Genomic DNA, 48,552 nt, shown 5'->3' with positions numbered 1-48,552 from the left:
GATTTCGGCAACAAAGCCGTTGTAAAAGAGCAAATGGAAGGTCTTGCTGCCTCTCGCCCACAATTAAAAGCTAACTACGAGCCACGTTATATGTGGCATGAAGAAACGCCAGGACAAGTGGCGTTAGTTTCCGGTGGCGGCGCGGGTCACGAACCATTGCATGCGGGCTTCATTGGTAAGGGTATGTTGACGGGTGCTTGCCCAGGTGAAGTATTTACCTCACCAACACCTGACCAAATGTACGAGTGCGGTAACCAAGTGAACACGGGCGAAGGCGTTTTATTCTTCATTAAAAACTATACTGGTGATGTCTTGAACTTTGAGACAGCGGTGGAGCTTCTTCATTCTGACGGCATCAAGGTTGGCTCAGTGTTGATTGATGATGACGTAGCGGTAAAAGATAGTCTATATACCGCAGGCCGCCGTGGCGTTGCTGGCACAGTACTTGTCGAGAAAATCGTGGGTGCAGCAGCAGATAAAGGTTACTCATTAGAACAGTGTGAAGAACTCGCTCGCCGAATTAACAATAACTGCCGTTCGTTCGGTGTTGCTTTAGATGCATGTGTAGTACCAGCAGCGGGCAAACCATCTTTCCAACTTGCAGATGACGAAGTTGAATTTGGTGTTGGTATCCACGGTGAACCGGGTATCGAGCGCATTAAATACACCAACGCTGACGAGTTGGTTGACAAGATGTTCCTTGAGCTAAAAGAAAACATCGCTTATAGCCGCACGCTGCGTATTTGGAATCGTGTCGAAGGTGAATGGGACGAAGTAGAGTCAACGATTGAGAACTTTGAAACAGATCATGACTATATCGCTATTGTGAACGGTCTTGGTGCAACACCAGAGTCGGAACTTTACGGTGTATACAACCGTTTGGCACATAACTGTGAGAAAGAAGGTTTCCGTCTTGCTCGTAACCTAGTGGGTAACTACTGTACGTCTCTGAATATGGAAGGTGTGTCTATCACGCTATTAAAAGCAGACACAGAGATGCTAGAGCTATTTGATGCTCCAGTAGATACAGCAGCGATGAAGTGGTAAGCCGAGGAATAACATATGCAAATTGAAAAACAACACATCATTAATTGGCTTGAGCTTTGCGCAGTATCGTACGAAGAAAACCAAGACTTTCTAACAGATCTTGACCGTGACATCGGCGATGCAGACCATGGTCTAAACATGAATCGTGGTTTCAAGAAAGTAAAAGAAACCTTGCCAAAAGTTGAGAAACAAAATATCTCAACCATTTTGAAAAATACCGGTATGACATTGTTGTCTAGCGTTGGCGGGGCGAGTGGTCCATTGTACGGCACGTTATTTATTCGTACAGCTGCGTCCGTAGGAAGCCGTGAATCTTTGACTTTCCAAGAGTTAATTGACGATCTTAAGAGTGGTGTTGATGGCGTCATCTCTCGCGGTAAAGCAGAGCAGGGCGACAAGACCATGTGTGATGTTTGGTTACCTGTACTAAACGAGATGAAAACGTCTCTAGAAGGCGGTACTAGCCCAGATCATTTACTTGATGAAATGGTGGAAGTTGCAGAGAAAAGTGCAACGTCAACGATTGAAATGCAAGCGAAGAAAGGCCGTGCAAGCTATTTAGGTGAGCGCAGTATCGGTCACCAAGATCCTGGTGCGACGTCATCACTTCTAATGATCAAAGCACTAAGACAGGCGATAGCAGGAAAGTAAGCATGGTAGGCATTGTAGTAGTATCGCATAGCCGCCTATTAGCAGAAGGAGTGGCCGAACTGGCCACTCAAATGACGCAAGGCAAAGCTAATATTGCGATCGCAGCGGGAGTTGATGATCCTGAGAACCCAATCGGCACAGATGCAATTACCGTTATGGGGGCGATTGAAGAAGTATGTGACCAAGATGGTGCTGTAGTTTTAATGGACTTAGGTAGTGCGCTACTTAGTACTGAAATGGCATTAGAACTGTTAGATGATGAGACCCGTGACAAAGTCGCGTTGGTGTCTGCTCCAATAGTAGAAGGCACAATGGCAGCGTCAGTAGCGGCAGCGGCTGGCTTGCCTATTGAGGCAGTAATCGCTGAAGCATCCAGCGCTTTAGATGTAAAAAAAGAACATCTAGGTGAGGATCTTACTGTGCAGTCTCCTGACTTTGCGGGCGAGCCTGTCGACGATGCGAATGCGTTAAGCTTTCAATGGATGGTTAAAAACCCTCATGGTATTCACGCACGACCAGCTGCGGCGATCGTAGGTTGTCTAGCGCCGTTTTCTAGTGATGTGTATCTAGAAAAAGCAGGACAAAAAGTCAGTGCGAAGAGTCTAAATAGCATTGCTAAATTAGGGGTTCGTTGTGATGAACAGATTACGTTCTATGTCAGTGGTGATGATGCCCAAAACGCATTAGATGCTTTTGTTAGCCTTGCCAATGAGCACTTTGGTGAAGCGGTACAAGTCGCTAAAGGTGAAGTAGTAGAAGAGGTATTGGAGCAAGCTCCCGAGCTTACTAACGATATTGAAGGCGCCTTGGCCGGTATTAGTGTCAATGGCGGTATTGTGACGGCTCCAGCAGTCATCTTTACCCAAGAAATGCCCAATGTTCCGATACGCACATTTACCAATGCAGAGCAAGAATTTGCGAAGCTTAAACACGCTATCGCAGAGGTTAAGCAACATTTAGAAGCTCAAGCAAAATTGCCTCATGGTGAAATCTTTGCTGCGCATGCGATGATGTTGGCTGACCCTGAAATTGCGACTCAAGCAGAAGCAAAAGTTGCAGCGGAGTTAATCGCTGAGCAAGCGTGGATGGACGTGATGATGGCGCTAGCGGCACAATATCAAGCTGCGGAAAGCCAATACATGCGTGAGCGTGAAGCAGACGTTTATGATATTTGTCGTCAAGTGATGCTGTCATTGACGGGTGAGAAACCGAAGGCGATAACCATCGAGCAGCCAAGCGTTTTACTCGCTCGTGACTTAATGCCTTCGGATGTGGCGGGTCTTGATAAATCAAAAGTGGTAGCTATTTGTCTAAGTGAAGGCGGTAAAACCTCTCACAGTGCTATCTTGGCAAGAGCTATGGGAATTCCTGCAATAGTAAAAGTTCAAGGTTGCCTTGAACAGGTTAAAGCAGGTGATAACATCACAGTGGATGGCTTCAGTGGATTATTGTGGTTTGCCCCAACTCAAGCGGTACAGGAAGAGCTTAATAGCAAGCGTCATGAATGGCTGGCAGCTCAAGAGATCGCGTTGCAAAACGCTCAATCACAAGCAGTAACCCAAGATGGTACCTCGATTCACGCTTTGGCTAACATCGGTGGTCCTGAAGATGTAGAAGCGGCGTTAGCCAATGGCGCTGAAGGGGTTGGTCTGTTCCGTACCGAATTTTTGTTCCAAGAAAGCGCAGAACTACCAACCGAAGATGAACAATATACGGTCTACAAAGAGATTGCAGCTGCGTTTGGCGACAAGCCAATCACGATCCGCAGTCTTGATGTTGGTGGTGACAAGCCGCTTGCCGCATATCCGATGCCAGAAGAGGAAAACCCTTTCTTGGGTCAACGTGGCGTGCGTCTGTGTTTGAAGCATGAAGCGCTTTTTGAAACGCAGTTACGTGCAGTTTTAAGAGCTTACGCAGAACAACCTAACATTCAATTGATGATTCCAATGATTGCAACGGTTGCTGAAGTAAAAGCAGTGAAAGCATTGATCGCTAAACAGTGTGATAAGTTGGGGTTGCCTGAATCCACTCTGCCTGTTGGCATAATGATTGAAGTACCAGCTGCGGTATTCAACGCGGATGCCTTAGCGGCAGAGGTCGACTTCTTCTCGATTGGCACCAATGACCTAACACAATATGTTATGGCGGCTGATCGAGGAAACACTGAAGTTGCTGAGCTAGTAAATTACTTCGAACCAGCGGTTATTAAAGCTATCGAACTGACCATTCAATCTGCAAACAAAGCCGGTATTTCGGTTAGTATGTGTGGTGAAATGGCAGGGGATGTTAAAGCGACAGAGCTATTGATGAATCTAGGGCTGAGAAAATTCAGCGCAAGTTCTACACTGATTCCAGAACTTAAACAAAAAGTACGTTCCTTAGATTTTGCAAACGCATAATCATCTTTAAGATAGCTAAACATGGCCAGTAGTTAACACTACTGGCTTTTTTGTTGTTTGGATCTACACATTCATCGATTGTTTTGCCAGTGTTTTAACCCTTCGAGTACACCAAGCGCATGGGTATTTTTCGCCGTATAGACATGAGATAAAGAAGAAAGGTGCGCGACCTCTTGATAGTGATTCGCCACCAATATTGCGTTAATCCCTGCTATGGTCAGCATAGCGGTATCATTGCCGGAGTCGCCTGCAACGACAACTTCTGAAGGACAGAGCTTATGCTTATTCATTAAGTGGTGGATGGCTGTTGCTTTATTTATACCTTTTGGTGTGATGTCTAAAAACCAATCGTGCGAGTAGGTGAGGTCGACATACAGCTCATTTTTTTGAAACAGAGCTTGTAGATACTGTAATTGCTTACGGTCTAATCTCCCTTCATAAGTTAGCTTGTAGCTGCCTTGATGTTCAGGTGTCTGTTTCCCCAAAAAGCCACAATCGTGTAACGCGGCAGAAACTCGTCCTTCATCCCATAGACAATCCATTTTTGTGTGCCAGTCATAGTCAGGGGTTAGCGTGCGTTTATGATGAATCTGAGTGCCGACGTCACTGACAATAGTATGAGGTCTAGGTAACGTATGCTGAGCTAATCCATCGTTAATAGAATGAAAGGTTCTCCCTGTAGCGACAACGAACTGCATACCTGTTTGAGCTTCAACGTAGGAAGTAAACTTTGTTAACTCATCGGTAGGCCCACCACTGATTGTTCCATCAAAATCGCATACCAACATCTTTATCATTGAATAAACTCCTTTTTTCTTGTTTTAAGTGTATATCAACTGTTTTCCGATGACTGTTATTTCGACAACATTTGCAAAATGTGTGAGGACAGTGAATGCAATTGATCAAAAACTGGCAATCCGAACCATCTGAGCCACAATTGTTTTTAAGAAGCGTGGAGGACTGTACGATGCAAAGGAGAGATTTTCTGACCATATGCTCGGTGTGGTTTGCGTGGCCTGTATTGGCTAACACACGCCTGCCAATGACGCCAACACAGGCAGAAGGCCCATTTTATCCGCTTAACAATATTCCAGTTCGCTCAAATCTCATTCTCAATCAATCATCGCTCATTGGGAAAACTCTCGAACTAAGTGGTCATGTGAAAACACCAGAAGGCAAACCTATGAAGCAAGTTCGTGTGGAAATTTGGCAATGCGATGGTGCTGGTGTTTATGATCATCCTAGACAGCCTGGCGTTGAACAATTCGATCGAAACTTTGCTGGTTCTGGGGCAACTGAGTCCAACGAAGAGGGCAGGTTTAATTTCACTACTCTCTACCCAGTACCTTATACAGGAAGGCCGCCTCATATTCATGTGAAGCTATGGCTTGGAAATAGAGAACTGTTAACCACACAACTATATTTGCAAGGGCAAACAGGTAATGAGTGGTGGGGTGGTAATGAGCGTGAGTTGCTTCAATTAGAGATCAAAGATGCTAAAGGAAGTGCGCACGCTCATTTTGATTTTATCGTGGCTTCACTTAGTTAAGCCACGTTGGGGATCGGAATTTTATGACTGGCTTGGTAAGGGCTGATAACGCCCTGGCTTGTGATTCATCGCTAAAATTAGGTTAGTTGCAATGGCTCCGACAACGGATAGAGCGATGAGGTAGAAATCGACTACAAACAGTGACAGAACCACAATAGTGCAGTCTAGTGCCATTTGAACTTTGCCCGCTCGAATGCCGAAGCGCTCTTGCAAGAACAGAGCGAGAATATTAAACCCACCCAAACTCATTTTATGACGGAAAATGACCAACATGCCCATTCCAATGAGTCCGCCGCCAATCAACGCAGCATAGATTGGTTCAATGTGTGCGATCTGAATGACGTGGTGAAGATGGTCTACTGCGAATGAAACGATACTCACGGCAATAAAGGTATTGATGGTGAACTGCCATCCCATTCGGGTTACCGAAAGAATGTAGAACGGTAGGTTAAGCATAAAGAACACTTGACCAAAACTGAGAGCGGTCACTTTAGTGATAAACAGCGCGAGTCCTGCAGTGCCACCTGTCAGCAGCCCCACTTGGTTGAAAAAAATAACGCCAAGTGATACCAGTGCGCTGCCAAGAGTGAGAGCGAGTAGGTTCTCTCTAAGGCTATGATCTTTGTCCATAAAGACACTTCCTTTGAAATAAAAAATGATATCTACAGTGCAAACGATCCTTCGTGGAACTTCACAAATGTAAGATGCGCGAGTTTAATTGTGACGACAGGGTGGTGTCGAGTTGATGGCTGATATCAGATTTTTATTGAGTGTTTCGTCAGATTTACACTTAGCGCATACGAGGCTAAGAATTAGTGTGGGATTTGACCGTTTGAATAACAGTCACCACAATGTAGCAAACGACTAGTAACGGAGAGTTATGAATTTCTTAGCACACCTGCACATCGCTGATCACTGTCAGAGCAGTCTGCTTGGTAACTTGCTTGGAGACTTTGTTAAAGGGGACCCCTCAAAGCTCTATAACGCTGATGTTAGCCAAGGGATCAGGTTGCACCGTTTTGTCGACTCTTATACAGACAACCATACCATCATCAAACTGTGTAAACAGCGTTTTGATCCAGACCTAAAACGATTTGCGCCTATCGCCATGGATATGTTTTGGGACCATTGTTTAGCCAAGCGATGGCATGATTACCACCCTCAAACCCTGCAAGAATTTGTTGATAGTGCAGAAGCAAAAATTACGTCGACTGAAGAAGTATTACCAGAGCGGTTTATCAATATGACTTCTCATATGTGGCAAGGACGCTGGTTGGAGTCATACAGCGAACTAGAAAACATACAGTACGCGTTAGAGCGAATGTCACTTAGAAGTATGCGCATGACACCTCTTGCTGATTGTGGAGTGCAACTAGAACAGAACTATCAAGAGTTTTCAGACTTTTTCGCTGTTCTGTATCCTCAGGTTCTTGAGCAAGCAGTTATGGTCGGGAGGACTTTCTGACGATTTTGGCGAGCTAAATTTGTCTTGTTTGAACTTAACCTATACCTGACACGTAGAAGAAACTCTAAAGATAAACAGATGGTTATAGGGTTGAGATGAATCGTATTAATCCAGCGAAATTACGAAACAGCAAATGGACGGCGACTAAACCTCTTAATAGAGAAAAGCACTTTCTAGTCTCAGAAGTCGAGTTTGAAGAGGATGGGACCGTTATGTCATGCAAGCTTGAAGCCGTGCTGTCTCGTAACGAATATCCGATTGATTGGACTGAGTTAAAAGACAGCGAAAAGTGGCTTCAAGGATGGAAATAGCAGAGGGGTTGAATGCGTGAGCTTACGCCGCAAATTTGCTTTGTACACCGAAGCTTTTCTTTAATTCAGCTAAAAATTCTTCATCTTCACACATGGCTTTTTCAGGCTCGTCACTGATTTTAGCAACAGGACGCCCATTGCATTCAGCCATTTTGACGACAATAGATAGTGGTTGATATTGCACAGAGTCTTGTTGCCATTTGCCCATGTCATTGGCTAGAAATGTACCTATGCCAAAGCTGATATTCGCACGACCCGCGAAGTACTCACATATGTCGAGCGCATCCGCAAAGTTTAGTCCGTCGGTGAAAATTAAGATTTTTGACATTGGATTGATACCAAGGGATTGGTAATGCGCGATCATTTTGTCACCCCATTCAAAAGGATTGCCTGAATCATGACGCACGCCAGCGTAGTCAGTAGCTCGCTCTACGTTGAAGTCTTTCAGAAATGCATCAATACCGATCGTATCAGTAAGGGCAATACCAAGTTTTCCATCAAACGTAGACTGCCAAAGGTCTAGAGCAACTTGTTGTGACTTCTGTGGTTCCACTAGTGCTTGATGCGCCATAAACCATTCATGTGCCACCGTGCCAATTGGCGTTAAGTCTAGTTCTTTTGCTAGTTGATAGTTGCTTGTGCCACTTATTAGTGCAGGAGCATGTTGCTTGAAGTAGCTCACCACCTCGCGCTGCACCGGCGCGCTAAATCGACGACGGCTACCCATTTCAGAAAACTGAAAATTATCAATGGAACGTTTCTTCAGCTCGGACTTTATTGCATCGACTTTTTGTTCAAGCGTAGTTGTGAACTGCGAGTAAGGAATTGCGTTCCAACGTTGGCGACTACGCAGTTCTGAGATAATGCTCATAACCAAGGTTTCGTAAAGAATGGTTTCGTGCCAAATGCCGTTAATGGAAACACTAAGCTGTTTATCAGTCTTAGATACCTTCACTTGGTGCTTAGGAGCAAATGCGAAGTCAGACAGATAGTTGAGGAAGTTATCGTTGAGATAAGGGGCTTGAGTTCTTAAGTAAGCAATATCGTTGGTTGTAAATCGACATTCAGAAAGAGCGTTTATCTCTTTTTCGATAAGGGGTTGGAGGTCTGATAAATCTTCATTCGATCGAACAATGAGTTCGTAACGCACGCGAGTCTGCGGGTAATGCGTGAACGCTGCAAACATCATATTGATTTTGTATACGTCTAGGTCGAGTGCGCTTTGAATAATGCGATCGTTGAAAAGTGAGCCTGACATCCGGCATTCCTACTGTGTTACTAGGATTGATAAAGAAGTGGCACTCTAGATAAGGCAGAGAAAATTGTCAAATTCCCTGTTGGGTGAAGACGTTATTCGTAAAGGACGTGTGTTATCTATTTACTTAAGTATGATAGAGAGTATTACCGTTTAAACCCTAGACGAATCGTGAAGGAAGTCACCATGTCTTTGACCACTATACAACTCTTTAAATCCCAAACTGCGTCCATTGATGTGGACCCTCAAAAAGGATTTAGCGAGCTGTGTCCCGATGAATTGCCAGTGCAAGGCGCGCTAGAGATTGTTACAGAACTGGTAAACAATCATAGCAAAGCGACGTTAAAACTGGTTTCTCGAGATATGCACCCTCCTGGAGCTGCTTGGGAAGCGGAAACGCCTGAGCGTATGCTGGAACCCGTCGGATTGCCTGAGGTCGACATCAAATGGAATCCTCACTGTGTGGTGGGAACGGAAGGCGTGGAGTTGCTTCCAGGACTGCCAGCGATTCGCGACTATGATTTTCAAATCAATAAAGGCATCGATCCAGATGCTCATCCTTATGGTGCATTTTATCACGACCAAGCTGATACATTATCAACGGGAGGGATTGAGTTTTTACAATCTAAACGGGTTAAGAATGTGATTGTTGGTGGCTTGGCTCTAGACTTCTGTGTGAAAAAGTCTGTTGAACAGCTCGTCAATGCAGGCTTTAATGTTATTCTCAATTTAGCTTCGACGCGTGCCGTATTTCCTGACAATGTGCAGGAAGTCATTGAGCATCTTGTTAGCCAGGGTGTGACAGTTGTGGAAGACGCTGCCTCCATCCAGTTATTGGATACTTTACATGCCTGAACTAAAAACAATGGGGTTGTTCTTCGTCACGGCTGTTGCGGAGATATTAGGCTGCTACCTGCCTTACTTGTGGTTAAAAGAAGGGAAGTCAATATGGTTGCTTGTCCCTGCCGCGATTTGCCTTGGGTTGTTCGCTTGGCTTCTTTCTTTGCACCCTACGGCGGCCGGCAGAGTTTATGCAGCGTACGGTGGTGTATATATTTTCGTTGCAATATTATGGCTTTGGCTTGTTGACGGTATCCGTCCAACCATGTGGGATATTGTCGGGGTATCAGTCGCATTACTTGGTATGGCAATTATCATGTTTGCCCCAAGAAACATTTAGTCTAAGTAGCAAGTTGAAAGCAAAGCATTGGTATATCTGCTCGGTAGTAGCAGTTATACACCGTTCAAGTAATGATTGATGAACTAAGTCAATAATGGCGTTAACCAATGTCGTGTTATCTGATACACTCGCGACCCCTAAATAATACCTGTTGGCGAATTTATGACAGACAAGACTTTACTTGATGCTTCCGAAGACGTGACTTCGTTTGATTCTTTTGCTTTTGGTAGCACAATTCATCAAAACCTAGCTGCGTTGAACTATGAGTCGCCAACACCTATTCAAGCACGTGCTATTCCACATGTTCTTGATGGCAAAGATATCTTAGCCGGAGCACAAACAGGCACGGGAAAAACTGCGGCGTTTGGGCTTCCTTTGATTCACAAAATTGCTCAAGAACCTAAGGATCGAGAGTCTAACTCAAAAGTTATTCGTTCTTTAGTACTCACACCAACAAGAGAACTTGCACAACAGGTGTTTGATAGCTTAGTACCGTTAGCAAAAGACACTGGACTTAAAGTAGTTGTAGCTTACGGTGGCACAAGTATGGGCGTACAAACTAAAAACCTAGTTGGTGGTGCCGACATCTTGGTAGCAACACCAGGACGCCTTTTGGATCACCAACATAACCGCAATATCACTTTATCTGAATGCGAATATCTAATCTTGGACGAAGCTGACCGTATGTTAGATATGGGATTCATGCCAGACTTGAATCGTATTCTCAAGCGCTTACCAAAAGAGCGCCAAAATATGATGTTCTCAGCAACATTTGAACAGCGTATCAAAACGCTAGCGCATCGTATTATGAATGAGCCTATCGAAGTTCAAGTCACCCCAGCGAACTCGACGGCAGATACCGTAAAACAGATGGTTTATCCCGTCGACAAAAAACGTAAACACGAACTGCTGGCGTACTTAATTGGTTCCCGCAATTGGCAACAGGTATTGGTGTTTACCAAAACAAAACAGGGTAGTGATGCACTCGCAAAAGAGCTTAAGCTTGATGGCATTAATGCGGTTTCGATCAATGGTGATAAGAGCCAAGGGGCGCGTCAAAAAGCGTTGGATGATTTTAAATCCGGAAAAGTACGAGCATTGATTGCAACGGATGTTGCGGCTCGTGGACTAGATATTCAGCAGCTGGAACAAGTTGTGAACTTTGAGCTGCCGTATAAAGCGGAAGATTATATCCATCGTATTGGACGAACAGGTCGAGCGGGGCATGCAGGTTTTGCAGTATCGTTAATGAGTCACGATGAGCAGTATCTTCTAGAAGCAATAGAGCGTTTGCTAGATACGCGATTACCACAAGAGTGGTTGGCAGGCTTTGAACCAAGTCCGGCCTCTGAAGTCGAACCTGATCGTGCACCTCGCCGTAAAGGTCGAGGGGCGGATAAACGTAAGATGAAAGCCAAGCTTAAGATTCATGCCAATCGTGGTAAAAAGCGCTAATTTACTTCAAAGAAAATAAGGGTAAGAATTTAACTTCTTCCCTTATTTTTCAGATAGGTATCAGTTACAATCCCGCCACTATTTCCTCACGCAATTTTATCGCAAAGTAACCCCATGACATCACCTCAAAAACCCCAAAACCTTCACGATAAATACCATGCACACGTCTACTTTGATCAATCTTCTTTAGAAATGGCTACCGTGTTAAGTGAAACCATTACAGAAAAGTTTGGTCTGCATGTCGGAAGAGTACATCAAAAGCCTGTTGGGCCTCATACGAAATGGAGCTTCCAGATTTTGTTCTTTCGTGAAGACTTTGATGCACTTATCCCTTGGCTTGATAGTGTTAGAGGCGAACTCAGTGTTTTAGTACACGCCGACACTGGCGATGACCTTATTGATCACACCACTTATGCATATTGGTTAGGTAAAGAAGTGCCTCTTAATCTTGATGGATTCTAATTTGCGCATTTCAGGCTGGCGTCTTTGGTTCCAACCGTACAATGGATGCCTCGGCGATTAAAGTAGTCGGCAATTTGATTTACCCTTAGCTGAAAGCTATCACGCTCAAAGGCTAGATCGGCCATCTTGTATGGCAACCCTAATGAGCGGTATTTCTCTTCCCCTAAGCGCATAAAGCTAAGTAATTGAAGCGTTTGTACGCGTCCGTTGAGTTCATTAATAATGAAATCAGCGGTCGCAGTAATATTCTCATCGTCATCGTTGATGGACGGAATAACTGGGATTCTCAATATGATGGGCTTTTCAGTTTTACTCAATGCTCTAAGATTATTGAGGATTTTACGATTATCGACTCCGGTGTGCGCTTTGTGGCGCTGGCTATCTAGTAGTTTGATATCAGAGATAAATAGATCGGTATAGGGAAGGAGCTTTTCTATTCGATTCCAGTTAGCAAAGAAACTCGACTCTAAACAAGTGTGGATGTTTTCTTGTTTGCATAACCTAAACAACTCCAAAACAAAGTTGCTCTGTAAAAGAGGCTCTCCACCAGATACAGTTACACCTCCCTCTGATCGTTGATAAAAGCCTTTGTCTTTGCGGATAGTCTTCATGCACTCATCCAAAGTCATGAAACTGCCCCATTGTTTGATTGCTTCTGCAGGACAGTCGTCAGAGCAAGCCATACAGGAAGAGCAAAGATCACGTTTGACCTCAAATAGATAATCATCGGAAAACGTCAACATATTGGGCGATGGACAAACCTCTAAACACGTTCCGCAGTGCTCACGTGAGATGCACTGGTTATGGTAGACCCCAACTTCTATTCTGCGATTAAAACTCTCCGGGTTTCCACACCAATCACATCGTAGAGGACATCCTTTAAGGAAGAATTCAGTTCGGATCCCTGGACCGTCGTGGAGTGTGAAACGCTGTACATTCAATACGGTGGCTTGGTTTGACACAAATAACCTCAATTAAGTTAGAAGCTGGGCGTTGAATGCCCAGCTTGACAGTAGTTGTATTAGGTTATTTGTTAGAACCTAAGCTCGGTGCGTTGAATTAAGTCGTCTTGCAAAGGTTTCCCAAGTTCCACGAAATACGCACTGTATCCTGCTACTCGCACTAACATGTCTCTGTATAGCTCAGGATTTTTCTGAGCGGCGCGCATTTTGTCCGAACTCATAATATTAAACTGCACGTGCATGCCTTGTTTGGAGATGTATTCGTCGATAAAACTGACAAGAATATCTCTTCCTTCAATACCTGAAACGGCGTCTTCGGGAAAACGTAAATTGAGTAGAGTGCCATTGGTTGCCAAGCTGTGGTCTACCTTAGTGACGGAGTTGACGATAGCGGTCGGGCCTTGCGTATCGTGCGAACCGCCTGCGGTATGGACAGGTCCCATGTTATCAGAGATAGGTTCTTCATTTTTGCGACCATCTAACGACGCATTGGTGTATAAGCCCATACCAACATTCGCATTGACGGTGTATACGCCTGGACTAAACTTTCCGCCTCTAGGGTTGATGCGTCCTTTGATATGACGGCAATAGCATTCAAACATAAAGGTGAATAGCTCATCGGCTTCATCGTTGTCGTTGCCATAATGGGGGATCTTGGAGCTATTGACGAGCGCGTACAGCTTTTCATAACCAACCCAATTATTCTTCACAGCATCAAGCAGCTGTTTACCCGTGTACTTCTTGTCATCAAATACTAACTTCTTAATGGTAGAGAGAGAATCGGCGCAAGTGGCTACTCCAGCAGCCTGCGGAGCAGTACCATTATATTTCACACCACCAAATGTCATATCTCGTCCGGTTTCGATACAACCTTCAAAAAACGCTGAGATATAGGGAGTGGGTTTGACCATACGATGAATTTTGTCGGTGACATTTAAGCAGCTACATAATTGATCGCACCAGTACGCAAACTGCTTATCGACACTTTCGAGAACTTGTTCAAATGTTGCGTAAGTTTCTAAACTGCCAGTATCTGGCCCCAATTGCTGGCCGGCATTTGGTCCTGAAAGAATTCGTCCACCATTGATGACCATTTCCATCATTTTTGCGGTATTCACGTAGCCGGCGTCCAACCAACCATGCTCTTTGCCGGGGATTGTAGGTTCAACGCAGCCAACTACAGCGTAATTTCTCGCCTCAGCTAAAGACACCCCTTTACCTAACATGGCTTTTATCGCTGGGGTATCATTGAACAATTTAGGGTGACCGTAACCGGCTCTAATGCATTCAATCGTCTTAATCTTGAGCTCGTACGGTGTTTTCTCGTGCATTCGAACGCAGACCCAAGGGTTCATCATTCGAGTATGGGCTGATGCTTCCAACATTAACATGGTTAGGTCGTTGGTGGCATCTTCACCTTCTGAGTCTACTCCACCCAGAGTTAAGCTTTCTCCACCAAAACCTCGACCATTGCGAACTTTTACTGTGCCTTTATCTTTGAGCTTAGTTGGGTTGTTCATTTTGACGTAAAGCACTTCAATGAGCTCTAGGATAAACGACTTTGATACGGCACGTTCATTGACATCTTTTTGGTAGAACGGAAGTAACCATTGGTCCATACGACCATAAGAGATAGAGTGACCATTTCCCTCAATTTGGGTCAAAGTGACGGCAAAATTGAATAACTGAATAGCTTGCCAGAAAGACTTTGGAGCACCACCTGCGATTTGCTGGCAGTTGAGGGACATGGTGTGCAGTTCTTGTTTGCGTTTAGCGTCAGTTTCATGTCCCGCCATTTCAGACGTTAACTGCGCGTACCTTGTAATATAGTGCTTAGCCGCTTCTAAACACACAATGGTCGCTTTGTAATAATCTCGTTTATCGCTATAGTCTGGGTCTTGTTTCGACAATTTCTTCAATGCGGAATCGGCCTGCAAGATAACCCCGTCATAACCAAGCGTCATGAGCTTAGTGAAGTCCATGGCAAAATGTCCGATGCCTGCAAAATGGTAATTATTGGTCTGAAAGACTTTTTCACCCATATGTGAGCCTTTCTTTTGGTCATCATCAAGGTGGGCCGTAATGATCTCATTGGCCGTTTTGCCTTTCCAGTATGCGCATAACTCCAAAATTTCGTTTTTATCCTGCTCACTACGTATATAAAATTGGTCGTTACTTCGTTCTTCAAAAGGAGAGTGAAGGATTTCGTCAATGATCCAGTCAACGGAGAATTCAGGATAAATAGGTGAGGCTTTTGCTGGAGCAGCAATCTCCCCTAGGATTAGTTCGTCATCATAAACGTGCAGTGTGCAGTTATGGAGTATGTTCTGGAAAGCGAAAGCAGTCTGCAGGATACGTGGTAAGGCTTCATTCTCTCGATATGATTCGGTAACAAGACGAAGACGTTCAACGTCGATATCATACGACCTATCTAGGAAGGTTTGTCTTAATTGATTGACTCGCGGGAAAGGGGACCAATCGGCATGATCCACTTGGTATCCTAACCCATAAACCATATCAAACTCTTCGATTCCCATTGCTGACGTGTGCTGATGAGCCTGTGTTTCAAACAACTGCTCCGACTCTAACTGAAAGTGATCCATTGTTTACCTCATAAATTTTAAATACGATGAATTCGTTTACAGTTTCAAATCGATACTTCTTTAAAGGCGTCCGTGTTGAAGGTCGATGAGTGCTCGTGTTTATCCGCTACCACGGTTTGTCTACAAGGAGCTGAAGGGAAGGCTGATTGGGATGAGAGCCTGTTAAAAACACCTTTAGTCTTATAGACGCTTTTGAGTGAGCGTTTTGTTCAAAACTGTATGGATATGGTCATTATAAGGAGATGAACGTCCTGTTCTGAGAAAATAGTCACACTAACGAATCAAAATGTACATAAAACAACAAAATGTGACACGAGTAATGGTTATTAAATTTGATGAGTCTATAGTGTGAAGAACTTTTAACGGCTGAATAACAGGACATATGGATACCACTTTAATACTCGTTTCGTTGATCATTGCATTAGCGGGTTTCACACAGGGGCTAACGGGATTCGGCTCAGCGTTAGTGTCGGTTCCGTTGCTTTCATTCATTGTTGGAGCTCAAACAGCAGTTCCAATTGCTGGCATTTTTGGCTGGCTAGTTACCTTGCCAATCGTTTGGAAAATGCGCCATTCAATACAACGCCAAACTGGATTGATTCTATTTGCGGGTTCGGTACCTGCGTCTTTTGTTGGCGCTAAATTACTAGCAACGATGCCTTCCCAGTACATTCTTTTGACTATGGGAATTGTGTTAGTTGCTTCAAGTTTACATTCTCTACGTTCAACTAAGCCTTTGTTTAAAAAGACTTCTGTTCCGGTAACTGTAGGGGCAGGTTTCACATCGGGTGTTTTAGGTGCTAGCGTAGGAGAATCGGGTCCTCCTGTGATTGCGTATACATCGATGCAGCCTTGGACGGCCGATCAAACCAAATCGACATTGGCTTTCTTCTTTATGTTGCAAATGATTGGTGCCAACGTAAGTTTTTGGAATGAAGGTTTGATAACTGAAGAAGTGTTATCTTTGGTGATGTCGGCAATGCCAGCGTTCGTCATTGGTTTAACTGGCGGAATGATTGGCTATCATCTTCTACACAAATACAAAATTGACTATCACCGAATCGTACATATCTTTTTATTAGTCATTGGGTGTATGTTAGTGGCGAAAAATGTCCATTTTTGATTATCTAAGTCAATTTAATACTAAGCCCCGTGTATAACGGGGCGTACTAATAAATGACTAAAGCAGGATAGTCTACCTCTCACCAAGCACTTCAAACTCATCATAAGTTAACCGAGACGCACCATCGGTTTGAATTTCCCATAGTTCTTTATGAACCACGCCGAAGGCGTTGTTCATTGTCCAGTCTGAGGTCAAAATGTACGACGTTTCCCCAGCCTTTTCCCATTTAGTATTGGTGTAATTAACGTCTTTAAATCCTTGATCCATAATGTTTTGCCAGAATGCCTGTATTGCCTCTCGACCTTCAAATGTACCAAAAGGTTTCGCTACCATTACAGCGTCTTCAGCGTATTGTGCCGCGCAGCCAGCAGCATCCTGATTATTGAATGCAACTTGCCATGCGGAAATTCCAGTTTTTGAGCGTTCTAAAGTTGATTGAGTCATCATCATACCTTTCAATTTGGGTTGTGTATGAGCTAATCATAGAGATAGTATTGGTAATGAAAAACAAACATATTGGAAAAGTATGTTCTGTTAAAAAGAACAATTAAGAGAGCTTATCGTGAATAAACTGCGTTTAATGTCCATCTATGTACAAATCGTTGAAAGTGGCTCGATAACTAAAGCGGCTGATAAACTCGATGTGTCTAAATCTGTAGTTAGTTCAGCGCTCAAACAGTTAGAAAATGAGTTGAATACGAGCTTACTAAAACGCACGACGCGCAAGCAGATGCTAACTTCGACCGGAGAGCGTTTTTACCATCAATGCGCTCTCATGCAAGAGCATGCAGAATCTGCGTGGGTTGAGGCATCAGAGTCGATGAACACGCCATCAGGAAGACTATCGGTGACAGCGCCACACGCGTTGATGCAGAGTATTGTCATACCTGCGCTCGCTGATACTTTTAATGATTTTTCTGATGTGACGCTGAACTTAGTAAGTGACGATGACCACGTGGACATAATTCAGCAGGATATTGATCTAGCGATTCGTGTAGGCGCATCTGGAGATTCCAATCTAAAACAAAGGAAACTTGGTCAGTTTTCTGACGTCCTATGCCAATCGAAAAACAATGAAGTAGATATAACATCGTGCCAATATGTGGCTCAACATTGGCAACCAGCGCAAATACATCATCGAGAATTAAATACGGAACAAGAGTTAACGTTTGTTCCAGCACACAGTGTCAACACGATCTACGATGCTATTCGCCTAATCGAGAGAGGGTTTGGTATAGGCTTGGTTCCTGAATTTCTACTTGGTGAAAGCATGGCAATAAAACCAGTTGCTGAAATAGAGAAGACGAAACCTAATCCTATTTACTCCTTACACCCTTATCAAGCACATGTGCCCCTTACCGTGTCTATGGCTATAAGCGCTATTGAACAGAGGATAAATACTCTGCTAATCGATAGTTGAATAGAACGCAGCAATATCTTTCAAGTCTTCTTCCGTTAAGTTTTGAAGCTGAGCCTTCATAAGTTCTGCCATCGCGCCTTGGCGCTCGTCATTTTGATACGCTTTCATAGCATTAAACAGATAAAGCGAGTTTTGCCCGTTAAGGTTTGGGTAGTTAGCTTGAGTAGGAGCTCCATTAGGGTTGTGGCAGAACACACAGCTTGGTGCTTTCATTTCACCTAGCTCGGGATTTCCGAAGGAGCTTGCATGACTTAGCAACGGTACGAAAATTGACGCGAATATAAGTATCTGGGTTGATTTCATAGATTTTCGATTTTTCAAGTATATACATCTATTGTAAGGCTTACCCTAAGGGTAATCTAAAGCACTAATTGCTGCACGTAAATTGAATTGAGACATCGCTCACATGCTTTTATGCGTTCGCAGTTCTATTGAACATAAATAAATCAGATTAATAGTTTAGAAATAGAGTCATATTTTTTAAATGACTGAATAATATATTGAACTGACAAACTTATATGTATGAGAATAGTTTCTATGAACCCAAGTTATGGAGTGCTCCTAATATGAAACGAATGCAATGTGATAGAAAATATTCTGGCGTAAAAATACGCTCTGACTCAAATAAAAAAGATGTTCTAGAGTTGGAGTTTGTAATTCAACCTATACTATCTTCGTTGGAGAATAAAGTTTATGCATATGAGATGTTATCGAGAGTTTCCGTAAATACAATTTTCGATTCTGAACTGGCAGTAGAAGAAATATTTTTTTGTCTTGATGGGGAGATTATTAAACAAATTGCATTGAGTCAGGTCGACATTGCAAAGAAGATTGAAAGACAACTTGGTAAGGCTTTGATTTCTGTAAATATACCAGTTAATTTACTTATTGATAATGGGTTTGTTGACCATGTGATATCGCTTTCTCCAAGTAAGTTAGCTATTGAAATTGATGTGCTTAGATACTCTTTTGACAATCCCATAATCGAGAGAAATTTAGATAGATTTAGGAATTGTGGAATTAAGCTCTGGCTTGATGATTACCTTGTTTTATCGCATGCTAGCAATGTTGTCTTGACGGAGGTTGCGTGGGATTTAATCAAAATCGATAAATCCTATTTTTCTGACAAACTTAACGAGAAAATAACTGCAAAAGTCCTAACTGATAGAGTTAATAAACACTCTAAAGATGGTGTAATTTTCGAAGGGGTAGAGACTATTTATCAGAGAAGTGAGATAGCATTGGATAATGTTTATCTTCAGGGCTACTATCTTTCATATCCTATTTCAGTAGGCGAAATATTGAGAATGATTGAAAGTCAATAGAGCAATAAGGTGGTATTGTGTACGATAATAAAGTGGCTTTTGACAGAGTAGTTCTTCCGCATCAAAACCTTTTAACTGAAGTATATTCGCTTGAATATAAAATTATTAGATTAATCAATGCTGAAGGAGCGTTTTCTATTTGTGGAAAAAAAGAAGCAGCTTCTAATAGAAGTGTTGTATTTTTCCCAATGGGACAAAGCATTCATATAGATATACGATCAGTTTCCAATAAGCCAATTGAGTTAGAAGTGGTAACGATTACTGAAGAGTTTTTTAATTCTACAATATCCATGTTTAGTTCAGACCCGAACTTCAAACAGAAAGAGGGCGTTTCGGAATGTGAGGCTGATGTGAGAGATAAAATAGGTCATTATCTTGATGCATATGTCACATTAGAAAACATCGATGTCCACTGTGCAGCGACGCTACACTGCTCATTAGCATATTCTATTCTTAGAGAACTGGTTGTCTGTGGTGTTATTGATCCTTTCTATGAATTAATGGCGAAGAAAAAAACTAGTAAGCGAGTGACCGAAGTCATTTTAAGCGACCTGACTAATAAGTGGAAACTATCAGACGTAGCGTGTTGCTTAAACATGTCAAATTCGACATTACAACGTAAATTGAAAGGTGAATCTTTGGAGTTTAGTGTGTTGTTAAGCACCGTAAGGCTAGAAGTGGCAAGGAAAACACTAACATGCTCTGATACTTGCATTTCTAAGGTGGCTCTTGATTGCGGCTTTGAAAGTCTCGCTTACTTCAGTTATGTCTTCAAAAAACGATACGGAATGACGCCTACTCAATGCAAAAAAACATTAATAAAGCCAAGTTAAGGTTTGACTACCAAACCTTAACTTGCGAGGGCGCTATACAGTCTTAAACTAATTGCTTTAAGCGTGTGAGCAAGTGGTCAATATCCGCACTCGAAATATCTTTGTGAGTTACGAATCGAATCGGATTACCTGGGGTAATAGTAATGCCCTCTTTAGCCAACGATTCTGCAATAACATCAATCTTTACTGATTCATCGAGCTTAGCAAAAACAATGTTTGTTTGGACAAAATCGGCGTTTACACTAAATCCAGAAATGTCATTTAGGCCAAATGCGAGCTTTTTGGCATTAGCGTGATCAACTTTTAACTGATCGACTTGCTCTGTTAACGCAAGTTTTCCTGCCGCGGCTAAAATGCCAGCTTGGCGCATACCACCGCCAACCATTTTACGTAGTCGTCTTGCGCGTTCGATAAACGCTTTAGAACCAAGAAGTAGGGAACCAATAGGAGCTGCTAAGCCTTTTGAAAGACAGATTGTCATAGAATCAAAATGCTGAGCAATTTCTTTTACGTCCACATCTAATGCCACGGCTGCGTTGTATACTCGAGCGCCGTCTAGATGCAGTTTCAGTCCGTTTTCATCAACAAACTTCCTTGCTTCTGCCAAATATGACAATGGTAGAACTTTACCGTTGATAGTGTTTTCAAGGCTTAACAATTTGGTGCGCGCGAAGTGGCTATCATCAGGTTTTATCGCGGCTTTCAACTTAGAAAAATCAAGTGTACCGTCTGGGTTATTCTCAATAGGCTGAGGTTGAATTGAGCCGAGTACTGCTGCACCGCCAGCTTCATATTTATAGTTGTGAGCCTGCTGGCCACACAGGTACTCATCGCCGCGTTGGCAATGTGCCATTAAACCAAGCAGGTTTGCCTGAGTACCAGATGTTGTGAACAGTGCCGCTTCGAAACCATGTCGCTCTGCTGCCCATTGTTCTAATTCGTTGACCGTTGGGTCATCCCCGTAAACATCGTCACCGACAGGTGCATTAGCCATAGCTTCACGCATAGCTGGGGTAGGTTGGGTTACTGTGTCTGAGCGAAAATCCATTGATACTCTCCTAAATGTATCCACATAGCGTCGCTTTGCTTAAGCACGCTATTGTTTTGGCATCCGTGATGCCACCATCGATTATTTTTTGTTGTAATTCCGTTAGTGACATTGTCACTAATTCAATAACTTCATCATCATCGCATTCTAAGCTGCGATTCGGTTTGAGTGATTTTGCAATATAAAGATGCTGTATCTCGTCACAAAAGCCAGCGAGTGGTGTCACCTGTCCTAGAGAAATCATACTACCAGCTTCGAAGCCCGTTTCTTCAATCAGTTCTCTGTGTGCGCAATTTTCAGCATTTTCACCCAGTTCCATCGTCCCGGCAGGAAGCTCTAAAAGCCACTTCTTTAGTGAGGGCCGATATTGATTTAATAGCAGGATGTCGCCGGACTCGGTAACTGGAAGGATAACCGCAGCACCGGGGTGTTTAATTGTTGTGTGCGTAATGTTTTTTTGATTTGGTAATTCAATGTCTTCTTCTACGAGGGCAATGGATTTCCACTGATGAATTGTTCTTTGGGCCATAAAATCATCCGTTGATGGCTAGATATAAAGTACGTAGAAGGTTTACGTAATCAGGGTTCAATATGACCATAACGTGACATAAAAGTCGATGGATAAGAAGGCGATCGTTTTATTAAATGGCGATCGAAAATGAAAACTAGGGTTTCTTACCTGTAATGCAATGAAAAATTTAGGTATATCAAGAGGTCTACACAGTTGTGAAGTTTATTTATAGGTAACGAAATGCTTGGTGCGGACAGTCTAAATTTGGCGATGATGGTAGCAGAATCAGGAATTATTGATTCTGCGGTTAGAGACATCATGCAGCAAACAGACCTGTTGGCGATGGGCAGCGATGAAGGACTTAAGCAAAGCTTAACAGCATCAATGGCCAAATGGTCTAAATCTGTTAAACGCAAGCTCGTAAAAGGTCAAGAGACCGAGTCTCTGCAATCTGAACTCGAACTTTATCAACGAGCAGTCTATCTAACGGAGCAAGAGTTTGATAGCCAATTGAGTCAATTGATTGAGCAGCTTCCTGAAGATTCGCAATTCCTACCCAAAGCTCGTCAGTTAGCGAGCAATATCGATGCTTACCCACGGTCACTGTTTGCCCGTCAGTTTTGTAAACAGTGGTATGAAAGCTTAAAACAGGCCGTTGAATCGAAACAACAACAAACGGTTGACCAGCAGAAGTCTAAATTCTTAAAACAGATGTATCAGAAAATCGATACTTTAAAAGATATGGAGAACCTGCAAAAAGGTGGCGAACAGGGCAAATTGGGAAGGCTTTGGGATTTGGCAGGAGCAGAACTAACAAAACAGGATTGGCGACACATAGAACGTACGGCAGAGTACCTTGAGAATAATCAAGAGCTAAAACGTATTGCCGACAAACTCGGACGTATGGCAGAAGAGGTGGACGCTCCAGAGCTAAATAAAGCATTGAGCCACGATGAAGTGGTCGTTGAAGAGAGAGCGGACTTTGCGACAGATGATATTGTGGGCATCCACGAAAGTAACGACATCAACAATCTTCTTCCTAATGAGACCATGTATTTGGCCTACCCAGAATTAGAAACCATTTTCTATCAACACTTGGTGGAAAAACGACTGCTAACCTACAAATCAGAAGGTAAACAACGTACGGTTCGTCAATTACATTCACCTAAAACAGCGACGGGTGAAGCAGAAAAAGAGACAGGCCCCATGCTTATCGCGATAGACGTCTCAGGTTCAATGCAGGGTGCTCCGGAAAAATCAGCGAAAGCTATCGCTTATTCACTAATGAAAATGGCGGCACAACAACAACGCGAGTGCCACGTCATATTGTTCTCCTCCACGTTCATTAGTTATGACTTAACAGGGACGACTGGACTGAAAGAAGCGAGTGACTTTTTGTCTTATACCTTTAAAGGCGGAACCGATCTTGGAAAGGTCTTGGATCACGCTGTGGAACTGATGCAAGGTGAGCAATACAAAAATGCCGATTTGCTGGTGATCTCCGATTTCATCGCACCTAAGCAGGAACAGGAGATTGTCGAAAGAGTAGAGTCATTACGTGGCCGCTACAATCGGTTCCACTCTTTATGTCTCTCAAAATATGGTAACCCAGAAGTTTTGGAGCTATTCGATACGCAATGGCGTTATCACCCCAGTCTCGTCGGACAGTTCATTAAAAAACCTACGTTCCAATTTAATAGAGCAAAACAGGCGCTTTCTCATACTTTCGGCTAATAAGTTCTGCTGTTTGAAGCGACTCTTAGTGACAAAACTCTATAAAAATCAGCTTGATAATTTTAGGTTTGCGGTCATGCTTTAAATAAAGCATGAATGAAAAAATCTTGTAACATAATAATAACAAATGTATAAAATCATTTATGCATTCCTGTTTTGTGCACAGAGGTATTGGCATGATAAAGCCCACAGTTGTTTCCCACGCTGATAAAGCGTTGCTATCTGAACGAATTAATAAACTCGCCTCAGCACTTTCCGACGGCGTTTACGAACGAGAAGAGACCATAAAGCTTTGCTTGTTAGCCGCCCTTGCAGGAGAAAGTGTCTTTTTGCTTGGCCCGCCTGGAATAGCAAAGAGCCTAATTGCGAAGCGATTGATACAAGCATTTGATAACAGTAGTTATTTTGAATACTTAATGACACGTTTTTCTACCCCTGAAGAGGTGTTTGGCCCCCTTAGTATTCAAGAGCTCAAAGACAACGGACGTTATTTACGATTAACCAAAGGTTACTTACCTACCGCTCAAGTGGTTTTCTTAGATGAAATCTGGAAAGCAGGTCCTGCGATCTTAAACACATTACTAACCGTCGTGAATGAGAAAACATTTAAGAACGGCAGTGATATTGAAAGAGTACCTATGCGCTTGCTGGTTTCCGCCTCAAATGAACTGCCAGATGAAGACAGCGGTTTGGAAGCTCTCTATGACCGTATGTTGGTACGCATATTTGTAAATCGTATTCAGAATAAACAGAACTTCAAATCGATGTTAACGGTTGGCACAACTGAAGAAGCGAAGATCCCCGAAGGTTTGGCGATTACCGATCAGGAATATCATCAATGGCAACGCGAACTCGATAACGTCAAGTTGACCGATTCCGTCTTTGAAAAACTCTATCAACTTAAAACCTTGCTAGAGTCCGCAGCGGAAGAAAACCAAGGCAGACTCTCGGAGTCAGATCTATATGTTTCCGACCGCCGTTGGAAGAAAGCGGTAAAACTTCTTAAGGCGAGTGCGTTCTTTAATGGTCGCGATAGCGTCAACCCACTCGACTTACTGCTACTACAAGACTGTTTGTGGAACAGTCCAGAATCATTAGAAATTGTGCGCGATGTTGTTCGTGACTTTGCGTTGAACTACGCCTTTGATCAACAGGAAGTATTCCAACAGATCGAAGAAGGTAAAGAGCAATTGGCTGATATTCAAGATGAAATCGAAGCTGAGTTTGCGATGCCTCTTTCTATGGAGTCCACGACGGGGCTGCTTCGAAAAGATGTATACCAATACGATATTAGCAACGCCAAGTCATACAAAGTTGGTCCGGCTACGGACCTAGTCAAATTGGTCTTGCTGCAAAGCAACATGTCAGTATCTGAGAGTGAAAAAGGCGATAGCCGCTGGGTCTATGTAGCAAAAGATGAGCTTAGCCGAGCCATCAAAGAAGGTGGCAGCGAGGTGTATGGTTATGTAAACCAAAATACGCATTTGTGCCGCTTGAAGCTTGATATTGACGCTGCCAATAACCTCGTTATTAAAGATATCGCTAATCGCTCTGTTCTAACCACACTTGTGACCACTTCTGGTATTGACTCCAATTTACTTCAAGAGTGGACGACGAGAGCTGATCAGGTATTAACGCAGCTTACTCATGCAGAATATCACCTTAGACAAGTACGCTCTAACTTCCATGGCGCTCTGCCACACGGCTTTATTCAACAAGAGATACCAACAGAGATGGAAGTGAGCTTACAAACAGTCACGCAAACACTCGAAACTACGAATGCCGAAGCTGAGAAAGCAGTCGCCAGGATCAAAGGATTAAATGACTTTTTTGCCTAGAAAGCTCGCTTAGGAACTTTACTTAACTAGGAGCTTTGCTTAATTAGATGGCTAGCTAACTTGGTTGAGTGACATCGTAAGATAAAACACCGGAGGCATGGATGCTCGGAGCAGACGGATTAAACTTGGCGCTAATGATTGCTGATTCAGGTCTAATTGATTCGGCAGTTAATGATTTGATGGCTCGCTCTCAAGTTGTTGCGCTCACAGAAAAGCGCGGCGTTCGTTCTGCAGTCAAAGGCCATTTGTTGAAGTGGCGTGGCTCAGTAAAAAAACGTATGACTCGTGTTTGTGAGACCGAACGTTTCCAGAAAGAACTTGCACTCTATCAAAAGGTCATCCACTGGGATGAAGCGACTTTTTTTGAACGCATTAATGATGTCGTCAAGCAACTTGAGTGGCATTCTGCGTTCTACATGCAGGCGAGGCGTCTGCTAGAAAAAAACAAGTCAGTGAATAATCCCATGTTTCCCCGTTTCTTTTGCGATCTTTGGTACAAGAGCCTAGCGGATGCGATTAAACAAGCCGAGGTCTCTGAGTTAGAAGCAAGTAAAGAGAAGTTTCTCGCCGATTTGTATCAACGAATGGAAACCATGCAAAACATGGATACCGTGACGGAGCAGGGTGATGAAGCTGCCATGGGCCGTTTGTGGGATATGGCCTCTGCGAAACTCACCAAGACTGATCTAAAAGTGATGCACAACCATGCCGAGTTTCTTAAGAAGAATAAGGGACTACAAGAGATAGCAGAACAGCTTGGACGAATGGCAAATGATCAGGATGATCCCGAACTTAATAAAGCACAAGCTGATGATGTTGAGATGGTTGAAGAGCAAAGTGATGAGGCGACGGATGATATTGTAGGCATTCACGAGTCCGACGATCTGAATAAACTGCTTCCTAATGAAACCATGTTTCTCGCTTATCCCGAATTGGAAGTGGTGTTTTACAAACATCTCGCTGATAAACGCTTAATGAACTACAAAACTCAAGGAAAATCACGCACGCTTAAAAAAGTACGAACTAGTAAACCGGATAACAGTAAGGTGGAAATAGAGAAAGGGCCATTTATTGTTTGTATCGATGCATCTGGCTCGATGAGTGGGTTTCCTGAGCAGTGTGCCAAAGCAATGGCTTACGCGCTGATGCAAATTGCGTTGGCTGAAGATCGCGAATGCTATGTGATTCTGTTTTCTACTACACACATTACATATGAACTGACCAAGCAAGATGGTTTGCGAGAAGCTGCTGATTTTCTCAGCTATTCATTTCATGGTGGAACTGACTTAGAGCCCGTATTAGTTCAGTCTATCGATTTGATGGGTACCGATACTTATAAAAACGCAGACATGGTTGTGATTTCTGACTTTATCGCGCCTGAACAATCCGAAGAGATGATCCAAAAAGTCGACCAACTAAAAGAGCGTAAAAACCGCTTTCACGCCATCAACCTGTCTAAGTATGGCAACCCCGCACTGATGAGTATGTTTGATCATTGCTGGTCCTATCATCCAAACTTGGTGGGACGTTTGATGAAAAAGTGGTGAAACACACTAAGAGATGTGACGGTGAGTACGCTTAGTCCATTAGATCGCTGCTTGATTAAGCATATTGCCGTTAATCTGGACAAACAGAGAGATAATTTCGTTTTTTGTTTGACTAATGTTGAGTAATCCGTAAAGTACGCCTCGAACACGACGGAGCAGCAGCTCAGTGTGTTAATAGAAAGGCGCCTTGGCAGAGTGGCTATGCAGCGGATTGCAAATCCGTGGACCTCGGTTCGACTCCGGGAGGCGCCTCCATTATTCAGAAACCTCGACAATCGTCGGGGTTTCGTTCGTTTGGCTCTAAGAGTTTTCCCTCACTGTACTCACCAACGTTTTTGATAGCTAATTCACGTTGTCTGAGATCTAAGCCTCGAAATCCATTTTCAGCATTGTTAACAGTTTGCGTTTAAGTTAGTCGACGATTATGGTGAGTTATCACTATATTCGTGGAGGTGCTTATGTCTGAAGTCTTGGTTGTTCTCATCATTTTTGGCGCTATTTTTGGTCGAGGTATGCTGCGAACATTTTTCGCTCATCGCGAAAAGATGAGATCAATTGAACTCGAAAAAGCAATCGAAGGTGCGGACGATGTGAATAGCGAGTTGGTGCAACAAATAAAAAGCCTATCTAAGCGCGTTGAAGTTCTTGAGAAAATCATTACAGACGAAAAATATCAACTGGATCGCAAGATAGCTAACTTGTAAGTGGTGTTGAATTAGCCGATTTGTATGGGCTTCATACTGCTTGGCTCGATATTTAGTCAGTTGATTCATAAAGTTAAAATTTACTGTTGACGCAAAAACTTAATCCGTTAAAGTACACCTCGTTCTCACGGGAAACCCCGATGAAAACGCATGCGAGACTAGCGTGACTGTTATAGGCAGCCTTGCCAAGATTAACGTCACACCGAGACCGTTGAAGAACGGAAACCTAGTGAGTCGCTCAAAATTAAAATCTTACGGCAACTGCGGTAAGAAAAAGATGGTGTTTTACTGTTCAGTAATCGGCATCGCAAGGAATTGCGTGCCCTGGTGGTGGAATTGGTAGACACAAGGGATTTAAAATCCCTCGGCGTTCGCGCTGTGCCGGTTCAAGTCCGGCCCGGGGCACCATCTAATCGCTAATTAATTAGCACCCAAATTAAGGCGCCTTGGCAGAGTGGCTATGCAGCGGATTGCAAATCCGTGGACCTCGGTTCGACTCCGGGAGGCGCCTCCATATTAAAGTCTTATTGCAACTGCGGTAAGAAACAGATGGTGTTTTACTGTTCAGTAAGCGGCATCGCAAGAAATTGCGTGCCCTGGTGGTGGAATTGGTAGACACAAGGGATTTAAAATCCCTCGGCGTTCGCGCTGTGCCGGTTCAAGTCCGGCCCGGGGCACCATCTATTCGCTAATTGTTAGCACACAAATTATGGCGCCTTGGCAGAGTGGCTATGCAGCGGATTGCAAATCCGTGGACCTCGGTTCGACTCCGGGAGGCGCCTCCATAATATCTAAAACCCGTCTCATCGACGGGTTTTTTCGTTTTATCTATAGCTATACATCCAAGCTGATTATTTCTCATCACCAACATCCCACTTCATCTCAGATAGTTTTGAGTAATTGTTTTTATTGTTATTTGTTGGGTCGATAATTGCGGGTAGATTCAATAACGGTAGGTTAGTGCCAATGTTAACGTGTCCACAATTGACCCTAACTGTGAGACAACATGATGACAAAATTGAAACACCCTTCTTTTTATCTTCCTTTTGCTTTGTTGCTGAGTACTCCCGCATGGGCTGCACAGAATGGAACTATGATGCAATACTTCCATTGGTACACCCCTAACGATGGAACATTATGGACGCAAGTTGAACATAATGCTCAGTCACTCTCTGAGAACGGTATAACCGCATTGTGGCTTCCTCCCGCATATAAGGGGGCTGGAGGTATCAATGACGTTGGGTATGGCGTATACGATATGTATGATTTAGGTGAATTCGCTCAAAAAGATACGGTACGTACAAAGTATGGGACCAAGGATCAATACTTATCCGCAATTGAGGCGGCGCACAAACATAACATTCAGGTTTATGGTGACGTCGTATTCAACCATCGTGGTGGTGCTGATGGAAAGTCATGGGTCGATACCAAGCGAGTGGATTGGAATAACCGAAACATAGAACTTGGTGATAAGTGGATTGAAGCATGGGTTGAGTTTAACTTTCCGGGAAGAAACGATAAATACTCGGACTTTCACTGGACTTGGTATCACTTTGACGGCGTAGATTGGGATGATGCAGGTAAAGAAAAAGCGATCTTCAAGTTCAAAGGAGAGGGCAAGGCTTGGGATTGGGAGGTAAGCTCAGAGAAAGGCAATTATGATTATTTAATGTATGCCGATCTAGATATGGATCATCCAGAAGTAAAACAAGAGCTTAAGGATTGGGGGGAATGGTATCTCAAGACGACAGCGGTAGATGGTTTTCGAATGGATGCTGTTAAACATATAAAATATCAATACTTGCAAGAGTGGATTGAATACTTGCGCACGAAGACAGGAAAGGAGCTTTTTACTGTTGGTGAGTATTGGAACTATGACGTCAATAATTTACACAACTTCATTAGTAAGACATCGGGCAGTATGTCGCTGTTTGATGCACCGTTACATATGAATTTTTATCGAGCCTCCCGTTCAGGTGGCAGCTTTGATATGCGCACTATTATGGATGGAACCTTGATGAAGGATAATCCAGTTAAAGCGGTGACATTAGTAGAAAATCACGACACTCAGCCTTTACAAGCATTGGAATCGCCCGTTGATTGGTGGTTCAAGCCATTAGCGTATGCTTTTATTCTTCTTAGAGAGGAAGGCTATCCTACAATCTTCTACGCGGATTATTACGGTGCACAGTACAGTGATAAGGGACATCATATAAATATGGCTAAAGTACCCCATCTAGAACAGTTAGTTCGTCTTCGCAAAGACTATGCGTATGGTAAGCAGAATTCGTACCTTGATCATTGGGATATTATAGGATGGACCCGAGAAGGAAATACTGAACATCCTAATTCTCTGGCTGTTATTATGAGCGATGGTCCCGGTGGAAAGAAATGGATGTACACAGGGTCACCTAGTACCCGCTATACCGACCAACTTGGTATCCGTTCTGAAGATGTATGGACTGATGCGAATGGGTGGGCTGAGTTTCCGGTCGATGGTGGCAGTGTTTCTGTTTGGGTAAGTCAGAGATAATTATATTTGCGCATAACATGAAAGTAATGTTATGCCAGTTAGTACGTGTGGAAAACCCCAAAGGCGTTGATGCCTTTGGGGTTTATTAGTTGACTGTTTCCAGCTTGATAATCATTCTGAACACAGGAGAGTCATTCTGTTAAAAGGTGATTTTCTTCCTAGTGAATGAACATTATTGGAGTTCCAATATAACAGTAGAAATGCCGTTCTTTCTTAACGAAGAAAAATAACAAAGAGTGAATAATAGATCTATCTCTCGTATTGGAGGATGAATTCTCATCCTATCTCTCTACGCCGTCGTCGCTACGCCTGAGAAAAAAAGACTGAAAAATGTGCGCTTGTGTGCATATTTTTTGGCAAAAATGGCTATCAATGTGAACACGCTTCAATCAACCCCTTATTTCATCTGACACAAAAACTTAACATGCATTGTTCACATTTTGTTGAGCATCACTTTTCATAGCATAGAGGGAGAACTAACCGATTTACCCTCAATAATAAAAGGTTGAAAAGTGGACGATAATAAACCGAAGATGACAGTGGTAGCTAAATCGCTTATACCACTGATTTCAATTGTATTACTCGCAGGATGCAATACGAATAGTGAGTCTGGAACAGAGGCTGGTGGCAATAGTGGCGATGTGGATGGCTTGTATAAGGCTGGCGAGAATGAAGTCGTCATCTATTACAAACGTGACTCAGCGGCTCAATCTGGTGACCCGTACGCTGGTTGGGGGTTACACCTGTGGAATGGCGAAGGGTGTGAGAGTACTGACCTAGAAGCAATGAATATTGGTGATGGTGGAACGAGCTGGGATGCTCCATTTGGGTATACAGGGATTAGCTCTACCTATGGCGCTTATTATGTTCTGAAGGTGAACCCAGATGCATCAGACCCTCACGAATGTATGAATTTTATACTTCACAAAGGAGATGAGAAAGCCTTTGGGAGTGGAAATCACAAGGTTCAACTACGTCAACTTGATGACAGCAAGGGATTATTTGGTTTCCATGGCAGTAGCCAAATTTATTACGTTCCTACTGCAGAGAGACCTGTTGCGATCGATGGGCGCGCCGCTCATTGGTTAGATGGCACCACAATTGGTTGGGAGGCTGCCTCGACAGCAAATAAAGTGGTTCTGTTCTACAGCGAAGACGGCAGTATCACAATGAATGATGATAGGTCTATTCAAGGACAAGATGGACACGTTGAACTCACCATTTCGGGTGAGCTGCCTGAGGCACTCAAAGCTCGTTATAAGCATCTAGCGAGCTTAACTGCCCTGAACATCGATGTGAATGCGGAGACACGACATACACTTTTGAAAAACCAACTTGTGATAGCCGCGTATAACGAGAGTAATAAAATTATTGCTGCCACTGAGCTTCAAACAGCTGGAGTTCTTGACTCTGTGTTTGCCTCAAAAGAAGGGGGTAATGCGATAGCTCAAACGCTCGGTGCTGTTGTTGAAGGAACTGATGTGACGTTTAAACTCTGGGCACCAACAGCAATGTCAGTGTCGGTAGAAGTTTATAATGAAGATAAGACCCTAGATAGTGTATATCCAATGACTGAAGATGCAGATACTGGCATATGGTCCTCGGATGGCGTAAGTGGAGCGCTGAACCAGTTCTATCGTTATGACGTTAAGGTGTACCATCCTACGACGGGTAAAGTGGAGCAGCGATTGGTAACCGACCCATATTCACTTAGCGTGTCTGCAAATTCTCTATATTCTCAAGTTGTAGATCTCGATGATACGTTATTAATGCCTGAAGGTTGGAATGACGAAGCATATTCTCGTCCTCAATTATCTAAAGCTGAGGATCATGTCCTTTACGAATCCCACATACGTGATTTTAGCTTCAGTGATTCTAGAGGGACGGAAGCATTGAATGGTAAGTATTTAGCACTAACCGAAGATACTCGAGAGTCAGTAACACATCTGAAGTCATTGCAACAAGCGGGCTTAACAACGTTGCATGTATTACCTGTGTTTGATATTGCTACGGTTGATGAGGTCAATAGAGTTGATATTACCGATACGGTCGGTGATCTATGTGCTCTTAATGCTAAAGCTGCGGTTTGTTCTACAGCAGATAGTGGGCAGGTCATTGAAGGTTTATTGCAAAGCTATGACCCGGCGAGCGCTAATGCACAGTCTTTGATGAATGACCTACGCATGTATGACAGTTTTAACTGGGGCTATGATCCATTCCATTACACGGTTCCTGAAGGTAGTTATGCTACTGACGCTGAAGGTTCACTAAGAATCAAAGAGTTCCGCCAAATGGTAAAAGCGACTCATGATATGGGACTAAAGTTCGTCATGGATGTCGTATATAACCACACCAATGCCTCTGGCGTAAATGATAAGTCAGTGTTGGATAAAATTGTTCCTGGGTATTATCACAGGCTCAATGCCAATTCCGGAGGCGTAGAAAACTCGACCTGTTGTGACAATACTGCGACGGAAAACTTGATGATGGGTAAGCTAATGGTTGATTCACTATTAGTTTGGGCTGATGACTACAAAGTCGATGGTTTCCGTTTTGACCTTATGGGGCACCAACCTAAAGACTTGATGGTTTATGCGTTAGAGAAAGTGAAAGCGATTGATCCCGATACTATTTTCTATGGTGAAGGTTGGGATTTCGGTGAAGTTTCTAATCACGCTCGATTCGAGCAAGCCACACAGCTAGCTATGGCCGGTACTGAAATTGGTACGTTTTCTGATCGATTGCGTGACGCAGTACGTGGTGGTAGTCCTTTTGATGGCGGCGTTAACAGCGATGGCCGCCATTCACTGAGGTTTAATCAAGGGTTTGGTAATGCGGCTTATCCTAATGAAGAGGTAATCGAATCAGCTGAAACAACAAACGATAGACTTCACAACCAAGATATCGTCCGTTTAGGCATGGCGGGCAATTTAGCTGACTATGTTCTCTTGGATTACACTGGTGAGACTAAACGTGGCAAAGATGTGGATTATAATGGCGCTCCGGCAGGCTATACCAAGTTCCCATCGGAGAATATCTCTTACGTCTCGAAGCATGATAACCAAACACTTTGGGACAACAACGCTTACAAGATTGCGACAGGGATAGATTCGGCGAAGCGAGCTAGAATGCAGACTGTATCGCTTTCAACCGTAATGTTGGGGCAGGGTATTCCATTTATTCACATGGGCTCAGAGCTATTGCGATCTAAGTCGATGCAGCGAGATTCCTATGACTCAGGTGATTGGTATAACCGCGTTCGCTTCGATGGTTCAGACAACAACTGGAATGTTGGTTTACCTCGAGAAGACAAAGATGGTGCTAACTGGGATTTGATCAGAAAAATCATAGCTGATCCTAGTGTCAAACCCTCCCAAACGGACATTGAGCTAACCAAACAACAATTCTTAGAGTTACTTAAAATTAGAAGTAGTAGTGAGCTGTTCCGCTTAGATAGTGCGGAGGAGGTCATGAAACGAGTCGATTTCCGTAACGTTGGTCACGGCCAAACACAAGGTTTAATTGTCATGACGATTGATGATGGAACCAGCGTGGGCGCTGATCTTGATTCTGCATATGATGCGGTGGTGGTTGTGGTTAACTCAACGGCAGTTACTAAGGAGTTCAAGATTGAAGGAACTAGCGATTTTGAACTACATCCGGTTCAAAAATCGTCTTATGATAGTGAAGTGAGAGCAGCCTCATTTAGTAATGAAATCTTCTCTGTACCAGCATTGACAACCGCTGTCTTTGTACTTCCTCAAGGTGAGAGCCAGGGTGTAGGCTTGCCGATAGACAACAGTAATAAAGATGTATCTAGTATCGCACCATTCGGAAATACTGAACTCTACTTACGTGGATCGATCACGACATGGGATGCCCCAGCGGAAAATTCCAATGCCAAGTTTAGCTATATTGCCAATAATATTTACCAGTTAGATATAGAGGTGCAAACGGGGAGTTTTAATATGAAGGTCGCCGATGCTTCTTGGAACGCAGAGACAAACTTTGGTGGCGAAGTGAGTGTTACTTTGGGTGAGGCAAACACTCTTACTGCAGGTAGCAATGATAATGTCACTATAAATATTGCTGAAGAGGCAAACTATCGTTTCAAGTTGGATGCAACAAATAAAGTCAATCCAACGCTGACGGTAACTAAGCTTTAATATTTTTTAGAGCAACCAAATAAGGCAGCATTCGCTGCCTTATTTATTCATCTTTAATCAACAACGACTGCAGTGCCGCTCGCCGACACCATTAACATGCCGTTGCCAGTCCCTAGTACTTCATAGTCAAGGTCGACACCCACAACAGCGTTCGCGCCAGCATCAGCGGCTTTTTGTTCTAGTTCTTTTAGTGCGATTTCACGCGCACGTTGTAGTTCTCTCTCATAGGTGCCCGAGCGTCCGCCTACAATATCTCGCAGGCCAGCAAACATGTCTTTAAAGACATTGGCACCTAAGATCGCTTCGCCGGCGATCACGCCTTTGTAAGCAACTATACGCTTTCCTTCAACGGTTTGAGTAGTGGTGACAATCATGAATAGACTCCTATTGGGGATAAACCATTTCTGATTAACAACATAGCAGGTTGCGATAACATGGGAAATGACAGAAGTGTCGTAATTATGTATTCAACGATTCCAATCTTGGTAGAGACGAAAAAGGGAAAGCAAACGCTTTCCCTAATGTAGCGATGACTTTACTACTTTTTAATCGGCGTGTAGCCATATTCTTGGATGAGGGATTGTCCCTCATTAGATAGCACGAAAGAAATGAATTTATCCGCGTCATCATCAATGTCATCTTTCTTGTGTAGCAAAAGGAAAGGACGTGCGAGCTTGTATTTCCCTTCGGAGATATTCTTGGTGGTTGCTTCCACACCTTCAAACTTAATAGCCTTAACTGAACGGTCGACAGAACCTTCAGAAATGTAACCTACGGCGTGTGGGTTGTTGTTAACAATGGTCTTTACCATACTGTTGCTATTTACAACGAGGTTCGTTGGATTGATATCAGAGACTAGTCTGTCATTGATGATTTGGGTCAAGCCCAACAGACTTTCGAAACTTGAACGCGTTCCTGAAGAGGCCTCACGTGTCACAACAGCAATCTTCTGATCTGGGCCACCAACTTGCTTCCAGTTATTAATTTTTCCTTTATAAATGTCAAACAACTGTTCTCGAGTGAGGTCTTGAACCGGGTTTGCCAGGTTGACCACAATAGCTAGACCATCGTAAGCAATAGGAAAAACGTCTAGACTTTCATTGCTTTCACGTTCTGTAAGATAACGGCTGCTCATGCCGATATCCGCCGCCCCTTTTTCTACTAGGGTGATACCTGCTGTACTACCGATTCCTTGAACGGCTATGAACGTGTCGCTGTGTGACGTGTTGTATTGTTCTGCCAAGACATCCATAACACGAGCAACAGATGTAGAACCAGAAATATTAACTTCTTGTGCTGCTACAGTGTTTACAGCGGAGAAGGAGAGTAGAGCGGCTAAAGCGACGCGAAGCATAGAGAAACTCCAATTAAAGTGAGAATTTGCCACATCATATTTCGTTTGTGTGACACTTTTGTGAAGTGGAGTTGTATAGCCAATAAATTAGAGGATAAAAATGGTTACTGTGTGGCGTCGAACGCTAACAAATTATCCAAAAAGCAGTTATATTAAACACATAGTCAGCCAAAAGGTGGGGTATATGACACTTATCGAAATGTCACAATGTCGCCTAGAAAGATGTGCCGAAATTGTTTGCAGCAACCGTAACAAGAGCATGCCTGTTGAATTGGGTAAATCCTTGTTTGAAATGGTTGAGCATGGCGTCTTGTTTTCTAAAGCTCATTATCTATTGGACTCAAGCTCTTCCAGTTACACCAGTGTCGTCGTTAAAGTCCTATTCGATTCCAATACCAGAGAATGGTCGATTTTCGTTCCCGATGAAGATGAAGGGGACAACTGGATGCCGTATCCATTCCTAGGTAAAAGTACGGACCTTACTGCGGTGATGAGGGAGATTGAGAAAGATCCTAAAGCGTACTTTTGGTGATGCATGAACGACAAAGCATCATTTATATTAAAAAGGGAGCCAGATGGCTCCCTTTTTGTGTTATCTAGCGAGGTGCTATTGGCTATTTAGCCGTTTCATCGCTTTGCTCTGTTGATGCATTTTTAGGTGCATCAGCAAATACTTCAACAGGCTTAGCGATTAGGCTACGTGTTTCTTGATTCACATCGTTCAGTATTACTTTAAACGTGTCCCCTAGACGATATACGACTTCTTTATCAATAGAAACCGTGCCGTTCTCGTTGTTTCCTTCAATGCGCTCTTTGTTGTCAACGATGAGTGGGTTTGGAATAAACACAGAAGCGCCATTTTCTAGCAAACGAGCACGGATACCGGCGCGATTGATATCAAAGATTTCTGCGGTGAACTGTGTTTGTTTCTTAGGTTCGTCAGCAAGTGTACGAGCATATAACCAATCACCTACAGTACGCTCAGCAATCTTATGGTGTTTACGATGTAGAGCAAGCTCTTCACCTAAAGCATCATCTGGCTGTTGTGATGGTTCAGAGCCAAGAATGTAGGCTTTCAACAGACGATGGTTGACCATATCGCCATATTTACGAATAGGAGATGTCCACGTCGCGTATACGTCCAAGCCCATTGCATAATGAGCATCTGGCTGGTTGCTGATTTCACTGTACGCTTGGTACTTGCGAATCCGGTTATCTAGGTAGCTTGAATCTAAACCACCAAGATTACGGCGGAGTTGAGCAAATCCCTCAAGAGTTGACAGGCTTTCTTCAGTATAAAGGTTGTCTTCTTTACCTTGGTTGACCAGCTCTACAACATCTTTCAGCTTGTCCGCTTTAAAGCCAAGATGAGTATTGAAAACGCCATAGCCGTACGCTTTACTCAGAACACGGCCAGCACAAATGTTGGCGGTAATCATGGACTCTTCTACCAAGCGGTTGGCTACACGGCGCATATCTGCGTGGATAGCCACGACGTCATTGTCTTCACTAAGCTCAAAGCGATAGTCTGGTCGGTCAGGGAACACAACGGCGTGTGTCTCACGCCATTGCGCGCGAGCATTGGCAAACTCATTTAGTTCAGTAACTACTTGAGCGATTTCTTTACTTGGTTGCCATTTGTCACATGTTCCGGTTTCTAACCAATCAGACACATTGTCGTAAGCCAGACGTGCATGAGATTTTATGTTAGCAGCAAAAAATTGAATATCATCTTGAATCACGCCGTCAGCACTTACTGTGACTTTGCAACAAATCGCTGGGCGTACTTCATTCTCAATTAACGAACAGAGATCGTCCGCTAAATCGCGAGGTAGCATTGGGATATTACGTCCCGGAAGGTAGATAGTGAAGCCGCGCTCTCTGGCGACTTTATCCATATCGTCTTCTGGTGTGATATAAGCGGTTGGATCGGCAATAGCAATGGTGAGTTCAAAACTGCCATTGTCATTTTTCTTTGCATAAAGTGCATCGTCCATGTCTTTTGTTGATTCGCCATCGATAGTGACAAATGGAACGTCTGTTAGGTCGATACGCTCTAAATCGGAATGATCGTTAATTTCCCAGTTTTCAAGGCCGGCTGGTTCAGTCTTTGGTAAATCGTTTTGAGCCAATGTTACCCACCAAGGTGCGATTTTGTCATTGGTGTCTGTGATCTTTTCCGTGATTTCAACAAAGAAACCGCCATCATCTTTTAATGGGTGACGAATTACGTGTGCTACGACCCAGTCACCGTCATTTAGATCATCTGACTTAATGCCTTTCTTAGTTTTGGCTTTAAGTGTGAGCTTTTTAAGAGTAGGGCTATCAGGAACAACGTTAAGTTTTCCTTTGATAAGTTTGACTCGGCCAATGAATCGCGTGACAGCCTGTTCGATAAGTTCTTGTGGTTCCGCTACTTCTCGGTCTTTTTCAGTACGGATAATTGCAACAACTTTATCTCCATGCATACATTTCTTCATGTATGGAGGTGGAATAAAGAAACTGTTTTTCGCGTCAACTTCTAGGAAGCCAAACCCTTTCTCAGTTGCTTTAATCGTCCCTTCTTTTTTTGGAAGGGTTTCTTGGATTTGTTGCTTAAGTTGTGCAAGTAACGGATTGTCTTGGAACATGTATCTACTTCTTAACGATGAAAGTGCCGACACTATACCCAAATGCCCGGAATATGCCTAGCCGAAATAAGTCAGGAAAGGCTAGGTTTTAAGCGTATTAGATGTAAATTTGATGACGCTTTATACAGAATTTTGTCATCGAGAAGAAAATTGTGATGTATTTCAATTTTTTCTGGCTTTTTTTGTGCTTTTAGGGAATAATCCGCCTCCTTGTTTACGTCCCTAGCGGCTTGATGCGATTTGCTACTTATCCGCATCTGAATGGAATCAGCTCTTTAAGGTTTGCTTTAGAAGCAATCTGGATCAGTTTGGAATTGGTAGAGCTCGTGGGACCTTAGTTAATAATTGATAAATGGGATCCCAATGCAAGATTCTTCAATTCAGTTTAGCGATTTAGCGCTGAACGACTCAATCCTTTCTGCTCTTGACGGAATGGGTTTCGTATCTCCAACTCCTATCCAAGCTGCGGCAATTCCGCACTTGCTAGCAGGCAAAGATGCGCTAGGTAAAGCTCAAACTGGTACTGGTAAAACAGCTGCATTCTCTCTTCCACTGCTTAACAAGCTAAATCTTGACCAACGTAAACCACAAGCTGTGGTTCTTGCGCCGACTCGTGAACTTGCTATCCAAGTTGCAGCGGAAATGAAAAACCTTGGTCAAAACATCAATGGTCTAAAAGTTTTAGAGATCTACGGTGGTGCATCTATCGTTGATCAAATGCGTGCACTTAAAAACGGTGCTCACATTGTTGTTGGTACTCCTGGTCGTGTTCAAGACCTAATCAACCGTGACCGCTTACACTTAGACGAAGTACACACGTTCGTTCTTGATGAAGCAGACGAAATGCTTAACATGGGCTTTGTTGATGACGTAACAGAGATCATGGAGCACGCTCCAGAAACAGCACAGCGCGTATTATTCTCTGCGACTATGCCTCCAATGCTTAAGAAGATCGTTGATCGTTTCTTGCGTGAGCCAGAATACGTTGACGTTGCTGGTAAAAACCACACGGTAGACAAAGTAGAGCAGCAGTTCTGGGTTGTTAAAGGTGTAGAGAAAGACGAAGCAATGGCACGTCTTCTTGAAACTGAAGAAACAGACGCGTCAATCGTATTCGTACGTACTCGCCAAGATACTGAGCGTCTAGCTGACTGGCTATCTGCACGTGGCTTTAAAGCGGCAGCACTACACGGTGATATTCCTCAATCTTTGCGTGAGCGCACTGTTGACCACATCAAACAAGGTGTTATCGACATCCTAGTAGCGACTGACGTTGTTGCACGTGGCCTTGATGTACCGCGTATTACACACGTATTTAACTACGACATCCCGTTCGATGTTGAGTCATACATCCACCGTATCGGTCGTACTGGTCGTGCTGGACGTAAAGGTAAGGCGATTCTTCTAGTTCGCACTAACCAAATCCGTATGCTTCGTACTATCGAGCGAGTGACTAAGTCATCAATGGAAGAAATCCAACTTCCTCTACGTGACAAAGTTGCAGAAGCTCGTCTAGTTAAACTAGGTGCAGAGCTTGAGCAAGAGAAAGAGCATAAGTCTCTAGACAAATTCGCTGAGCTTGTAGAGAAACTACAAGAAAGCCTAGAAATCGATGCAGCAACATTGGCAGCGATTCTACTTAAGCGTCAACAAGGCAAACGCCCTCTATTCTACATTGGTGAAGATCCAATGATCGCGGCTATCGAGCGTGATAAGCAACGTCGTAAAGAGCGCCGTGAGGGTGGTCGTGACGGAGGCCGTGATGGTCGTCGTAGCTTCAACACTGCCGATTGGGATACATACCAACTGCAAGTAGGTCGTGAGCAAGGCGTTCAAGTTAAAGACATCGTAGGTGCACTTGCGAATGAGCTTGGCCTAACTAAAGGTTCTATTGGTGCAATTAAGCTAGATCGTGAGTCAACTTACGTTCAGCTTCCAAAGCAAATGACCTCTGATGTTGCTGGTAAACTTCGTAAACTACGTATTCGTCAAAAAGAAGCGGGTGCGGTAGTGGTAGACTTCACTGATTTCCGTGAGCCTCGTGGTCGTCGTGATGGTGGTCGTCGTGACGGTAACCGTGATGGCAACCGTGGTGGTTACCGTGGCAACCGTGAGGGTGGTGGTTATCGTGGCAACCGCGATGGCAACCGTGAAGGTGGTCGTGGTCGTGATGGCGAGCGTCGTTTTGATCGTAACCGTGGTGGTGACCATCGTGGTAGTCACCGTGGTGAGCGCAGTTTCTCACGCAATCGTCGTGATGAAGCATAATATCGCTTCTATTCAAAAATAGTTGAAAAGCCGGGCTCATGCCCGGCTTTTTTGTATGACGAATATGCAACTGGTGCGAACCTGCCCTATAATCAAGGGATGTAACCGATTAAATTCAAGATGTGAATTAAATAGGACCTTGATCATTATCAATAAATATCATTTTGATACAGTTGTTTGTATAAAAGAAAGTTGAAAGATTCAAAAAATATTGAATAATACAAACAAATATTAGGAAGTCGTCTTCCATCAATGCTCAAAACAGGATATCCCCCCATGTCTAATTCGTTTGTTCTCGTGATTAACTCTGGTAGTTCATCTCTGAAATTCGCTGTAATCGACTCAGCAAGTGGTGAAGCAGTTCTGTCTGGTCTTGGAGAGTGCTTTGGCCTTCCTGAATCTCGTATGAGCTGGAAATTTAATGGTGAAAAAACTGAAATCGCTATCGAAGGCGACGACAGTCACCACAAAATTGCAATCAGCAAGCTTGTGGGTCTAACAGATGAACTTGGTCTACAAGAGAACATCGTTGCCGTAGGTCACCGTATTGTTCACGGTGGTGAAAAATTCACCAAGACTGTACGCATCAACGAAGAAGTAACTGCGGAAATTGAAAAGCTTGCGGATCTTGCTCCACTACATAACCCAGCAGGCGCTATCGGCATCCGAGCAGCGATGGAAGCATTTCCTTCTCTTCCTCAGTTTGCAGTATTTGACACAGCGTTCCACCAAACGATGCCTGAGCGTGCATACACTGGTGCTATTGCTAACGAGCTATACACCGACTACGGCATCCGTCGTTACGGCTTCCACGGTACTAGCCACTATTTTGTAAGCCGCGAAGCAGCGAAGATGATCAATAAACCTATTGAAGAGTCTAGCTTCATTTCAGTCCACCTTGGTAACGGTGCTTCTGTATGTGCTATCAACAATGGTGATTCAGTCGATACTTCAATGGGTTTCACTCCATTATCAGGGCTAATGATGGGTACTCGTTGTGGCGACCTAGACCCAGGGATTATTGAATACCTTTTGAAAAAGGGTTGGTCACAGGACAAAGTATTTAACGCACTTAACAAGGAGTCGGGCTTCCTAGGGGTTTCTGGACTAACGAGCGATGCACGTGGCATTTTAGAAGCGATGGAAGAAGGTCATGAAGGCGCTAAACTAGCATTCCAAGTGTTTACTTACCGCGTCTCAAAATACATTGCATCTTACCTAGCAGCTTTAGATTCGTTTGATGGCATCATCTTCACAGGTGGTATTGGTGAAAACTCTATGCCAATCCGTAGCGAGATTTTAAACAACCTAAAACTTCTTGGCTTTAAAGAAGATGTGAAGGGCAACGAAGATGCTCGCTTCGGAAACGCTGGCATCATCGGTAAATCTGAGATGCTAGGTGCTGTAGCAATGGTTATTCCAACCAATGAAGAGTTTGTGATTGCACAGCAATCGGTAGAACTACTGTAACCAGAATGGAAAATTAATAGTTAAAAGCGAGCCTAGTGCTCGCTTTTTTAGTTCTATTTATTAGTTAAATGATGATCGCATGACAACACGCGCTATGTAGTTTGCTGAACCACTTTGTTTGCTGCTCTTAACCCCATCTGATATCCCGCTTCAAGCTTGTCTTTATTTGTTGTTAGCCGTCCCACAGAAAAACTATCTTCTGGAGTAATAACGTGAATAGTGCAGTCGGGTGGAGGGTTGTTGATAAACGCCATCGTTTGGTTATATTGATCCGCGCGGTTGATCATAGCTTCTGCCAGCAGAGGAGTGTTTTTCATAAATCGACGCAGTAGCCAAGGTGCTTTAGGTGGACGTTTGACATAACCTTGCTTTTGCGACAGAACCACCGTGATGACCTTAGCGCCTCTTTTGTACGCCTCAATCACGGGAATTGAATCACCAACTCCTCCATCAATCATCTTTCTTCCATCGATATCTATAGGCGTTCGGTAGGCGACAGGTACTGAGCATGATGCCTTTAGAATCATTTCTAAATTACTTTGTGATCCTAATGTGTATACAGGAGCTCCTGTGTTAATGTCGGTTGTAACAATATGGAAAGGAATAGGCTGCTCGTTAAATGCTTGCATATCATAAGGATAATGTATAGCAATATGATCCCAGAGCCAGTCGAGATCTAGCCAGTGACCACCCTTAGCAAAGTTATGGAAGTTGATAAATTCTGGACGACACGAGTAGTCAGCAATGATGGTGTAGGTTCGTCCTCGTTGTTTGGACAGCCACGAAGCGATATTAGTCGCTCCAGCAGAAACTCCAATACAAAAATCAAAAGGATTATAGTTGTGGTCGATAAAGCCATCTAAAACACCAGCGGCAAAGATGCCTCGCATAGCGCCGCCTTCGACGACTAAAGCGTGTTTTGTTTTCTGTAACATGAAAAACTGATTCCTTTAGAGCTTTCAGGCAGTTCCCTTTGGCCCATTGACATTAGCTATAACAGCGCTGAACACTGAACGTACGAGTGGTCAGATGTGTAATTGCCTTGAGGTAAAATACCAAACTCTGACGTGCTTCTCTATACAAAAGCGCTTTATAAACACCATCTCCTTTTGCACTTATCTTGACTAAGCAATCCACCTAACTACGCTTATGATAATTAACAATGAAGACACACGTTAAATAAATCAGTTAGATAAGTGGAGCCATTATGTCAATTGCCTCGATTGCAAACAATGTCAGTGAACTCATCGGTGACACCGATCTGGTGAGAATTAATTGTCTTTCAGAGATATCGGGTTGCAACATCCTTCTCAAGTGCGAGCAACAGAACCCAGGTGGTTCAATTAAAGATAGAGCCGCGCTTCAGTTGGTTACCGATGCAATTGATGCCGGAAAGCTAAAGCCCGGTATGACGATAGTAGAAGGGACCGCAGGTAATACTGGCATCGGACTAGCATTAGTGGCTAAGTCACTTGGTTATAAGATGCTGGTCGTGATGCCAAAAGGGCAGGCAAAAGAAAAAGAAAGGATGATTTCCCTTTATGGAGCCGAACTGTTGCTGGTTGACCCTTGTCCGTTTGCAAATCCTGAACACTTTTACCATACCGCCAAGAGGATAGGTGAGGAGCATGAAGATTACTGGTGGGCTGATCAGTTTGAGAACCTAAGCAATTACCGAGCGCACTATTTGAACACGGGCCCCGAGATCTGGCGACAAACCGAAGGCAATATAGATGCATTAGTGTCTGTAGTTGGGACTGGAGGTACAATTGCTGGAAACTCTCACTACCTCTCGCAGCAACAGCCAAATCTGAAAACGTGGCTGGTTGATCCTGATGGTTCAGGTATTCATTCTTTTCTGAAACACGGAGAATACCAATCTACAGGGAGTTCGTTTACTGAAGGGATAGGCATTATGAGAACGGTAGACAACTTTAGGCAGGCGAAAATCAACCATGCAATCACTTTGCCTGATCAGGATCTAGTGACTATCTCTCGTCTGGTAGCGGAGCATGACGGTATTGTTCTTGGCAGCAGTTCGTCTCTGAATGTAGCAGGAGCGCTGTACACTGCTGCGAGAATGGGCAAAGGAAAAACAATTGTTACTTTCAGTTGTGACTTGGCGGATCGTTCCTACTCAAAGTTGTACAACGAGGATTTTCTAAAAGAGAGAGGGATAAGTCTCAACACAGAAACCCTTGAAGAGATATGGGCACGTTACCAAGCTGATGATGATAGCAGGGTCGTTGATGTCTCTTGATGTATTAAAATGAAAAAAGCGAGTCTATGACTCGCTTTATATCTCTTAATTAACTTCTATTCCAACACTGAATTAGCGTCAGATATTGCACTACTTCCAGTGGCTAAAAAGCTAACAACTTCCGATTGCATCTCTGCGTGATACGCTAAATCACTCAGATTATCGGTGTCTTGGACCGAAATGAAAGTGGAGTGTTTACCAATATCACGAAAACGTACAAATGGAGAAGTACTACTACCACTCCCTTTCGCACTATCGAACACTTCTAAGCTAAATTTTGTAGCAAGAGGTTCAGTACCAGCCATTGGTGATGACGTGACATATTTGGCACTGAGAACGTTATTAGGCACTGTGCCATCATCCTTCACTTGCGCCATATAAACAGGTGTTCCTTCTGCAATCAATGTGTCTGCGTTGGTATAAGGGTCAGCGGTATCTACTACGGTTTGAGTTGCGTAGATAAACTGTAAGTTTTCTGCCAGTAGAGCAGGTAAGTTGCTGCTTGATGTACTTTCAAAGTCTGTTAAACATTGCGCTTCTGATATTCCGCTACAATTAGCACTCGCATAAGAACCGTAACCGGTACTACCCTGAAGTGCAATATTGTGTGTGATGTACGGGCCGTAGAATCCGGAGCCAAAGAGTAAATTCGCAATTTGGCCTCCAGAGTTGACGAAAGCTGCTCTTGAAAAACCAAACATAGAATCCGCAGTGTTACCCATTTTGGCGTTAGCTTGCGCTACGGCAGGGACTCCCAAAACACCACCTAATGAGTGTCCTAAGAAACTAGGTTGCGTTGTAGTGGTGTTTGGCAAAGTAGCTAAGGGAGTTGATGCCAATGCACCAGCTGCTTGATTTGCTGAGATAGCATATCGTAATGTCATCAAGTCCAACATGGACTGACGAATATTATCTCTGGCGACTGGTAAGACACTCAGATTCATATACGCTAACACGCTTACGTTGGCTGAACGTTGGGCGTCAAGACTACGCTCACCATGTATGGGAGCATCAATGGCAATTAACGCTAAACCTGCATCAGTAAAATTCTTGGCAAAAGCATAAGCGTTCTCTTTAGCCGAAGTAATACCGTGTTGGTAAATCACTAAACCAGAAATACTACCTGATGTCGGAGTGAACAGTAAAAAGTTGACGTCCGGTAACGACTTTACTGCTGGGACTGGTGCGTAACGAGTGATAATACGCTCTTTGTCATACCGTGAACCATCCAATTTAGTAAAAGTAGTGCCCATTAGTTTGGGTAGTTGCGATGCTGGATCGGATTCAAAAGCACTAGGATCAATCCCCTTGGCAACTAGCTGTCCCACAAAGTTAGCCTTTTCATCGTCGTCACTAATGATACTGTTAATTACGGCTAAACTGGGTGAGCCTGATTCAAACGGTTGGGTGTTCCAGTTCGCACCAGTTTCTAAGTAGTAAGGAAGTTTGACAGAGCCCTTTGTGACGGTAACAGTGCCCGCGTTAGCATAAACACCAATGAGCTTGTTACGTGCATCCTCGGTATTGATGTAACTGATAAAATTGCTATCACTGGCGAGAGCTTGTGCATAGTCTTCAGGCACTCCAAACGTCATTTGACCCACGCTATCAATTGCTACATTGTTGGGGTTCGCCACTCCTTTCCAAATATCACTTGGCGAGTACTCAGGCAGCAGAGTAGCTGCGATCATAGACTTAGTCGCAAACAAAGTTTGTCCAACAGATTGAGTAGAAAACCAAGTGGAATAGACAATATTCGTGGTATTTACTGCGTTAGAAGTACCGGCAGCTATGAGCTGTTCAGTCCCTTGAACCACTTTTTGTGCACTTGCCAATGTGCCTTCGGTGTAGGTTTTTGCACTTGATTTCAGCGCTGCATAGCCTTGAGATGTACCGACCTCTTCACCATTAATATCAAGAAGCTTATCGTTTACTGCAATGATATATTCACTCGATGGTTCTAGGGCTTTGAGTAAAGCAATGACGAGGCTATTACCTGAAGTGCTTAGAACGTAGTCTGTACCATAAGTTAGTACGCTTTCCGGCGCTGGCGATGCGGATGTCAAACCTTCAGTTAGCTTGATGATAGTTACAGAGGAAGGATCTGGTGATAGCGTTAGTGGGGCACCAAATTTAACAGAAATAGGCGAAGTAGTAGACCAGCCATCCATCTGGCCCATTGCTGCTATTGGGTTTGATAGTGAGTCATCTCCGCCAGTTGGTAATTCTAATGTTCCATCAGTTTGGTTCATTAACGCAAATGTAGGAAACGGTACATCTGCATTGCTGCCTTGTAATGTAAAAGCTAGTTTGGTTGGTTGTGCAAGTGACTGTTGAATGTAAGGTTCATAGTTTGGTGTCGTTGGAGTACCAACGAGTTCACCTTCATCTCCGCAAGCAGAGATCAGTAATGAAGCTGAAATGGTTAGCGCTAGTGGTAGCTTTTTCATCGTTATTCTCCCGGAATTAATCGAACTGATAGTTAAACTGAATCGCGCTTATGTAAGCGGCGGATTTACCAGTGAATACGAGCTCTTCATCTAACTTATTCTTTTCAGTAAATGACCCTGATTTAGCATCGATGTAGGTAAAACCTGCATCCAATGTCATCTTGTCATTGATACGATAAGTCAAACCAGCTGAGTACCAGTAACGGTCTGAGTCCGGAATGCTCAACGTCGCTTTTCCGGCTTGTTCGTCGTAAGCAAAACCAGCGCGTAGAGTCCAATCTGAATTTAAGAAGTGAGTAAACCCTAGTGAATAACGGTTACTGTCTTTGTAGTCTTCCTCTTTATAGAAACATACTCCTGGAGGAGTGCCCCCAGTACATGTTGATGATGTGGCTTTAAGTTCTGTAAAGTCACTCCATTCAGTGCGTTGAATGCCATAATGTACTGCCCAGCGGCTAGCAAACTTATGATAACCGGAGATTTCCCAAATGGCAGGAAGTGTGACATCTAAGTCGGCTTTGGTATCCGCTGGGGTAGAGATCCCCGTGTCATAGCTGGAGAAATCACCATCCTTAAACGCAAGGTCAATCGCACTTCGATAAGAAAAACCAAAACGGTTGTTTTCATTAACTTCGTACAGAGCACCAAGGTTCCAACCAAATGCATAAGTGGTGCCTTCCATAGAGATAAGTTTGTCACTTGGAGCACCACCAAAGACCGCATCCGCTAAGATTCCCTTGTGGCGATTCAACTTAGCGTGGGCGTAGACGGCATTTACTCCAGCTCCAATTGAGAACGAATCGTTGATACGATAGGCGACATTAGGATTCAATGAAACTGAGACTAAAGATGTGTCGCCAGCAAGGTCGCCTGAATAACTCGCGTCTGGATAGTCTGTTGCCACCCCGTAGGTACTAAACAGTCCGATTCCCCATGCCCACTGGTCATTAATTGGAGAAATATAGTAAGCACCGGGAACGACTTGCATCGGTGCGACGTCTTTCATTTCTTGATTGTTAGTCGTATCGGTGATGTTAATGTCAGGGTCGACCACCGAAATAGCGCCAGAAAACTGTGCTGTACTAAACAAGGTCATGGCTGCGGGGTTACGCGCAAGTACCGACGCATTATCAGCAACTGCACCTTCTCCAGAAAACGCTCGGCCTAAGCCTGACGCAGAGTGTTCGTTTACCTGAAATCCTGCGGCTAAGACAGCAGGGGTTATTCCCCAGACAAGAGGGATTAGGAGAGCTTTTTGTTTCATATCTTTGTGTCCTTTCGGAAAAGCTAGAAAATCCATTTTTATAGTTGTATCGGTATATAAGTCTCATCAGACCAGTTGTTAACTATATGTAAAGTACGTGTTAAATCAAGAGAAATTTGATTAACTTGTGTACAAGGTTGGGTCTTCGTAGTGCGGCAAGGTTCTTAGCGAGAGGAAAGAGGGTAGTTGGGAAGCCGTAGCAACTTAATGTTGAGGATCGCAGCGGTAAAAACAACCATGATACTGATTGTTCCTTAGGTTTTCGTTTATTGTAGATCCAAAGGTGTAGACAATTAACATTCATGATTCCAATTTATCATCTAAATAAAATATGCCCACGATCTCACCTTTGAAATAAATGTCAGAACAATGTTAGCGTTTGCTTGTTTCTATCTATGTCCAAAGATATGATTGAAACTAAGTAAACTAACAATAAAACGTCAAATATTATGAAGAACATAACAAAGCCAGTATTACTTCTCTCTGTTTTGCTCCCTTCTGTTTCATTTGCTCAACTGCAACTGTCACCAGAGGAGTTGGCTAAGAAGAAAGAGATCTATGAGAAATTCGATACCCAAAGTGTCAATATAACACTCAAACAGTTTTATGATGAAATTGATATACTGCGATATAATAATGATGCAGTAATTAATGAAATAGGTAACAAACAAGAAGATATAGAATCGACATATAATTCTTTAGTTAATCTTACAAGTGAAAAAAAAGAAATTAACG

At 43.5% G+C, this 48,552-nt stretch carries 40 protein-coding genes and 5 tRNA genes; 30 read left to right on the top strand and 15 right to left on the bottom strand.

Going from position 1 to position 48,552, the window contains the following annotated elements; all coding sequences use genetic code 11:
- From dhaK to ptsP, 3 genes are all read left to right on the top strand, one after another.
- Positions 1–1,047 (top strand): dihydroxyacetone kinase subunit DhaK (dhaK, locus tag HW45_RS11075; RefSeq protein ID WP_081875802.1); only part of this gene is annotated, 1,047 nt, incomplete at its 5' end.
- Positions 1,048–1,062: 15 nt separating this feature from the next.
- Positions 1,063–1,698 (top strand): dihydroxyacetone kinase subunit DhaL, encoded by a 636-nt coding sequence (dhaL, locus tag HW45_RS11070; RefSeq protein ID WP_006069634.1) that lies wholly within the window; start codon positions 1,063–1,065, stop codon positions 1,696–1,698.
- Between the two features lie 2 nt (positions 1,699–1,700).
- A complete protein-coding gene (ptsP, locus tag HW45_RS11065) occupies positions 1,701–4,097 on the top strand; it encodes a phosphoenolpyruvate--protein phosphotransferase (RefSeq protein ID WP_038227018.1) in 2,397 nt (798 codons plus the stop codon).
- A 71-nt stretch (positions 4,098–4,168) separates the two neighbouring features.
- Here the strand turns inward: ptsP and HW45_RS11060 are convergent, their stop codons facing one another.
- Entirely contained in the window at positions 4,169–4,894 is a 726-nt protein-coding gene (locus HW45_RS11060) for an HAD-IIB family hydrolase (protein WP_038227017.1), read from the bottom strand.
- Between the two features lie 170 nt (positions 4,895–5,064).
- Here HW45_RS11060 and HW45_RS11055 point away from each other — a divergent pair, with 170 nt between their 5' ends.
- Positions 5,065–5,646: a dioxygenase family protein gene (locus HW45_RS11055; protein WP_038227747.1), complete on the top strand. Its 582-nt coding sequence runs from the start codon at positions 5,065–5,067 to the stop codon at positions 5,644–5,646.
- 21 nt (positions 5,647–5,667) lie between these two features.
- On the opposite strand, the gene HW45_RS11050 is transcribed toward HW45_RS11055, so the two are convergent.
- Positions 5,668–6,276, bottom strand: coding sequence for a YitT family protein (locus tag HW45_RS11050; RefSeq protein WP_006069638.1), 609 nt, complete (start codon positions 6,274–6,276; stop codon positions 5,668–5,670).
- 250 nt (positions 6,277–6,526) lie between these two features.
- On the opposite strand from HW45_RS11050, the gene HW45_RS11045 reads away from it, so the two are divergent.
- Positions 6,527–7,111: an acyl carrier protein phosphodiesterase gene (locus tag HW45_RS11045; RefSeq protein ID WP_038227015.1), complete on the top strand. Its 585-nt coding sequence runs from the start codon at positions 6,527–6,529 to the stop codon at positions 7,109–7,111.
- Between the two features lie 95 nt (positions 7,112–7,206).
- Complete coding sequence (locus HW45_RS11040; protein ID WP_038227014.1) at positions 7,207–7,422, top strand: TIGR02450 family Trp-rich protein; 216 nt, start codon at positions 7,207–7,209, stop codon at positions 7,420–7,422.
- Positions 7,423–7,444: 22 nt separating this feature from the next.
- Here HW45_RS11040 and pncB read toward each other — a convergent pair whose 3' ends face one another.
- The gene (gene pncB / locus HW45_RS11035; RefSeq protein WP_038227013.1) at positions 7,445–8,680 is read right to left on the bottom strand and encodes a nicotinate phosphoribosyltransferase; all 1,236 of its coding nucleotides are present in this window, start codon (positions 8,678–8,680) and stop codon (positions 7,445–7,447) included.
- A 183-nt stretch (positions 8,681–8,863) separates the two neighbouring features.
- On the opposite strand from pncB, the gene HW45_RS11030 reads away from it, so the two are divergent.
- From HW45_RS11030 to HW45_RS11015, 4 genes are all read left to right on the top strand, one after another.
- Positions 8,864–9,532: an isochorismatase family protein gene (locus tag HW45_RS11030; RefSeq protein ID WP_038227012.1), complete on the top strand. Its 669-nt coding sequence runs from the start codon at positions 8,864–8,866 to the stop codon at positions 9,530–9,532.
- Positions 9,525–9,857: a YnfA family protein gene (locus HW45_RS11025; RefSeq protein WP_038227010.1), complete on the top strand. Its 333-nt coding sequence runs from the start codon at positions 9,525–9,527 to the stop codon at positions 9,855–9,857. The genes HW45_RS11030 and HW45_RS11025 overlap by 8 nt, the downstream gene beginning before the upstream one ends.
- 162 nt (positions 9,858–10,019) lie before the next feature.
- Entirely contained in the window at positions 10,020–11,312 is a 1,293-nt protein-coding gene (locus tag HW45_RS11020; protein WP_235225445.1) for a DEAD/DEAH box helicase, read from the top strand.
- A 114-nt stretch (positions 11,313–11,426) separates the two neighbouring features.
- Positions 11,427–11,774 (top strand): DOPA 4,5-dioxygenase family protein, encoded by a 348-nt coding sequence (locus HW45_RS11015; RefSeq protein WP_038227009.1) that lies wholly within the window; start codon positions 11,427–11,429, stop codon positions 11,772–11,774.
- Here HW45_RS11015 and hpfH read toward each other — a convergent pair.
- Both hpfH and hpfG read right to left on the bottom strand, forming a co-directional pair.
- The gene (gene hpfH, locus HW45_RS11010; RefSeq protein WP_038227007.1) at positions 11,771–12,736 is read right to left on the bottom strand and encodes a (2S)-3-sulfopropanediol dehydratase activating enzyme; all 966 of its coding nucleotides are present in this window, start codon (positions 12,734–12,736) and stop codon (positions 11,771–11,773) included. The genes HW45_RS11015 and hpfH overlap by 4 nt on opposite strands.
- 71 nt (positions 12,737–12,807) lie before the next feature.
- The gene (gene hpfG, locus HW45_RS11005) at positions 12,808–15,339 is read right to left on the bottom strand and encodes a (2S)-3-sulfopropanediol dehydratase (protein WP_051868013.1); all 2,532 of its coding nucleotides are present in this window, start codon (positions 15,337–15,339) and stop codon (positions 12,808–12,810) included.
- A 382-nt stretch (positions 15,340–15,721) separates the two neighbouring features.
- Between hpfG and HW45_RS11000 the strand changes: the two genes are divergently transcribed.
- Positions 15,722–16,462 (top strand): sulfite exporter TauE/SafE family protein, encoded by a 741-nt coding sequence (locus HW45_RS11000; protein WP_006069648.1) that lies wholly within the window; start codon positions 15,722–15,724, stop codon positions 16,460–16,462.
- A 72-nt stretch (positions 16,463–16,534) separates the two neighbouring features.
- On the opposite strand, the gene HW45_RS10995 is transcribed toward HW45_RS11000, so the two are convergent.
- Complete coding sequence (locus HW45_RS10995; RefSeq protein ID WP_038227005.1) at positions 16,535–16,906, bottom strand: YybH family protein; 372 nt, start codon at positions 16,904–16,906, stop codon at positions 16,535–16,537.
- 118 nt (positions 16,907–17,024) lie between these two features.
- On the opposite strand from HW45_RS10995, the gene HW45_RS10990 reads away from it, so the two are divergent.
- Positions 17,025–17,882 carry a LysR family transcriptional regulator gene (locus tag HW45_RS10990; RefSeq protein WP_038227004.1) on the top strand — a complete coding sequence of 286 codons (858 nt, stop codon included), beginning with the start codon at positions 17,025–17,027 and terminating at the stop codon, positions 17,880–17,882.
- On the opposite strand, the gene HW45_RS10985 is transcribed toward HW45_RS10990, so the two are convergent.
- Positions 17,868–18,185: a c-type cytochrome gene (locus tag HW45_RS10985; protein WP_038227003.1), complete on the bottom strand. Its 318-nt coding sequence runs from the start codon at positions 18,183–18,185 to the stop codon at positions 17,868–17,870. The genes HW45_RS10990 and HW45_RS10985 overlap by 15 nt on opposite strands.
- Positions 18,186–18,448: 263 nt before the next feature.
- Between HW45_RS10985 and HW45_RS10980 the strand changes: the two genes are divergently transcribed.
- Both HW45_RS10980 and HW45_RS28370 read left to right on the top strand, forming a co-directional pair.
- Entirely contained in the window at positions 18,449–19,207 is a 759-nt protein-coding gene (locus HW45_RS10980) for an EAL domain-containing protein (protein ID WP_038227002.1), read from the top strand.
- A 17-nt stretch (positions 19,208–19,224) separates the two neighbouring features.
- Positions 19,225–20,040, top strand: a complete 816-nt coding sequence (locus HW45_RS28370; protein WP_051868011.1) for a helix-turn-helix domain-containing protein — start codon at positions 19,225–19,227, stop codon at positions 20,038–20,040.
- Positions 20,041–20,083: 43 nt separating this feature from the next.
- Here the strand turns inward: HW45_RS28370 and ltaE are convergent, their stop codons facing one another.
- Positions 20,084–21,088 (bottom strand): low-specificity L-threonine aldolase, encoded by a 1,005-nt coding sequence (ltaE, locus tag HW45_RS10970; RefSeq protein ID WP_038227001.1) that lies wholly within the window; start codon positions 21,086–21,088, stop codon positions 20,084–20,086.
- A 10-nt stretch (positions 21,089–21,098) separates the two neighbouring features.
- Positions 21,099–21,617 carry an NUDIX hydrolase gene (locus HW45_RS10965; protein ID WP_038227000.1) on the bottom strand — a complete coding sequence of 173 codons (519 nt, stop codon included), beginning with the start codon at positions 21,615–21,617 and terminating at the stop codon, positions 21,099–21,101.
- Between the two features lie 222 nt (positions 21,618–21,839).
- Between HW45_RS10965 and viaA (HW45_RS10960) the strand changes: the two genes are divergently transcribed.
- The 11 genes from viaA (HW45_RS10960) to pulA all read left to right on the top strand — a co-directional run bounded on the left by viaA (HW45_RS10960) (position 21,840) and on the right by pulA (position 34,121).
- The gene (gene viaA / locus HW45_RS10960) at positions 21,840–23,333 is read left to right on the top strand and encodes an ATPase RavA stimulator ViaA (protein ID WP_038226999.1); all 1,494 of its coding nucleotides are present in this window, start codon (positions 21,840–21,842) and stop codon (positions 23,331–23,333) included.
- Positions 23,334–23,509: 176 nt separating this feature from the next.
- The gene (locus HW45_RS10955; protein WP_038226998.1) at positions 23,510–25,171 is read left to right on the top strand and encodes an ATPase RavA domain-containing protein; all 1,662 of its coding nucleotides are present in this window, start codon (positions 23,510–23,512) and stop codon (positions 25,169–25,171) included.
- A 101-nt stretch (positions 25,172–25,272) separates the two neighbouring features.
- Positions 25,273–26,718 carry an ATPase RavA stimulator ViaA gene (gene viaA / locus HW45_RS10950; RefSeq protein ID WP_038226997.1) on the top strand — a complete coding sequence of 482 codons (1,446 nt, stop codon included), beginning with the start codon at positions 25,273–25,275 and terminating at the stop codon, positions 26,716–26,718.
- A 181-nt stretch (positions 26,719–26,899) separates the two neighbouring features.
- A tRNA-Cys gene (locus tag HW45_RS10945) sits at positions 26,900–26,973 on the top strand.
- Positions 26,974–27,176: 203 nt separating this feature from the next.
- The gene (locus tag HW45_RS10940; protein WP_038226996.1) at positions 27,177–27,422 is read left to right on the top strand and encodes a hypothetical protein; all 246 of its coding nucleotides are present in this window, start codon (positions 27,177–27,179) and stop codon (positions 27,420–27,422) included.
- Between the two features lie 321 nt (positions 27,423–27,743).
- Positions 27,744–27,830 (top strand) — tRNA-Leu (locus HW45_RS10935).
- Positions 27,831–27,862: 32 nt separating this feature from the next.
- Positions 27,863–27,936 (top strand) — tRNA-Cys (locus tag HW45_RS10930).
- 79 nt (positions 27,937–28,015) lie between these two features.
- Positions 28,016–28,102 (top strand) — tRNA-Leu (locus HW45_RS10925).
- 31 nt (positions 28,103–28,133) lie between these two features.
- A tRNA-Cys gene (locus HW45_RS10920) sits at positions 28,134–28,207 on the top strand.
- Positions 28,208–28,431: 224 nt separating this feature from the next.
- Entirely contained in the window at positions 28,432–29,955 is a 1,524-nt protein-coding gene (amyS, locus tag HW45_RS10915; RefSeq protein WP_152559674.1) for an alpha-amylase, read from the top strand.
- Positions 29,956–30,488: 533 nt separating this feature from the next.
- Positions 30,489–34,121: a pullulanase-type alpha-1,6-glucosidase gene (gene pulA / locus HW45_RS10910; protein ID WP_038227743.1), complete on the top strand. Its 3,633-nt coding sequence runs from the start codon at positions 30,489–30,491 to the stop codon at positions 34,119–34,121.
- A gap of 53 nt (positions 34,122–34,174) precedes the next feature.
- Here pulA and HW45_RS10905 read toward each other — a convergent pair whose 3' ends face one another.
- The gene (locus HW45_RS10905; RefSeq protein ID WP_006069660.1) at positions 34,175–34,495 is read right to left on the bottom strand and encodes a heavy metal-binding domain-containing protein; all 321 of its coding nucleotides are present in this window, start codon (positions 34,493–34,495) and stop codon (positions 34,175–34,177) included.
- Positions 34,496–34,659: 164 nt separating this feature from the next.
- Positions 34,660–35,475, bottom strand: coding sequence for a phosphate ABC transporter substrate-binding protein (locus tag HW45_RS10900; protein ID WP_038226993.1), 816 nt, complete (start codon positions 35,473–35,475; stop codon positions 34,660–34,662).
- A gap of 184 nt (positions 35,476–35,659) precedes the next feature.
- Here HW45_RS10900 and HW45_RS10895 point away from each other — a divergent pair, with 184 nt between their 5' ends.
- On the top strand, positions 35,660–36,007 hold the full coding sequence (locus HW45_RS10895; RefSeq protein ID WP_006069662.1) for a DUF3024 domain-containing protein: 348 nt from the start codon (positions 35,660–35,662) through the stop codon (positions 36,005–36,007).
- A gap of 82 nt (positions 36,008–36,089) precedes the next feature.
- Here HW45_RS10895 and rnb read toward each other — a convergent pair whose 3' ends face one another.
- Positions 36,090–38,105: an exoribonuclease II gene (gene rnb / locus HW45_RS10890; RefSeq protein ID WP_038226991.1), complete on the bottom strand. Its 2,016-nt coding sequence runs from the start codon at positions 38,103–38,105 to the stop codon at positions 36,090–36,092.
- A 363-nt stretch (positions 38,106–38,468) separates the two neighbouring features.
- Here rnb and HW45_RS10880 point away from each other — a divergent pair, with 363 nt between their 5' ends.
- Positions 38,469–40,373, top strand: a complete 1,905-nt coding sequence (locus HW45_RS10880; RefSeq protein WP_006071603.1) for a DEAD/DEAH box helicase — start codon at positions 38,469–38,471, stop codon at positions 40,371–40,373.
- Positions 40,374–40,649: 276 nt separating this feature from the next.
- The gene (locus HW45_RS10875; protein ID WP_031494342.1) at positions 40,650–41,843 is read left to right on the top strand and encodes an acetate/propionate family kinase; all 1,194 of its coding nucleotides are present in this window, start codon (positions 40,650–40,652) and stop codon (positions 41,841–41,843) included.
- Positions 41,844–41,935: 92 nt separating this feature from the next.
- Here HW45_RS10875 and HW45_RS10870 read toward each other — a convergent pair whose 3' ends face one another.
- Positions 41,936–42,778 (bottom strand): patatin-like phospholipase family protein, encoded by an 843-nt coding sequence (locus tag HW45_RS10870; RefSeq protein WP_038226990.1) that lies wholly within the window; start codon positions 42,776–42,778, stop codon positions 41,936–41,938.
- A gap of 272 nt (positions 42,779–43,050) precedes the next feature.
- Here HW45_RS10870 and HW45_RS10865 point away from each other — a divergent pair, with 272 nt between their 5' ends.
- Positions 43,051–44,103 carry a cysteine synthase A gene (locus HW45_RS10865; RefSeq protein ID WP_038226989.1) on the top strand — a complete coding sequence of 351 codons (1,053 nt, stop codon included), beginning with the start codon at positions 43,051–43,053 and terminating at the stop codon, positions 44,101–44,103.
- 56 nt (positions 44,104–44,159) lie between these two features.
- Here HW45_RS10865 and HW45_RS10860 read toward each other — a convergent pair whose 3' ends face one another.
- A complete protein-coding gene (locus HW45_RS10860) occupies positions 44,160–46,553 on the bottom strand; it encodes a VolA/Pla-1 family phospholipase (RefSeq protein WP_038226988.1) in 2,394 nt (797 codons plus the stop codon).
- Positions 46,554–46,569: 16 nt separating this feature from the next.
- Positions 46,570–47,817, bottom strand: coding sequence for an outer membrane protein transport protein (locus HW45_RS10855; protein WP_038226987.1), 1,248 nt, complete (start codon positions 47,815–47,817; stop codon positions 46,570–46,572).
- A gap of 449 nt (positions 47,818–48,266) precedes the next feature.
- Here HW45_RS10855 and HW45_RS29560 point away from each other — a divergent pair.
- Positions 48,267–48,552 (top strand): hypothetical protein (locus HW45_RS29560; protein WP_038226986.1); only part of this gene is annotated, 286 nt, incomplete at its 3' end.

The organism is Vibrio sp. ER1A (assembly GCF_000733315.1).
GTDB classification, from domain to species: Bacteria; Pseudomonadota; Gammaproteobacteria; order Enterobacterales; family Vibrionaceae; genus Vibrio; species Vibrio mediterranei.
The sequence above is the reverse complement of the archived record's forward strand: the minus strand, read 5'-3'. Positions and strand labels throughout refer to the sequence as shown.

What these genes read in the sequence shown, in the direction of transcription:
- dhaL (WP_006069634.1), top strand. Translation starts at nt 1,063, where the DNA reads ATGCAAATTGAAAAACAACACATCATTAATTGGCTTGAGCTTTGCGCA.
- ptsP (WP_038227018.1), top strand. Translation starts at nt 1,701, where the DNA reads ATGGTAGGCATTGTAGTAGTATCGCATAGCCGCCTATTAGCAGAAGGA.
- HW45_RS11060 (WP_038227017.1), bottom strand. Translation starts at nt 4,894, where the DNA reads ATGATAAAGATGTTGGTATGCGATTTTGATGGAACAATCAGTGGTGGG.
- HW45_RS11055 (WP_038227747.1), top strand. Translation starts at nt 5,065, where the DNA reads ATGCAAAGGAGAGATTTTCTGACCATATGCTCGGTGTGGTTTGCGTGG.
- HW45_RS11050 (WP_006069638.1), bottom strand. Translation starts at nt 6,276, where the DNA reads ATGGACAAAGATCATAGCCTTAGAGAGAACCTACTCGCTCTCACTCTT.
- HW45_RS11045 (WP_038227015.1), top strand. Translation starts at nt 6,527, where the DNA reads ATGAATTTCTTAGCACACCTGCACATCGCTGATCACTGTCAGAGCAGT.
- HW45_RS11040 (WP_038227014.1), top strand. Translation starts at nt 7,207, where the DNA reads ATGAATCGTATTAATCCAGCGAAATTACGAAACAGCAAATGGACGGCG.
- pncB (WP_038227013.1), bottom strand. Translation starts at nt 8,680, where the DNA reads ATGTCAGGCTCACTTTTCAACGATCGCATTATTCAAAGCGCACTCGAC.
- HW45_RS11030 (WP_038227012.1), top strand. Translation starts at nt 8,864, where the DNA reads ATGTCTTTGACCACTATACAACTCTTTAAATCCCAAACTGCGTCCATT.
- HW45_RS11025 (WP_038227010.1), top strand. Translation starts at nt 9,525, where the DNA reads ATGCCTGAACTAAAAACAATGGGGTTGTTCTTCGTCACGGCTGTTGCG.
- HW45_RS11020 (WP_235225445.1), top strand. Translation starts at nt 10,020, where the DNA reads ATGACAGACAAGACTTTACTTGATGCTTCCGAAGACGTGACTTCGTTT.
- HW45_RS11015 (WP_038227009.1), top strand. Translation starts at nt 11,427, where the DNA reads ATGACATCACCTCAAAAACCCCAAAACCTTCACGATAAATACCATGCA.
- hpfG (WP_051868013.1), bottom strand. Translation starts at nt 15,339, where the DNA reads ATGGATCACTTTCAGTTAGAGTCGGAGCAGTTGTTTGAAACACAGGCT.
- HW45_RS11000 (WP_006069648.1), top strand. Translation starts at nt 15,722, where the DNA reads ATGGATACCACTTTAATACTCGTTTCGTTGATCATTGCATTAGCGGGT.
- HW45_RS10995 (WP_038227005.1), bottom strand. Translation starts at nt 16,906, where the DNA reads ATGACTCAATCAACTTTAGAACGCTCAAAAACTGGAATTTCCGCATGG.
- HW45_RS10985 (WP_038227003.1), bottom strand. Translation starts at nt 18,185, where the DNA reads ATGAAATCAACCCAGATACTTATATTCGCGTCAATTTTCGTACCGTTG.
- HW45_RS10980 (WP_038227002.1), top strand. Translation starts at nt 18,449, where the DNA reads ATGAAACGAATGCAATGTGATAGAAAATATTCTGGCGTAAAAATACGC.
- ltaE (WP_038227001.1), bottom strand. Translation starts at nt 21,088, where the DNA reads ATGGATTTTCGCTCAGACACAGTAACCCAACCTACCCCAGCTATGCGT.
- HW45_RS10965 (WP_038227000.1), bottom strand. Translation starts at nt 21,617, where the DNA reads ATGGCCCAAAGAACAATTCATCAGTGGAAATCCATTGCCCTCGTAGAA.
- viaA (WP_038226999.1), top strand. Translation starts at nt 21,840, where the DNA reads ATGCTTGGTGCGGACAGTCTAAATTTGGCGATGATGGTAGCAGAATCA.
- HW45_RS10955 (WP_038226998.1), top strand. Translation starts at nt 23,510, where the DNA reads ATGATAAAGCCCACAGTTGTTTCCCACGCTGATAAAGCGTTGCTATCT.
- viaA (WP_038226997.1), top strand. Translation starts at nt 25,273, where the DNA reads ATGCTCGGAGCAGACGGATTAAACTTGGCGCTAATGATTGCTGATTCA.
- HW45_RS10940 (WP_038226996.1), top strand. Translation starts at nt 27,177, where the DNA reads ATGTCTGAAGTCTTGGTTGTTCTCATCATTTTTGGCGCTATTTTTGGT.
- amyS (WP_152559674.1), top strand. Translation starts at nt 28,432, where the DNA reads ATGACAAAATTGAAACACCCTTCTTTTTATCTTCCTTTTGCTTTGTTG.
- pulA (WP_038227743.1), top strand. Translation starts at nt 30,489, where the DNA reads ATGACAGTGGTAGCTAAATCGCTTATACCACTGATTTCAATTGTATTA.
- HW45_RS10905 (WP_006069660.1), bottom strand. Translation starts at nt 34,495, where the DNA reads ATGATTGTCACCACTACTCAAACCGTTGAAGGAAAGCGTATAGTTGCT.
- HW45_RS10900 (WP_038226993.1), bottom strand. Translation starts at nt 35,475, where the DNA reads ATGCTTCGCGTCGCTTTAGCCGCTCTACTCTCCTTCTCCGCTGTAAAC.
- HW45_RS10895 (WP_006069662.1), top strand. Translation starts at nt 35,660, where the DNA reads ATGACACTTATCGAAATGTCACAATGTCGCCTAGAAAGATGTGCCGAA.
- rnb (WP_038226991.1), bottom strand. Translation starts at nt 38,105, where the DNA reads ATGTTCCAAGACAATCCGTTACTTGCACAACTTAAGCAACAAATCCAA.
- HW45_RS10880 (WP_006071603.1), top strand. Translation starts at nt 38,469, where the DNA reads ATGCAAGATTCTTCAATTCAGTTTAGCGATTTAGCGCTGAACGACTCA.
- HW45_RS10875 (WP_031494342.1), top strand. Translation starts at nt 40,650, where the DNA reads ATGTCTAATTCGTTTGTTCTCGTGATTAACTCTGGTAGTTCATCTCTG.
- HW45_RS10870 (WP_038226990.1), bottom strand. Translation starts at nt 42,778, where the DNA reads ATGTTACAGAAAACAAAACACGCTTTAGTCGTCGAAGGCGGCGCTATG.
- HW45_RS10865 (WP_038226989.1), top strand. Translation starts at nt 43,051, where the DNA reads ATGTCAATTGCCTCGATTGCAAACAATGTCAGTGAACTCATCGGTGAC.
- HW45_RS10860 (WP_038226988.1), bottom strand. Translation starts at nt 46,553, where the DNA reads ATGAAAAAGCTACCACTAGCGCTAACCATTTCAGCTTCATTACTGATC.
- HW45_RS10855 (WP_038226987.1), bottom strand. Translation starts at nt 47,817, where the DNA reads ATGAAACAAAAAGCTCTCCTAATCCCTCTTGTCTGGGGAATAACCCCT.